43 protein-coding genes and 3 pseudogenes are annotated in these 44,975 nt (G+C 68.8%); 14 read left to right on the forward strand and 32 right to left on the reverse strand.

Annotation, left to right across the window (positions count from 1 at the left end):
- A pseudogene (locus A5695_RS15475) lies at positions 1 to 820 on the forward strand (alpha/beta fold hydrolase); the annotation flags it as partial.
- A gap of 217 nt (positions 821 to 1,037) precedes the next feature.
- Here A5695_RS15475 and alr read toward each other — a convergent pair.
- The 9 genes and pseudogenes from alr to glmS form a co-directional block, all read right to left on the reverse strand.
- Positions 1,038 to 2,213 (reverse strand): alanine racemase, encoded by a 1,176-nt coding sequence (gene alr, locus A5695_RS15480; RefSeq protein WP_068083667.1) that lies wholly within the window; start codon positions 2,211 to 2,213, stop codon positions 1,038 to 1,040.
- Positions 2,214 to 2,310: 97 nt separating this feature from the next.
- Entirely contained in the window at positions 2,311 to 3,705 is a 1,395-nt protein-coding gene (locus A5695_RS15485; protein ID WP_068083551.1) for a glutamate decarboxylase, read from the reverse strand.
- Between the two features lie 14 nt (positions 3,706 to 3,719).
- A complete protein-coding gene (locus A5695_RS15490) occupies positions 3,720 to 5,141 on the reverse strand; it encodes an NAD(P)H-hydrate dehydratase (RefSeq protein WP_068083555.1) in 1,422 nt (473 codons plus the stop codon).
- 33 nt (positions 5,142 to 5,174) lie between these two features.
- Positions 5,175 to 5,852: a rhomboid-like protein gene (locus A5695_RS15495; protein WP_068083669.1), complete on the reverse strand. Its 678-nt coding sequence runs from the start codon at positions 5,850 to 5,852 to the stop codon at positions 5,175 to 5,177.
- 74 nt (positions 5,853 to 5,926) lie between these two features.
- Positions 5,927 to 6,775 (reverse strand): DUF4436 domain-containing protein, encoded by an 849-nt coding sequence (locus A5695_RS15500; protein WP_068083558.1) that lies wholly within the window; start codon positions 6,773 to 6,775, stop codon positions 5,927 to 5,929.
- Positions 6,772 to 7,611: a DUF4436 domain-containing protein gene (locus A5695_RS15505; protein WP_082946124.1), complete on the reverse strand. Its 840-nt coding sequence runs from the start codon at positions 7,609 to 7,611 to the stop codon at positions 6,772 to 6,774. The genes A5695_RS15500 and A5695_RS15505 overlap by 4 nt, the downstream gene beginning before the upstream one ends.
- Before the next feature lie 46 nt (positions 7,612 to 7,657).
- Positions 7,658 to 8,554 carry a DUF4436 domain-containing protein gene (locus tag A5695_RS15510; protein WP_068083562.1) on the reverse strand — a complete coding sequence of 299 codons (897 nt, stop codon included), beginning with the start codon at positions 8,552 to 8,554 and terminating at the stop codon, positions 7,658 to 7,660.
- Positions 8,555 to 8,682: 128 nt separating this feature from the next.
- A pseudogene (locus A5695_RS15515) lies at positions 8,683 to 8,874 on the reverse strand (DUF4436 family protein); the annotation flags it as partial.
- A gap of 154 nt (positions 8,875 to 9,028) precedes the next feature.
- The gene (gene glmS, locus A5695_RS15520; RefSeq protein ID WP_068083568.1) at positions 9,029 to 10,903 is read right to left on the reverse strand and encodes a glutamine--fructose-6-phosphate transaminase (isomerizing); all 1,875 of its coding nucleotides are present in this window, start codon (positions 10,901 to 10,903) and stop codon (positions 9,029 to 9,031) included.
- 579 nt (positions 10,904 to 11,482) lie between these two features.
- Here glmS and A5695_RS15525 point away from each other — a divergent pair.
- Both A5695_RS15525 and A5695_RS15530 read left to right on the forward strand, forming a co-directional pair.
- Entirely contained in the window at positions 11,483 to 11,704 is a 222-nt protein-coding gene (locus A5695_RS15525; protein ID WP_068083575.1) for an Rv1535 family protein, read from the forward strand.
- 23 nt (positions 11,705 to 11,727) lie between these two features.
- Positions 11,728 to 12,567, forward strand: a complete 840-nt coding sequence (locus A5695_RS15530) for a dienelactone hydrolase family protein (protein ID WP_068083578.1) — start codon at positions 11,728 to 11,730, stop codon at positions 12,565 to 12,567.
- A gap of 100 nt (positions 12,568 to 12,667) precedes the next feature.
- Here the strand turns inward: A5695_RS15530 and A5695_RS15535 are convergent, their stop codons facing one another.
- From A5695_RS15535 to eccCa, 11 genes and pseudogenes are all read right to left on the reverse strand, one after another.
- On the reverse strand, positions 12,668 to 13,999 hold the full coding sequence (locus tag A5695_RS15535) for a hypothetical protein (protein WP_068083580.1): 1,332 nt from the start codon (positions 13,997 to 13,999) through the stop codon (positions 12,668 to 12,670).
- Between the two features lie 2 nt (positions 14,000 to 14,001).
- Positions 14,002 to 14,331, reverse strand: a complete 330-nt coding sequence (locus A5695_RS15540; RefSeq protein WP_068083582.1) for a type VII secretion target — start codon at positions 14,329 to 14,331, stop codon at positions 14,002 to 14,004.
- Between the two features lie 117 nt (positions 14,332 to 14,448).
- Complete coding sequence (locus tag A5695_RS15545) at positions 14,449 to 15,234, reverse strand: hypothetical protein (protein WP_231974854.1); 786 nt, start codon at positions 15,232 to 15,234, stop codon at positions 14,449 to 14,451.
- A 646-nt stretch (positions 15,235 to 15,880) separates the two neighbouring features.
- A pseudogene (locus A5695_RS29690) lies at positions 15,881 to 16,283 on the reverse strand (hypothetical protein); the annotation flags it as partial.
- 197 nt (positions 16,284 to 16,480) lie between these two features.
- On the reverse strand, positions 16,481 to 17,818 hold the full coding sequence (gene glmM / locus A5695_RS15555; RefSeq protein ID WP_068083587.1) for a phosphoglucosamine mutase: 1,338 nt from the start codon (positions 17,816 to 17,818) through the stop codon (positions 16,481 to 16,483).
- A gap of 150 nt (positions 17,819 to 17,968) precedes the next feature.
- On the reverse strand, positions 17,969 to 18,439 hold the full coding sequence (rpsI, locus tag A5695_RS15560; RefSeq protein ID WP_082946126.1) for a 30S ribosomal protein S9: 471 nt from the start codon (positions 18,437 to 18,439) through the stop codon (positions 17,969 to 17,971).
- Positions 18,440 to 18,456: 17 nt separating this feature from the next.
- Entirely contained in the window at positions 18,457 to 18,900 is a 444-nt protein-coding gene (rplM, locus tag A5695_RS15565) for a 50S ribosomal protein L13 (RefSeq protein WP_007172542.1), read from the reverse strand.
- Positions 18,901 to 19,122: 222 nt separating this feature from the next.
- Positions 19,123 to 19,419: a WXG100 family type VII secretion target gene (locus A5695_RS15570; RefSeq protein WP_068083592.1), complete on the reverse strand. Its 297-nt coding sequence runs from the start codon at positions 19,417 to 19,419 to the stop codon at positions 19,123 to 19,125.
- A gap of 15 nt (positions 19,420 to 19,434) precedes the next feature.
- Entirely contained in the window at positions 19,435 to 19,752 is a 318-nt protein-coding gene (locus A5695_RS15575; RefSeq protein WP_068083595.1) for a WXG100 family type VII secretion target, read from the reverse strand.
- A gap of 51 nt (positions 19,753 to 19,803) precedes the next feature.
- The gene (locus A5695_RS15580) at positions 19,804 to 21,030 is read right to left on the reverse strand and encodes a type VII secretion-associated protein (protein ID WP_068083598.1); all 1,227 of its coding nucleotides are present in this window, start codon (positions 21,028 to 21,030) and stop codon (positions 19,804 to 19,806) included.
- A complete protein-coding gene (gene eccCa, locus A5695_RS15585) occupies positions 21,027 to 24,728 on the reverse strand; it encodes a type VII secretion protein EccCa (RefSeq protein ID WP_068083606.1) in 3,702 nt (1,233 codons plus the stop codon). Before eccCa ends, A5695_RS15580 begins: the two co-directional genes overlap by 4 nt.
- A gap of 129 nt (positions 24,729 to 24,857) precedes the next feature.
- Here eccCa and eccD point away from each other — a divergent pair, with 129 nt between their 5' ends.
- A complete protein-coding gene (eccD, locus tag A5695_RS15590; RefSeq protein WP_068083609.1) occupies positions 24,858 to 26,243 on the forward strand; it encodes a type VII secretion integral membrane protein EccD in 1,386 nt (461 codons plus the stop codon).
- The gene (gene mycP / locus A5695_RS15595) at positions 26,240 to 27,532 is read left to right on the forward strand and encodes a type VII secretion-associated serine protease mycosin (protein ID WP_068083612.1); all 1,293 of its coding nucleotides are present in this window, start codon (positions 26,240 to 26,242) and stop codon (positions 27,530 to 27,532) included. Before eccD ends, mycP begins: the two co-directional genes overlap by 4 nt.
- Here mycP and eccB read toward each other — a convergent pair.
- Positions 27,500 to 28,867: a type VII secretion protein EccB gene (gene eccB / locus A5695_RS15600; RefSeq protein ID WP_068083623.1), complete on the reverse strand. Its 1,368-nt coding sequence runs from the start codon at positions 28,865 to 28,867 to the stop codon at positions 27,500 to 27,502. The two genes, mycP and eccB, sit on opposite strands and share 33 nt — an antisense overlap.
- A 119-nt stretch (positions 28,868 to 28,986) precedes the next feature.
- Between eccB and A5695_RS15605 the strand changes: the two genes are divergently transcribed.
- On the forward strand, positions 28,987 to 29,832 hold the full coding sequence (locus tag A5695_RS15605) for a cutinase family protein (protein ID WP_068083625.1): 846 nt from the start codon (positions 28,987 to 28,989) through the stop codon (positions 29,830 to 29,832).
- A 57-nt stretch (positions 29,833 to 29,889) separates the two neighbouring features.
- Positions 29,890 to 30,510 carry a cutinase family protein gene (locus tag A5695_RS15610; protein WP_068083627.1) on the forward strand — a complete coding sequence of 207 codons (621 nt, stop codon included), beginning with the start codon at positions 29,890 to 29,892 and terminating at the stop codon, positions 30,508 to 30,510.
- Here A5695_RS15610 and truA read toward each other — a convergent pair.
- The 8 genes from truA to infA form a co-directional block, all read right to left on the reverse strand.
- A complete protein-coding gene (gene truA / locus A5695_RS15615; RefSeq protein ID WP_082946122.1) occupies positions 30,507 to 31,376 on the reverse strand; it encodes a tRNA pseudouridine(38-40) synthase TruA in 870 nt (289 codons plus the stop codon). The two genes, A5695_RS15610 and truA, sit on opposite strands and share 4 nt — an antisense overlap.
- Positions 31,354 to 31,983 (reverse strand): 50S ribosomal protein L17, encoded by a 630-nt coding sequence (rplQ, locus tag A5695_RS15620; RefSeq protein WP_068083629.1) that lies wholly within the window; start codon positions 31,981 to 31,983, stop codon positions 31,354 to 31,356. The genes truA and rplQ overlap by 23 nt, the downstream gene beginning before the upstream one ends.
- 106 nt (positions 31,984 to 32,089) lie before the next feature.
- The gene (locus A5695_RS15625) at positions 32,090 to 33,133 is read right to left on the reverse strand and encodes a DNA-directed RNA polymerase subunit alpha (protein ID WP_068083631.1); all 1,044 of its coding nucleotides are present in this window, start codon (positions 33,131 to 33,133) and stop codon (positions 32,090 to 32,092) included.
- Between the two features lie 78 nt (positions 33,134 to 33,211).
- Positions 33,212 to 33,817 carry a 30S ribosomal protein S4 gene (gene rpsD / locus A5695_RS15630; protein ID WP_067273257.1) on the reverse strand — a complete coding sequence of 202 codons (606 nt, stop codon included), beginning with the start codon at positions 33,815 to 33,817 and terminating at the stop codon, positions 33,212 to 33,214.
- Positions 33,818 to 33,826: 9 nt separating this feature from the next.
- Entirely contained in the window at positions 33,827 to 34,243 is a 417-nt protein-coding gene (gene rpsK, locus A5695_RS15635) for a 30S ribosomal protein S11 (protein WP_068083635.1), read from the reverse strand.
- A 6-nt stretch (positions 34,244 to 34,249) separates the two neighbouring features.
- Positions 34,250 to 34,624 (reverse strand): 30S ribosomal protein S13, encoded by a 375-nt coding sequence (gene rpsM, locus A5695_RS15640; protein ID WP_007167900.1) that lies wholly within the window; start codon positions 34,622 to 34,624, stop codon positions 34,250 to 34,252.
- Between the two features lie 223 nt (positions 34,625 to 34,847).
- On the reverse strand, positions 34,848 to 34,961 hold the full coding sequence (rpmJ, locus tag A5695_RS27670) for a 50S ribosomal protein L36 (RefSeq protein ID WP_003879483.1): 114 nt from the start codon (positions 34,959 to 34,961) through the stop codon (positions 34,848 to 34,850).
- Between the two features lie 40 nt (positions 34,962 to 35,001).
- Positions 35,002 to 35,223: a translation initiation factor IF-1 gene (infA, locus tag A5695_RS15645; protein WP_003418601.1), complete on the reverse strand. Its 222-nt coding sequence runs from the start codon at positions 35,221 to 35,223 to the stop codon at positions 35,002 to 35,004.
- 252 nt (positions 35,224 to 35,475) lie between these two features.
- On the opposite strand from infA, the gene A5695_RS15650 reads away from it, so the two are divergent.
- From A5695_RS15650 to A5695_RS15680, 7 genes are all read left to right on the forward strand, one after another.
- Positions 35,476 to 37,161, forward strand: coding sequence for an FAD-dependent oxidoreductase (locus tag A5695_RS15650; RefSeq protein WP_068083637.1), 1,686 nt, complete (start codon positions 35,476 to 35,478; stop codon positions 37,159 to 37,161).
- On the forward strand, positions 37,158 to 38,633 hold the full coding sequence (locus A5695_RS30115) for an ATP-binding protein (protein WP_068083639.1): 1,476 nt from the start codon (positions 37,158 to 37,160) through the stop codon (positions 38,631 to 38,633). Before A5695_RS15650 ends, A5695_RS30115 begins: the two co-directional genes overlap by 4 nt.
- Before the next feature lie 29 nt (positions 38,634 to 38,662).
- Positions 38,663 to 39,493, forward strand: a complete 831-nt coding sequence (locus A5695_RS15660; protein WP_068083642.1) for an LLM class F420-dependent oxidoreductase — start codon at positions 38,663 to 38,665, stop codon at positions 39,491 to 39,493.
- A gap of 21 nt (positions 39,494 to 39,514) precedes the next feature.
- On the forward strand, positions 39,515 to 40,381 hold the full coding sequence (locus A5695_RS15665) for an LLM class F420-dependent oxidoreductase (protein WP_068083644.1): 867 nt from the start codon (positions 39,515 to 39,517) through the stop codon (positions 40,379 to 40,381).
- A gap of 26 nt (positions 40,382 to 40,407) precedes the next feature.
- Positions 40,408 to 41,403, forward strand: coding sequence for a dTDP-glucose 4,6-dehydratase (gene rfbB / locus A5695_RS15670; protein ID WP_068083651.1), 996 nt, complete (start codon positions 40,408 to 40,410; stop codon positions 41,401 to 41,403).
- Position 41,404: 1 nt separating this feature from the next.
- Positions 41,405 to 42,013, forward strand: a complete 609-nt coding sequence (rfbC, locus tag A5695_RS15675) for a dTDP-4-dehydrorhamnose 3,5-epimerase (RefSeq protein WP_068083655.1) — start codon at positions 41,405 to 41,407, stop codon at positions 42,011 to 42,013.
- 238 nt (positions 42,014 to 42,251) lie between these two features.
- Positions 42,252 to 43,388: an acyltransferase gene (locus A5695_RS15680; protein ID WP_068083656.1), complete on the forward strand. Its 1,137-nt coding sequence runs from the start codon at positions 42,252 to 42,254 to the stop codon at positions 43,386 to 43,388.
- Here A5695_RS15680 and A5695_RS15685 read toward each other — a convergent pair.
- From A5695_RS15685 to A5695_RS15695, 3 genes are all read right to left on the reverse strand, one after another.
- The gene (locus tag A5695_RS15685; protein ID WP_068083662.1) at positions 43,312 to 43,737 is read right to left on the reverse strand and encodes a hypothetical protein; all 426 of its coding nucleotides are present in this window, start codon (positions 43,735 to 43,737) and stop codon (positions 43,312 to 43,314) included. The genes A5695_RS15680 and A5695_RS15685 overlap by 77 nt on opposite strands.
- Complete coding sequence (locus A5695_RS15690; protein WP_068083664.1) at positions 43,734 to 44,651, reverse strand: metallophosphoesterase; 918 nt, start codon at positions 44,649 to 44,651, stop codon at positions 43,734 to 43,736. The genes A5695_RS15685 and A5695_RS15690 overlap by 4 nt, the downstream gene beginning before the upstream one ends.
- On the reverse strand, positions 44,648 to 44,975 hold a 328-nt coding region (locus A5695_RS15695), incomplete at its 5' end, for a cupredoxin family copper-binding protein (RefSeq protein WP_156749675.1). The genes A5695_RS15690 and A5695_RS15695, both read right to left, overlap by 4 nt.

Raw genomic sequence — 44,975 nt, forward strand, 5'->3', positions numbered from 1 at the left:
CGAAGACGACCGCCGCTCCGTGGTGACCACCCCGGACGGGATATCGTTGGCGATTCGCGAGGCTGGCCCCGCGGACGCCGCGCTGACGATGGTCTTCGTCCACGGATTCTGCCTGCAGATGGGCGCCTTTCATTTCCAGCGGACGCGGCTGCCGCAGCACCTGGGCCCCGGGGTCCGGATGGTCTTCTACGACCAGCGCGGGCACGGGCAGTCCGAGGAGGCCCCGCCCGAGAGCTACACGCTGACCCAACTCGGTAAAGACCTGCAAAGCGTGCTCGAGGTGGTGGCCCCGCGCGGGATGGTCGTGTTGGTCGGCCACTCCATGGGCGGCATGACGGTGTTGTCCCACGCCCGCCAATTCCCCGACCAGTACGGGCGCCGGATCGTCGGCGCCGCGTTGATCTCCTCGGCGGCCGAAGGTGTCGCCAGGTCCCCGCTCGGGGAGATCCTGAAAAACCCTGCGCTGGAAGCATTTCGGTTCACCGCACGCAGCGCGCCCAAGTTGATGCACCGCGGCCGCAACGTGTCGCGCTCGCTGCTCGGGCCGGTGCTGCGGGCCGCCTCCTACAGCGACCTGCATGTCAGTCGCAGCCTGGACGCCTTCTCGCAGCGGATGATGAACGGCACGCCGATCCCGACCATGGTGGAGTTCCTGGATGCCCTCGAAGCCCACGACGAGACCGCCGGCCTGTGGACCCTGCTGCGCATCCCCACGTTGATTGCCTGCGGTGACCACGACCTGCTGACGCCGGACGAGTACTCGCGCAAGATGGCGGCCTCGCTGCCGCAATCCGAGCTGGTCATCGTCCGCGGGGCCAGCCTCGCGAATCGCCAACGATATCCCGTCCGGGGTGGTCACCACGGAGCGGCGGTCGTCTTCGATCCGATCGAAATCCTCGTCGGCGTAAGGGTCTTCGACGCCACGGGTGCGCTGGGCCATCGAGCGGCGGGCCGAGGCTCCCACGATGGTGGCCAGGGCCGTCACCCCTGCCCCTCCCGCGAACCAAGCCCTCCCCCGCTGGCGCCTGCGAGTTCTCTCACGGCTCAATGGTTTGCGCCTCGCGGTAGGTCCGGGTGATGCGCCCGCGCGGGCTGGTCACCACTTCGTAGTGAATGGTGCCGAGCAGGTCGGCCCAGTCCTGCGCGGTGGGTTCCCCGCCGGTGCCGGGCCCGAACAGGATCGCCTCGTCGCCCTCAGTCACGTCGGTGCGACCGGGGCCGAGGTCGACGACGAACTGGTCCATGCAGATCCGGCCGACGCCGGGGCGCCGCTTGCCGTTGATCAACACCTCCAATCGTCCCCCCAGCGACCGGAACACGCCGTCGGCGTAACCGACGGGCAACAGCGCCAGAGTGGTGTCACGATCCGCGGTCCAGGTGTGCCCGTACGACACGCTCTCCCCCGCTCGGATTGGCTTCACCAGCGCCACAGGGCATTTCACCGTCATCGCCGGGATCAACCCCATGTCGCCGAGCTCGGGCACCGGGCTCAGGCCGTACACCGCCACGCCGGGCCGCACCAGGTCGAAGGCCAGGTCTGGACGCGACATGGTGGCCGACGAGTTCGCCAGGTGCGCGACCTCGAACCGCACCCCGTGCTCACCCGCCAGCGCCAGCATGTCGTTGAACCGTTGGGCCTGAAGGTCGTTGACCGGATTGGCCGGTTGATCGGCGAACACCATGTGTGACATCAGCCCGCGCAACCGGATGGCCTGTTCGGCGGTGGCGCAGCGCAGCGCGGTCAGCATCGACGGGTACTGCGACGAGTGGACGCCGTTGCGGTTGAGCCCGGTGTCCACCTTGACCGTGACCGTCGCGGTCCGGCCGGTGCGGCGCGCCGCGTCCACCAACTCGTCGAGCTGGCGCTCCGAGGACACGGCGATCTCGACGTCGGCCAGCAGCGCGGGCCCGAAGTCCATGCCCGGCGGGTGCAGCCACGCCAGCACCGGTGCGGCGACGCCGTCGGCGCGCAGCGCCACCGCCTCGGCGACGGTGGCGACACCCAGCTCGGACGCCCCGCCGGCCAGCGCCGCGCGGGCGGCCTGGGTGGCGCCGTGGCCGTAACCGTCGGCCTTGACGACGGCCATCACCTGCGCGCGGCCGGCGTGCTCGCACAGCAACCGCACGTTGTGCTCGATGGCGCGCAGGTCCACCAGGGCCTCGGCAACGAGGCCCCGCGTCGGGGATATCGGCGTAGCGGCCCACCCTTTCATGGCCGCCATTGTCCCAGAAGCACCGAACGGCGCGGCGAGCGTCGACTTGTCGACCTGCATCCGGGCTGGTCAGCGCAACAAGTCGACGTTCGGAAGATCAGTGCGCGAAGTGCTGCGCGTCGTAGTGCCCGCCGGGCTTGATCTTGTCCAGCGACGTCAGGGCGGAGACGGCGTCGTCGTGCAGCGCCCGGGCCAGATCCGCCGACAGCCCCTCACGCACCACGATGCGCAGCACCGACACGTCGGTGGCGTTATCGGGCATCGTGTAGGCGGGCACCTGCCAGCCGTAGGTGCGCAGCTCGTGCGAGACGTCGAATTCGGTGTAGCCGCGCTCCCCGGCGAGCCGGAAGGCGACCACCGGGATCGCCGACCCGTCGGAGATCAGCTCGCAGTGCTCGCTGACCCGCAGCTGCTCGCCCAGCCACCGCGCCGTCCCGGACAGCGCCTGCATCACCTTGGTGTAGCCGTCACGGCCCAGCCGCAGGAAGTTGTAGTACTGGCCGACCACCTGGTTGCCGGGCCGGGAGAAGTTCAGTGTGAAGGTGGGCATGTCGCCGCCGAGGTAGTTGACCCGGAAAACCAGCTCCTCGGGTAGGTATTCCTTGCTGCGCCACACCACGAATCCCACACCGGGATAAGTCAACCCGTACTTGTGCCCGCTGACGTTGATCGACACCACCCGGGGCAGCCGGAAGTCCCACTTCAGCTCGGGATGCAGGAACGGCACGACGAACCCGCCGCTGGCGGCGTCGACGTGCACGGGGACGTCCACCCCGCCTTCTGAAAGGGGTTTGTCGGCCAGCTTGTCCAGCGCGCCGCAGATCTCGGCGACGGGCTCGAGCTCGCCGGTGTAGGTGGTGCCCAGGATCGCCACCACCCCGATGGTGTCCTCGTCGACGGCATCGACCACCTGCTCGGGGGTGATGACGTAGCGCCCCTCCTCCATCGGCAGGTATCGGGGTTCGACGTCGAAGTAGCGGCAGAACTTCTCCCACACCACCTGGACGTTGGAACCCATCACCAGGTTGGGCCGGCGGCTTTCCCAGCCCTTACCGACCTTGGCCCGCCACCGCCACTTCATGGCCAGGCCGCCCAGCATGACGGCCTCGCTGGATCCGATCGTGGACACCCCGCACGCGCTGTAGGGGTCGGCGTCGTTCAGGCCGTCCGCGTGGAACAGGTCCGCGACCATGCACACGCAGCGCTGCTCGATGGCCGCGGTCGCCGGGTATTCGTCCTTGTCGATCATGTTCTTGTCGAACGTCTCGGCCATCAGCCTGCCGGCCTCGGGGTCCATCCAGGTGGTCACGAAGGTCGCCAGGTTCAGCCGGGAACTCCCGTCGAGCATCAGCTCGTCGTGGATGAAGCGGTAGGCGGCCTCGGGGTCCATCGATTCTTCGGGCATGCGCAGCGCCGGCACCGGGGCGGTAAACAGGCGGCCGGTGTAGGCGGGGGCGATCGAGTGCGCGGGCAGGGACGGGTGCTGAGGCACGGGGAGAATCCTTCCTAGAGGGCGGCCAGCGCCGCCCTGATGTGCGGAACCATGCGGGACGATGACGTCGGCGCGTCACCGGGGCCCGGGTCGGCGGCGGACAACGCCGCGGCCCGCGCGTGGACGAACGCGGCCGCCGCGGCCGCCTCGGCCGCCGGCAGGCCCGCCGCGAGCAGCGCGCCGATCATGCCGGACAGCACGTCCCCGGAACCGGCGGTAGCAGCCCAGGACTGCCCGGCCGGGTTGAGGTACACCGGGCCGCCCGGATCGGCGACGACGGTGACGTTCCCCTTGAGCAACACGGTGGCGCCGAAGGTGTCGGCCAGCTTCCGGCACGCGCCCACGCGGTCGTCCCCCGGGGGACTGCCCGCCAGACGGGCGAATTCGCCGGCGTGCGGCGTCAGCACCGTCGGCGCGGTGCGATTGGCGGCCAACTCGGGGTGCGCCGCCAGGATGGTGAGCCCGTCGGCGTCGACGATCACCGGCAGGTCGGTCTCCAGCGCGAACCACAGCGCGGCGGCTCCGGTGTCATCTGTCCCCAATCCCGGCCCGACGACCCAGGATTGGACCCGCCCGGCCGACGCGGGGGTGGGCGACGCGATCACCTCCGGCCAGTGCGCGAGCACCTCACGATGCGCGCTGCCGGCGTAGCGGACCATGCCGGAGGTCGCCGCGACGGCCGCCCCGGTGCACAGCACCGCCGCCCCGGGATACGTCGAGGAGCCGGCCATCACACCGGTCACGCCCTGGGTGTACTTGTCATCGTGGGGTCCGGGCACCGGCCAGCGCGCGGCCACGTCGGCCGCTTCGAAGCCCAGCACGTCCGTCTCCGGCAGGTCCAGTCCGATGTCGATCAGCGTGACCCGCCCGCAGTCGCCGAGCGCGTGCACGGGCTTGAGGCCACCGAACGTCACGGTCGCCGCCGCGTGCACGGCGGGCCCCGTGACCGCCCCGGTCGCCACATCGACACCGCTGGGAATATCGACCGCGACCACCGGGATCCCGGCAGCGTCGACCGCGGCGAACACCTCGGCCGCGGCTGGGCGCAGCGGCCCGGAGCCGGAGATGCCCACCACCCCGTCGATGACGAGATCGGTTGTCGGCAAGACCCTTTCGACGATCCGCCCGCCCGCCTTCCGAAACGCCGCCAGCCCCTTGCGGTGGGTGTGTTCCGGGTTGAGCAGCACGGCGTCGGCGGCCGCGCCGCGGCGGCGCACGAAGGTGGCGGCCCACAGCGCGTCGCCGCCGTTGTCGCCCGAGCCGACGACCGCGCACACGCGGCGCCCGGCGACCCCGCCGGTGCGGGCCTTCAATTCGGCGACGATCTCGGTGGCCAGCCCGAACGCCGCGCGCCGCATCAGCGCGCCATCGGGCAGGCTGGCCAGCAGCGGCGCTTCGGCCTGGCGGATCGCGTCTACGGAATAGTAGTGCCGCACCCTAGCCACATTACGGGTCAGCGGCCGCGCGGCTCAGGCCGATGCCTGGCGAGATCGGGACCGTCGGCCCATGGCCCGCAGGCGCGCCGGGCTCAGCTGCCGATGGTCCTGGTGCCGCGTCATCGGGTAGAAGCACAGGCCGACGAGGATCGAGGTGAAATGCCCGATTGCGGTGAAATTCAGCTCAATACGGTCCATCGTGATCAACGGGAACCCGAAGATGATGAAAAGCACGCCCAGATAGCCCCAGCGCCATGGTCGCGCGATGTGATAGGCCAGCACGGCCATCACCCCGACCAGGAAGTAGCTCACGCCGATGTCGCGGGCATGCACCAGCCGTTCCGAGGCGTCGTGTTGCTCGATGGCGAAATACAGCAGGCCCTCGCTGAAATAAGTGGACAGGATGTGCGCGCTCAATCCCACTGTCAGCCAGCGCAACTGGCCCAACCAGTGTTCGGCCGGGGCCAGGAACAACGAGAACAGGATCAGGTACGGGGTGAGGTTGTCGCCGTCGATCCACAGCAGGCTGGAGAACAGCACATCGAGCGGATCGCGCGCCAGTCCGTGGATGTTGGTGGAATGGTGCATCAGCATCGAATGCAGTTGCCGCTGGGGCAGCCAGTGCTGGATGAGCGTCGTGACGAACAGGACGAGCAACCAGCCGTACGTCAGCGGCGCGCTGCTGACGTACTGCCAGACCGCCAGTCCCATGCTGCGCAGGCGGGACTGCACGGGTGCTTTCGTCACGTTATTACCTTCGCACGCGGACCGCTGGCTTGCCGCGCCTAAACGGCGGGCTCGCCGGGCCGCGGGGGGTCGGGCCGCAAATGCCGCCACCAGCAGGCGACGTAGAGCAGCATCGAGATCACCAGCACGACGAGCACCCACAACACCAGCGTGATGTCGATCCAGCCGCCGAACGGCGGCGAGCCGGGAAGCGCATTGCGCAACGGCACCACGGCGAACAGCATCGCCGCATACCACGTCGTCATCGGCGGCTGAAACTTCCGCCGGTCACGCAGCGTCTGAACGGCAACGAATAGGCCGACCGCGGCGATGGCGATGAGCACACCGCAGATGACGATGCCGAACGCCGCCGCGCTCAGAGAACGCTGCAGACTCACCCGGTATGGACCGAGCCCCCCGTCGTTGCTGGCGGTGACCTGCCAGCCCGGAAGGTGGTTGACGAACGTGGCGGGTAAGCGCTCGGGGACGCCGCCCTCACCGCCATGCAGGAGTTCGACCTCGATCGGTCCGGATTCGTAGTGATCGAAAGGCCACCGTTCAATCTCCCCGGCGATGGTCACCGGGACGGGAAACACACCCGGCAGCATGCCCTTGGTCCAGGTCCGGCGGGTGGGCGTCGCCGCGGATCTGACCCACAGGCTGAGGTCCTCGTTGAGGTGCTGCGTCTGCGGATCCAGCAGCGCCGATCCAGGCGAAATGGCGAGATTGATGACGACGACGCTGTAGTTGGATTGGATGTCTTCGACCGAAAACGTCGCGACGCTGCTGTCGCCCGCGGCCGGGACTTCCGCCCGGTGGTGGGCAGTGCGGCTGTGGGCGTACAGCGCAACCGATGCGACGTATGCCGCAACGATGGACACGACGAGACCGACGGCGGCGAACCTCATACTGGATTCGCCGGCGCCGCAGTGACCTCGGGCCTCAGATGCCGCCACCAACAGGCGATGTAGAGCAGCATGGACACCACCAAGACGACGAGCACCCACAACACGAGGGTGATGTCGATCCAGCCGCCGAAGGGTGGCGAGCCGGGAAGCGCGTTGCGCAACGGCACGACGGCGAACAGCATCGCCGCATACCACGTCGTCATCGGCGGCTGAAACTTCCGCCGGTTGCGCACCGTCTGAACGGCGACGAAGAGGCCGAGTCCGGCGATGGCGACCAGCACGGCGCAGATGACGATGCCGAACGCCGCGGCGCTCAGGGAGCGGTGCACGCTCACCCGGTACGGGCCGGATCCGTCGGTGGACACCTGCCAACCGGAGAGGTGGTTGACGAACGTCACCGGTACTCGCTCGGCGACGGTCTCACTGCCGCCGCGCATCAGCTCGATCTCAATCGGTCCCGAACCGTAGCGGTCGAAGGGCCAATTCTCGATCTCCCCCGCGATGGTCAGCGGGACGGGGAAGACGCCGGGGAGCATGCCCTTGGTCCAGGTGCGGCGGGTCGGCGTCGCCACCGATCGCACGCGGAGGCCGAGGTCTTGGTTGAGGTGTCCGGTTTGCGGATCCAGCAGGCCCGACCCCGGCGAGATGGACAGGTTGGCCATCAGCACGCTGTAGTTCGACTGGATGTCCTCGACCACCAAGGTGGCGGCGCTGCGGTCACCCCCGGCCGCGGTCCGCAGGTGGTGCTGGTGCCCCCCACTGTTGGCATACAGCGCGACGGAGGCAACGTACGCCCCGACGACGCCCACGATCAGCGCGATGACGCCAAACTTCACGAGCGCCCCCTGTTCGATGACGAAATGTGTTGGAACGAACGGGGTGTCAGCCCGATGTTGCCGGGACGGGATCAGGCGGTGGCGCGACAACCGGGGGCTCCGGCCTCAGGTGTCGCCACCAGCAGACGATGTAGATCAGCATCGCCGTCACCAACGCGACGATCACCCAGAGCACGATGGTCACATCGATCCACGCCCCGAACGGGGGCAGGCCGGGCAGCGCGTTGCGCAGGGGCACCACCGCGAAGAGCATCGCCGCGTACCACGTCGTCATCGGGGGCTGGAACTTGCGCCGGTCACGCAACGTCTGAATCGCGACGACGAGGCCGAGGGCGGCAATGGCGACCAGCACGCCGCAGATGACCATGCCGAACACCGCGGTGCTCAGCGCGCGCCGCACCTGCATGCGGTACGCCTCGTGGCCCGGGATTTTGGTCATGGTGACCTTGAAGCCCGACAGGTGGTCGATGAGTCTCACCGGAACGAGGACGGGCGGCTTCGTCGTGTCGCCGCCGGGGAAGAGTTGCACCTCGATCGGCCCCGACGCGTAGTTGTCGAACGGCCAGCGTTCCAAATGACCGGCGATGGTCAGCGGAAGCGGGAAGACGCCGGGAAGCGTGCCCGGCGAATAGTCCTTACGACTGGGCTGGGCCGACGATCTGACGCGCAGCACCAGATCTTCCTTGAGGCGGTGCGTTACCGGATCCAGCAGCGCGGACCCGGGTGCGACCGCGACGTTGGCCACGACGGCGCTGTAGTTGGACTGCATCTCTTCGACTGTCAACGTCGCCATGCTCTGAGCGGCCGTCTCCGCGTTGTCGCTGAGGGTGCCGGGGGCCGACCCTTCGACGGTGTCCTTGTACAGGCCCACGAGCGCGATGTATGTCCCGAGAATGAGCACGATGACGCCCACCGTGGCGAGTCTTCTGACCGCCGGTCCCATGCTGCTCCTGCCCCCCGTGGAGTGGCCTACTACCCGAAAGGCAAATCTAACGGAACCGCCGCGGATCTGCTGCGATACGGGCGAAGCTGCTGAACTACTCGCGTTGATACCGAGGGATTTTCGATCGATTAGGCCGCTTCGGGTCGCAGATGCCGCCACCAGCAGGAGATATAGAGCCCCATCGAGATCCCCAACACGACAATCACCCAGACCACGACCGTGATGTCAATCCAGCTTCCGAACGGCGGCGCTTCGGGCAGCGCGTTGCGCAGCGGCATCACCGCGAACAACATCGCCGCATACCAGGTCGTCATCGGCGGCGACGATGTGCAGGTGATCGTTCCGTCGCCCGCCTGGCTGCCTTGCACGACGACATGGGGATGGCCCATGCCGCTGTCGACGTACAGCACGATCGAACCGATATAGGCGCCGATCAGGAGCACAACGCCGAAGGCGGCCACCCTCAGTCGGCGGCTATTCCACGGTGACGGACTTGGCGAGGTTTCGGGGTTTGTCAACGTCGTAACCGCGGGCCTGGGCAACCGACGCGGCGAACACCTGAAGCGGGATGGTCGACAGCAGCGGCTGCAAAAGGGTTGATACCGAAGGGATTTCGATCAGGTGGTCGGCGTAGGGCCGCACCGTGTCGTCACCCTCCTCGGCGATCACGATGGTGATCGCGCCGCGCGCCTGGATCTCCCGGATGTTCGACAGCAGCTTGGCGTGCAGCGTGGCCTGGCCCTTGGGCGAGGGCATGACGACGATGACCGGCAGGTCGTCCTCGATCAGCGCGATCGGGCCGTGCTTGAGCTCGCCGGCGGCGAACCCCTCGGCGTGCATGTAGGCCAGTTCCTTGAGTTTGAGGGCGCCTTCCAGCGCCACCGGGTAGCCGACGTGGCGGCCCAGGAACAGTACGGTCGAGGACTGGGCGAAGCGATGCGCCAGGGCGGCCACCGGCTCGATCATCGCCAGCACCCGGGCGACCAGGTCCGGCATGGCCTCGAGCTCGTGGTACTCCCGCTCGACCTCGTCGGGGTACTTGGTGCCGCGGGCCTGCGCCAGCGCCAGGCCCACCAGGTAGTTGGCGGTGATCTGCGCCAGGAACGTCTTCGTCGAGGCGACGCCGATCTCGGGGCCGGCGCGCGTGTAGAGCACGGCGTCGCATTCGCGGGGAATCTGCGAGCCGTTGGTGTTGCAGATGGCCAGCACCTTGGCCTTCTGCTCCTTGGCGTGCCGGACGGCCTCGAGCGTGTCGGCGGTCTCCCCGGATTGGGAGATGGCGACCACCAGGGTGCTGCGGTCCAGCACCGGGTCCCGGTAGCGGAATTCGCTGGCCAGCTCCACTTCCACCGGCAGCCGGGTCCAGTGCTCGATGGCGTACTTCGCGAGCAGTCCGGAGTGATACGCGGTGCCGCACGCCACGACGAACACCTTGTCGATCTCGCGGAGCTCTTGATCGGAGAGCCGCTGCTCGTCGAGCACGATCCGCCCGTCGACGAAATGCCCGAGCAGGGTGTCGGCGACCGCGCCGGGCTGCTCGGCGATCTCCTTGAGCATGAAGTACTCGTAGCCGCCCTTTTCCGCGGCGGCCAGGTCCCAGTCGATGTGAAACTCGCGGTACGCCCCGGGTCCCAGGTCGGCGTTCCCGTCGAAGTCGGTGATGCGGTAGCCGTCGGCGGTGAGCACCACGGCCTGGTCCTGGCCGAGCTCGATCGCGTTGCGGGTGTGCGGGATGAACGCCGCGACGTCGGAGCCAACGAACATCTCGCCGTCACCGATCCCGATGACCAACGGGGTGGAGCGGCGGGCGGCCACAATGGTGCCGGGCTCGTCGGCGTTGGTGAACACCAGCGTGAAGTGGCCCTCCAGCCGGCGCAGCACGGCCAGCACCGAACCGGCGAAGTCGCCGGCGGTCTCGCCGTGCCGGTAGGCCCGCGCCACCAGGTGCACCGCCACCTCGGTGTCGGTGTCGCTGGTGAACTCCACGCCGTAGGCCTCCAGCTCGTGGCGCAGGCTCGGGTAGTTCTCGATGATGCCGTTGTGGACGACGGCGATCTTGCCGGCGGCGTCGCGATGCGGGTGCGCGTTGCGGTCGGTGGGGCGCCCGTGGGTGGCCCAGCGGGTGTGGCCCAGGCCGGTGGTGCCGCCCAGCAACTCCGGTGGCATCTGAGCGACCGCTTCCTCCAGATTGGCCAGCCGACCGGCGCGACGGCACACGGTGAGCGTTCCGGCGCCGTTGACCAGTGCGATGCCCGACGAGTCGTAGCCGCGGTACTCCATCCGGCGCAGCGCATCCATGACGACCTTGCAGGCAGGCCGCTGCCCGACATAGCCGACGATTCCGCACATTCGAACCAGGGTAGTGCAGGCGGGCCCCCGACCCCGCACTCCGCGGTATCGGTTGGGCCGCCCACCTGCGGGAAGGCCGGAATTGAGCGACCCGAGGCAGTGCAAGCGGGTGTAGCGCTTCGCGCAGACGCGAAACCTGCCGGCCGCCCAGCGCTGACCATCCTCTTTGCACCGGCTTCATAAACGGTAGAAACGCTTTTCACCTGATGTATTTGTGGCGTTTTCGTTTGCGTCATCGCTGTACCAATTTACCTACATAGAATTCTGAAATCGGCTACCAACGGCAACCGCCGAAGCCATCAGAAAGGACAGCTCGTTGACGCCCGCCTGATCACTACCGCCTGGGCACCAACCCGGTTAAACAGCGCATATGCGCAGAGCGCCACCCATATATCCGTGGCAATAGCCCCTTTATATAGACATCAATGATGATGGTCCAGCTATCCGGCTATCGCGTTGAAATCGCGTCAATAATTTGCATTACGGGATAACGACTCAAGCGATATGTAAGCCGCCGGATAGCTAAACGTTAGTGAATGTTAATCCGAAATTCCGCGCCCCTTCTTTCAGGAGAGAATCATGACCGCTGTTCTGTTCGACGATGTGATGACCGAACTGCCCGTGCCGAGCCTGACGCTCGCGCCGGCACCCGCCCCCAAGCCCGCGCCCCGGCGGCGTCACCGCGAGCCGATCGCCAGCGGCGACCCGATGGTCGACACGGCCGCGCGATTGCTGAGCTTCCCGCTGCGCCACATGTATGCGGCGCTGTGGCGGGTGGGCGTCATCGAGGTCATGGCCTGACCAGGATGCGCTAACGTCGACGCGTGGCCCGCACCCGCAAGCTGTTCGCAGCCCTCAACCGCCGTGGTCCGCATCGGGTTCTGCGTGGTGACCTGGCCTTCGCCGGTTTGCCCGGGGTGGTGTACACCCCGGAGGCTGGGCTGGGTCTGCCCGGCGTCGCGTTCGGTCACGACTGGCTGACCAAGGCCGGCCGCTATGCGGGTCTGCTTGAACACCTGGCCTCCTGGGGCATCGTGGCGGGCGCTCCCGACACCGAGCGCGGCCTGGCCCCGTCGGTCTTGAACTTCGCCTTCGACCTCGGCACCGCGCTGGACATCGTGTCGGGTGTGCGGCTCGGGCCGGGCAAGATCAGCGTCAATCCCGCCAAGCTCGGCGTGGTCGGACACGGCTTCGGCGGCTCGGCCGCGGTGTTCGCCGCGGCCGGCATGCCGAACAAGCTGGCCGCGGCGGCGGCGTTGTTTCCCGTCGTCACCAGCCCGCCGGCCGAGACCCCGGCGACGACGCTGAAGCTGCCGGGGCTGATCCTGACCGCGCCGGGCGATCCGAGGTCGCTGACGTCGAACGCGCTGTCGCTGTCCCGCGCGTGGGACGCCGCCACGCTGCGGGTGGTCAGCAAGGCTCAGCCCGGCGGCCTGGTGGAGGGCCGGCGGCTGACGAAGGTGTTCGGTCTGGCCAGCCCGCACCGGCGCACGCAGCGCACGGTCCGCGCGCTGCTCACCGGCTACCTGCTCTACACGCTGGGCGGCGACAAGGCCTATCGCATGTTCGCCGACCCCGACGCGCAGCTGCCCAAGACCGAACCGCTGGACCCCGAGGCGGCCGCCGTGCCGCTCGAGGAGAAGATCGTCGCGCTGTTGAAGTGACGCGGTTGCGGGGTAATTGCTCAGCCCGCTGGCCACCACCGCGCCGAATCCGTGCGCTTCGTCGAGGACGTGCTGCGGCTCCGCCCAGCCTGAGCCCTCACTACCCCGCCTGCGGCAGCTGGTCGGCGGCGATTTCGCAGGGCGTCTTGCCGTCGGTGGCCGGCGGCATCGGGCCGCGCGCGGTCGGAGCGGCAACCGGTGGCGGCGCGTCGACCGGCGCGTCGATCGGCTCGGGCGCTGGCGCGTTCGCCGGCTGCGGCGCGGCAACCGGCTCGGGGGCGTCCGCCGGCTGCGGCGCGGCAACCGGCTGAGCCGCTGCCTCGGGCTTGATCCCTTCGGTGTCCGCGACGTCTTCGGTGTCCTGGCGCCCGTCGTCGTCCTTGCCGTCGGGCTCGAAGGGGTCCTCGTCGAAAGCGTCGCCCTCATCGAGGCCGTCGCTGCCCGACCCGTCACCCGCCGAGCCGATCAGCCCGCCGACCGCATCGACGATCCTGCTGGCCAACCCGAGTAGGCCCGCACCGCCGCCGCCGAGCCCACCGCACAGGTCGCCCATCGGCATGCCGGCGGCGTCGCCGAGCGCAGTGCCCCAATCCGGTTGCGGCACAGTGGGAACCGGAGCGGGCGCGAGCGTGGCCGCCGTCGGGGCCGGATCCGCCGGCGGGCTCGGGACCGCTGCCGCGGGCCTCACCGCGACCGGGGGTGAACTGGGCGGCGCCGTCCGCACCGGCTGGTAACCCGGGCCCAAGTCGCCGGGGGCTTCGAAACGCACCGTCGGCGCGGCGGCCATCCGGTCGGTGACCATGTCGTAGGCGGTGTCGACACCGTCGCGCGTCGAGCGCATCGTCGTCAGCCAGTCGTCGCCGATCTCATTGTCCACGTAGGGCATTACCTGCTCGCGCACGCTCTCCTCGGCAGCGTTCCGGTCCCCCGCCCCGGTGGTGACCGTGGCTGCGGCGGCCAGCCACGCCGGCCGCTGCGCCTGGGTGCCGTCGTCGACGGCGAGGGCGGTGGCGACCTTCGAATCGACCAGGTACCACAGGTTGTCGCGCAGCGACTCACACCGCTGGGCGGCCGCGCGCAACTCGGTGGCGACCGCGCCGGCGGCGTCGCAGTGGCGTTCCACAAACCGCACCGCGGCGTCGCCGGCGGGCCCGGTCCACGCCGCGGCCAGCTCGGCCAGCTGGGCGCGCTGCACGCGCAGCGCTTCGGCGACCGTCTCCCCCGCCGCCCGCAGCTCCGCGCAGTCACGGTCCAGCACGCGCAGATCGAGGCCGTCTTCGGTGTCATACCAATCGCGGATCTGCGTGGGATGCGCCGTCAGGTCGGGATGTTGGTAGCCCAGGGCGTGGCAGGCCCGCACGTAGATCTGGGTGTGCTCGACGGCCGGCAGGCCCTCGGCGAGCCGCCCGGCGACGTCCAACCGCTCGGCCACTATCAGGCGATCCGTTCCGCGGCATAGGCCTCGGCGTCGGCGTAGCGGTCGGCGCTGACCCGCAGGGCGGCGGCGATCTCGCCGGACGCGCGCGACCACTGCGCCACTTCGGCGGTCAGCCGCTCCAACTCGACGCGCAGCCCGTCACCGCGGGCGCTGTGCGCCCGCCCGGCGGCGCCGCCGCCGAAGGCCAGCCGGCCCAGCTGATCGTTGAGGGCGCGGTCGAGAAGGTCGGCGGCGGCGCGGAATTGGTCGGCGACGCGGTACGTCGCCGCGACGTCGATCTCGGTGCGGGCCACGGCGACTGGTCGTATTCCCCTGTCGAATCTCATGTCTAATCCGACGCCCGGGCGTGCGCCCGGGTTCCGGGGAGATTCAGCGCGGCCCGCGCAGCCCGGTGCGGCGCATCCGGAGCAGCGAAAAACCATACGGCCGAGCCATATTGGCCGTCAGGATGCTGGGCTGGGGGCCGGCCACCCCGGAGCCGGCGGCAGGGTGGGAAAGTCGGAGCGGGGATACTCGCCGCCGCGTATCAGATCGGGGTGCGGGGGTGCTTTGGCACGGCAGGCATCGGTGTCCTGGGCAACATCAGGCCATTCGGGTGCGAGCCCGTATCCGGCGATGTATCCACCCTGATGACTGGTGATCCGCCAACCGCCGAACACATCGATCGAGGGCGCGCGCGCCGGCCCCGACTGCGGGGCAAGCGGTGGGCCGACAGTCGCCGGAGCCGTGATCGTGATCCGCATCGGATAGATGCCCGAATCCGGCGGTGGCTGGGCGATGATCGGACTGTAGCCCCGGTGGCGGCCCTCGTCGGCGGCACCGAACAGATACTCGCAAGTCACCACTGTGACGTCGCGGCCGGAACTGGCAATCGACAGGATATGGGCCTGCTCAGTGCCCACCCACGGGCGTTGGGGATCCTTGAGCTTGGGCCACAGGAATTGGGTGCCGGTCGGATGATCAGCGGGCTGGTTGCGATCGACCGCCTGCTGGAATCCCGGATACAGGTATCTGTCGTCACCAGTGAGCCGGGCGAGCAAATAGGACTCGGCGTACGCCCGCACCGCCACCGCGGGCCGAGTGGTCACGTCGATTCCGGGTTCGGCCGTCCAGACGACGGTGAAGTCGCTGAGGGTCGCGGGCCATCCCGCCGGGGTCGACGGTGTGGGGGTTGGCTGCTGAGGTTGGTGGTTCGAGCTGCAACCGGCCAGTAGCAGCACCGCGGTCATTGAGAGTCCCGTGAAACGGCGCAACACGCGCCCGATGCCTGTCATCTGTGCCCCGGGGGCTCGGGCACGCCGATGACTTCGTTGTAGCGGTCGACCATGTACTGGTCCGGCGACATCTTCTCATTGGGCGGCAAGGCAAGTGCCTGAGACAGCGCCGGGCCAATCACGCTGTTGTACTGGCCGGCGGTCAGGCCGGGGTATTTCGATTGCAGTTCGTCGAGGGTTGCTATTCGCCCATACGGGTGGTCGTGGTCGTGGACAACATATTCGGGCGGCAACGCCGAGACGGGCTGATTTGCCCCGAGCAACGCATCGAGCATCTCCTGATCGGCGCTTCCGATGTCCATGGGCTGGATGGCCGTTTGCCCAGGAGCGGTGGGCGCCGGTCCGAGTATGTCGTTTTCGAGGCTGTGGCCGAGTATCCCGATGGTGGGCCCGGCGACCTTGCCCACTCCTGGCACCCACCCTCCGGCTGTGGAGGCGGCTTGCACGCCGTCCTCGTAGGCCAACTTCTTCGAGTCGTATTCCGAAAGTTGTTGGTGGTAGCCATTTTGTTCGTTGGCTTGATAAGCGTTGTGTGTCCCGACATCGACCAATCCCCTGAGCGTGGCGGCGTCGTAGAGCTGGTCGCTGTAGCCCGCGCCAATGATTCTGTCGAGACCCCGCAGCCGACCATCCAAGGTGGCGATGTCTGCGGCGCCGGTTTTCTGCGCCTCGGCCAACGCGGCGGCGATGTTTTCCAAATCCGCGCCGATCTTGGGCAACTGCTCGGACTGGGCTCCCAGCGCCTGGGCCGTGCGCTGCACTTCGGCGGAGCCGTTGATCGGGTGATCCCCATTCTGGTGATTCCAGGCCGCGTCGAAGCGCTTGCGGGCTTGCTCAAAGGCATGATCGGCCTCGGAAGTGGAGCGCCCCGCCGCGTGAAATGCCTTGGCCAGGTTGGCGATCTGTGCCGGCTCCCCCGCTTGCAGAGTCTGGTTGACCGCCCACGGGTCACCGCCTGCCCCGGCCACCAGCTCACCGACACTCAGGTTAGTCAGCTGAACCAACCCAAAGCCCCTCCCCGCCAGTGATGAGCGCTGCCTCGTCCGCGTTCATCTCCGCTGCCGTCGCCGCCCACCCCACAGCGACGCGCGCGCGTCCGACACTCGGCGCCACCGAACGTCATCAAACTAGTGCCGCACACGATCCCGTCAATTCGGCGTGGCCCATCGGCCGCGGGGAGGGCATGGGCTTGCGGCTGTATTCAGCGCGCGGAGCTGACCGCCTCGGCGACCCGGTTCGCCACCCGCTGGGCGACGTCGGCCTCCGGCGCTTCCACCATCACCCGGATCAGGGGCTCGGTCCCCGACGGCCGCAACAGGATTCGGCCGGTGTCGCCGAGTTCGGCCTCGGCGTCGCCGACCGCGGTGCGCACGGCGGGCGCGGCGGCCGCGGTGTCCTTGTCGGCCACCCGGACGTTGATCAGCACCTGGGGCAGCGTCTGCATGGGCGCGGCGAGCTCGGTCAGCGACGAGCCGGTCTGCACCATGCGTGTCATCAGCCGCAGCCCGGTGACGATGCCGTCCCCGGTGGAGCCCAGCGCGGGCATCACGATGTGGCCGGACTGCTCGCCGCCCAGGCTGTAGTCGCCGGCCCGCAGCTCCTCGAGCACGTAGCGGTCGCCGACGCCGGTGGTGCGCACGGTGATCCCGGCGGAGCGCATGGCCAGGTGCAGCCCGAGGTTGCTCATCACGGTGGCCACCAGCGTGTCGGAGGCCAGCTCCCCGGCCTCGCGCATGGCCAGCGCGAGCACGACCATGATGGCGTCGCCGTCGACCAGCTCACCGTTGGCGTCGATGGCCAGGCAGCGGTCGGCGTCCCCGTCGTGGGCCAGGCCCAGGTCGGCGCGGTGGTCGATGACCGCGGCGCGCAGCGAATCCAGGTGGGTGGAGCCGCAGTTGTCGTTGATGTTCAGGCCGTTGGGGTCGGCGTTGATCGCGATGACCCGCGCGCCGGCCGCGCGGTAGGCGCGCGGCGCCACCGACGAGGCCGCGCCGTGCGCGCAGTCGACCACCACGGTCAGGCCGTCGAGCCGCAGCGTGCTGGCCTTGGTCAAGTGGCGCAGGTAGCGGTCGTCGGCGTCCTCGGCGTCGATGACGCGGCCGATCCCGGCGCCGACGGGCCGCGGCCCCGTTTCCGCGGTGACCAGGGCCTCGATCCGGTCCTCGGTGTCGTCGTCGAGCTTGCGGCCCCCGGGACCGAAGATCTTGATGCCGTTGTCGGGCATCGGGTTGTGCGACGCCGAGATCATCACGCCGAAATCGGCGTCGTACGCGCCGGTCAGGTACGCGACCGCGGGCGTGGGAAGGACCCCGACCCGCAGCGCGTCGACGCCCTGGCTGGTCAACCCGGCGATCACCGCGGCCTCCAGCATCTCGCCGCTGGCCCGGGGGTCACGCCCGATCACGGCGACGCGCCGGCCGGGTCCGCCCGCGCTGGCCAGGTGCCGCGCGGCGGCGGCGCCCAGCTCCAGCGCCAGCTCCGCGGTCAACTCGCGATTGGCGACCCCGCGGACACCGTCGGTGCCGAATAGTCGACCCATGCGGAAAAACCTCTCACAGTTGGCGGCCGTTCACCTAACGTGCCCCGTTCTTTTCTGACCGAAACGGGGCGCGTTTGGGCGCAGACACGCCGAAGGAGGCACGGAACGTCCCGGTTTGACGCCCCGTTGCGGCCAGAAAGTGATGGTTGATCAGCGCTTGCTGTACTGAGGCGCCTTGCGGGCCTTCTTCAGGCCGTACTTCTTGCGCTCGGTGGCACGCGGGTCACGGGTGAGGAAGCCGGCCTTCTTCAGCGCGGGCCGGTCCTCGGGCTGGGCCACGATCAGCGCCCGGGCGATGCCCAAGCGCAGCGCCCCGGCCTGGCCCGACGGGCCGCCGCCGTGCAGCAGCGCGAAGATGTCGAAGCTCTCCACCCGGTCGACCGTGACCAGCGGGGCCTTGATGAGCTGCTGGTGCACCTTGTTGGGGAAGTAGTCCTCCAGGCCGCGGCCGTTGAGATCGAACTTGCCGGTGCCGGGCACCAGGCGCACCCGCACCACGGCCTCCTTGCGGCGGCCGACGGTCTGGATGGGCCGGTCGAAGACGAAGGATTCGGCGGCCGCGGGGGCGGGCGCCTCGGCCGGGACGTCCGGGGTTTCCGGGGTGGCCGTGGTGTCGTCCAGGGCCTCGGTCGTTTCGGTCACTGGGCCACCTGCTTGATCTCGTACGGAACCGGCTTCTGAGCGGCGTGCGGGTGCTCCGGGCCGGCGTAGACGTGGAGTTTGCGCTGGATCTGACGGCTGAGCTTGTTCTTGGGCAGCATGCCGACGATCGCCTTCTCGACGACCCGGTCGGGGTGCTTCTCCATCAGCTCGCCGGTGGTGCGCGAGTGCAGGCCGCCGGGATACCCCGAGTGGCGGTAAGCCAGCTTGCTCTGCAGTTTGTCGCCGGACAGGGCGACCTTGTCGGCGTTGATGACGATGACGAAGTCACCGCCGTCGACGTTGGGGGCGAACGTCGGCTTGTGCTTGCCGCGCAACAGGGTGGCTGCCGCGACGGCAAGGCGGCCAAGCACCACGTCCGTGGCGTCGATGACGTACCACGACCTCGTGGTGTCACCCGCCTTTGGCGCGTAGGTGGGCACAGCGCTTACCTTTTCTTTCTCGAGGTGGATCCCGGGTCGAGCCGGGTGCCGGTCAGGCGTTCGCGGTGGGGCTGGTCTCGGCGACCGACGTTGACCCGAGGCCCCGGCGTACCGCACGCCAACCGAGCAGCTTACCGATGCGCGTCCCCGCAGGTCAAAATGACTGTGTGGTCCCAACGGCTCTCCTCCGCCGGGACCACACAGACGACTATGGGCGCGCGGCTAGCGTTCCCAGGCGCTCGCCGCCCGTCGATCGGCATTCGCCACCTCGTCCGCGCCGTCGCGCACCGCGTTGCCGAGATCGACCAGAATCTCGTTGAGGCCGGCCGCGGCCTGGTGCCACTTTTGTTGTTCCACCTGGTAGGCGGCGGCAGCCTCGCGGGTCCAGAGCTGCTGCAACGGGGCGATCTGCGCTCGCAGCTCGTCCAGCGCCGCGTTGAGGCGGGCCGCTGTGCTGTGGATTTCTTGGCGCACCGAATACTCGATCTCGCCGAAATTATAAGACAACGCCGATTCCACGGATGATCCCCCCGATCACAGGTTTCCGCCGGTTGCGGCGATGTGGGCCGCGTGGTCATGGCCGGCTTCCTGCAGGGTGGCCGCGTTGTGCCGAATGGTCTCGCCGATCGCGTGCAGGACGTGATAGAGCCGCAACGACTCGGCATTCCAGCGATCCACCACATCTCGAAACCGCGCCGCCGCGACCCCGCCCCACACCGACGCGGGCACCGCGCTCATGCGGCCGATGAATGCCTGCAGCATGGCCCGGATCTCCTCATTGCGGGCGTCCGTGGTGCCCGCAACCGACCGCATCAGGTCGAAATCGGTACTCAGTGTGTTGGGTGCACTCATACCAAGTTCGACCCGGACAGCGCTCGTTTGGTTCCACCAAAATTTCGTGAGTCAGCCGACCGCGTGGGCCGACCGCACGGCCTGCTCGCAAACGCCGCGCACGGCCTCTTCCCCGCCGGGCCGGCTCTGACATCCGAGGCTGATCCGCACCGGGCCGTCCAGCAGCACCGTCCACCGCACGTGATGGCCGGCGCGGACCTCGAGGTAGGTCACCGCCGGCCTGCCGGCGCTGGTGCCGGAGGGATTGAAGTCGACGAACACACCCGCGGGCTCGGCGTCGATCGCCTGCTTCAACCGCTCGGCGGTGCCACTCAGCGTCTCGCCCGCCACCGGCGACTGCGTGACGTGCAACGCCACTTCGGGATCGGACGGGGAGGTGACCTGGACCCGCGCCGACCCCGGCCCGGCGATTACCCGTTGGGTAGGCCAACCCGCGGGCACCGCCACTGCCACCCGACCTTCCACCAGAAACGCAGCGGGCACGGCCGGGACCGTCGGCGCGCTCACCGCGCGCTGCCGGTCCGCGTTGATCACGGCCGGCGCCGCCGCGGCCAGCACGATGGTGGCCGCGCCGACGAGAGCCAGCATCCGCGCGCGAGATCGGCCACGACCATCACCCGGCTTGGCCGGCTGATCGAGATCGGACACCGCCAGCCGGGCCAGCCGAACCAGCCGGGCGTCGTCGATGCGGACCACCGACTGCCCGATGCCGCGCGCCGCGTCCGCGATCGCCGCGGCAAGGGTCGACGAAGCGGCGACGGTGCTCGGCGCGTCGATCAGCAGGACGCCCGCGGGGCGGCCCGCGACCGCGGCCACCACCTCGTCGGCGACGGCGCACGTCGGCGTCCTGCGCGGTATGGCGACGACGTCGGCACCGCCGACGACCACCATCGCCTCGACGATCTCCACCACGACCGCCGCGTCCGCATCGGTGCCGGCTGCCCGCGCCAGCAACCATGAGCGGGGCCGCACCAGCACGTCGTCGGACAGGGTGGCGGCCGCGCTGCTCACCACGCGGACGCGCGAGGCCGACCACCAGGACGGGTGCACCACGACCATGCCCTTACCGCCCGCACAGGCCACGGACCGCAAAGCGCTCGCCCACACCGCCGCAACGGCAACCGGGCGTTCGCCCACCAACGCGACTCGATCGTCGATCGCGGTCAGGGCCGTCGCGATGATGTCGGAGGTCTGCTCGTCGGCGAGGACGCTTGTCCGACAACATAATCGGCGGATCGTGCCGGGACCCACTTCGATGACGGCACGGTGTGCGCTCACGGAGCGCTCCAAGCCACCTGGACGAGCTGTTCGTTGTCTGCGCCGGTGCTCAGGACGCCGCGACCAGGCGGCAACCGCGCCGGGCGACGCGAGCCGAACGGTACGTCCTCGGCTGGGGATCCGCTCATCATCAGGGTGACGCAGCCGAGGTCACGCACGCCCGCCAGCAGGGGTTCGAAGAACGCGCGCTCGGCACCGCCGCTTCGACGCGCGATGACCAGATGCAAGCCCAACTCCGTTGCGTACGGCAGGTATTCGGTGATCGGCGCCAGTGGATTGCCGGCCTGGCCGGCGATCAGGTCATAGTCGTCGACCACGACATAGATGTCGGCCCCCGACCACCAGGACCCGGCTCGCAGCTGCGCCTGGCTCGCGTCGGCCGGGGGCATCCGCCGCTCCAGCAGGTCAAGCAGATCCGGCAGCATGCCGGCCAATGCACCCGGCGACATCGCGTACCCGCCGAGGTGCTCCGACTCGACGACGCCGAGCAGGGAGCGCCGAAAGTCGACGATGACGAGTTGCGCTTGCGCCGGGGTCTTGGTTCGGATGATCTCGCGGCACAGCGTTCGGAGTGTCGACGTCTTGCCGCACTCCCGGTCGCCGAGCACGAGAAGGTGTGCGAGCCGGTCGAGCTCACAGACGACCGGCTCCAGTCGGCGCTCGTCGAGGCCGAGAAGCATACGGTTGCCGCGCCCGGCACCTGCCGCCGCTTCGACGAGGCTGTGATGCTCGATGATTTCCGGCAGCAACGGTATCGGCGGCGCCGCCGATTGCGCGGTGTCGATCTCGGCGACGGGCAGGGCGATCATCATCTGAGACCCGTCACCGGAAAGACCCCGGCCTGGTCTGCCTTGCGGAACATGTTGCGCCGCTTTTCGGTCCAACTCGGAGTCGGCGGGATCACCCAGTCTCAGCTCGATGCGCGTGCCGATCTGATCACGCAGCACCGGCCTGATCTCCGCCCACCGCGACGCGGACACCACCACGTGGACACCGAACGAAAGCCCCTGGGAGGCAACCACGGTGACGGTCGACTCCAGGACGTCGAAGTCTTGGCGTAGCCCCGCCCAGCCGTCGACGACGAGGAAGACATCCCCGAACGGATCGGTGTCCGGCGCCGGGCCCTGCGCCCGCAGCTCGCGGTATTCGGCGATCGACCCGACGCCAAGGTCGCTGAAAAGGGTCTCCCGCAAGCGGATGATCGACTCGCATTCGGCAACGATTCGCGCGACGAGTCGTGGTTCGGCCCTGCCGGCGACGGCGCCGACATGCGGGATTGCTCGTGTCGATGTCAGCGCTCCCCCGCCGAAGTCCAGGCAGTAGACCTGCACCTGCCGCGGCGAGTGCGTGGCCGCCAAGGCGGTGATGATTGTCCGGATGGCCGTCGACTTGCCCGACTGCGGAGCCCCGACGACCGCGACATTGCCCGCGGCCCCGCGCAAGTCGACCATCAACGGCGTTCGCCGCTGCTCGAACGGCCGGTCCACGAGGCCGAGCGGAACAGTCAGGGCGCCCCGCGGGAGCGCACCGTCGGCGAGCAGGGTGTCCAGCGCGGTCGCCGACCCTAGCGGTGGCAGCCAGACCTGGTGCGCGGGCGGGCCATGCCCACCCAGCCGATCCAGGACCGCGTCCAGGGTCGTCCGGGAAGACGATGCACCGCTCTCGGCGGGGCGGGTGATCTCCCCAACGCGTCGAGTCCCGAACGCGCGCACGGAAGGATTCGCCACGGGCGCCTGGGCCGGCACGCCGGACGGTAACGGCCCCGAAACGTAAGCGGCACAGAAGCGGACAAGCTCTCCGCCGCTCGTACGCAGGTAACCCACCCCCGGGTGGTTGGGCAACTCGTAAGCCTCTGGCGTGCCCAGTACGGCGCGCGATTCGGCGGCGGACAGGGTCTTCAAACAGATCCGATAGGACAGGTGGGCGTCGAGTCCGCGCAGACGACCCTCGTCGAGTCGCTGGCTGGCCAGCAGCAGATGCATGCCCAACGACCGGCCGAGCCGCCCGATAGCCACGAACATGTCCGCGAAATCCGGATGCTGGCTGAGCAATTCGGAGAACTCGTCGACGATGATGAACAGGGTGGGCAGGGCGGTCGACGTGGCTCCCGCCCGGCGTGCTTGCTCATACGCCGCGGCGCTGACACGGCCGGATGCCCGCAGCAGCCGTTGCCGGCGATTCATTTCACCGGCCAGGGCGTCGCGCATCCTGGCGACCAACGGCGCCTCGTCGGCAAGGTTCGTGATGACCGCAGCCACATGTGGCGCCCGAGCGTATTCGAGAAACGTTGCGCCGCCTTTGAAGTCGATGAGCAGCAGATTGAGCGCCTCGGGGGAATTGCGGGCCATCATCCCCAGCGCGATCGTGCGCAACAGCTCCGACTTGCCCGACCCGGTGGCCCCGACGCACAGGCCGTGTGGACCCATGCCGCTTTCCGCGGCCTCCTTGATGTCCAACTCCAGGGGCACCCCGTCGGCCCGGCTGCCGACCGGGACGCGGAGCCGGTCGCGGTGATCTTGGCCTTGCCACAACGTGAGCGGGTCAAACCCCTCGACCTCGTCTATGCCCGCCAGGACCGGCCAGTCCGTCCCGTCGTCGCGACGAAATGCCGTGCCGACCCGATGCATCGCCAGCCGGCGCGCACACACCAGCGCCGCTAGGGGATCCAACCAGTCCGGGCGCGCCGGGACGAGGATGTCGCCGGCCCCGGTGATCGTCACCGGGGTATCGGCGCGGCCCCCGCCGATTTGGACGACGGTCGCGCCGGTGAGCCCTTCGGCGTCGTGGTCTGAGTCCGCGACCACCACCGTGTGCGCCGGCCGCACGCCGGTCAGCTCGTCTCGCGCCTCGTCCATGCTGCGGTACACCATTCGCACCGGACCCACCCCGTCGACTACCGCCGGGTGTTGGTTGTGCGGCAGCCATTTCAGCCACTCCCACTGCCAACGGTTTTGTTCTCCGACGACGGCGACGATCAGCAGTTGATCGGGGGAGTGCGAGACGGCGAGTTGGCAGACCATCGCGCGCAACAACCCGCGGGCGGCGGCCGCGTCACCGTCGATGGTGACGCGCGGGCTTTGGCGCAGTGTGACCGTGATCGGTCCGACGATCGTCGCATGCGTGCGCAGGAAGCTATCCAACGCGCCGGCGGTGACCGGGTCGGCGGGCCCCAGGGGCTGCGGGGCCACCAGCCTCGTGGCGAGCGGCTGCGGCCCCGTGCCCACTCGGACAACGCAGAAATCGGGCTCGGCGACTCGCCGCTCCCACATTCTCCGACCTCCGACCAATGTCCACAGCGTGTCGGGGTCGGGGTGATTCCACATCAGTGAGTGATGCTGTGCGGCAGCGGTTTCGAGGACGGTGTCACGCAGCCGGTCGAGGTATGCGAGGTAGCCCAGGCGATCGGCATAGAACCCGCCGCCCCGGCGGCGCGCGCGTCCGGACAGGGCTGTCGCCAACGTCGAAGCCAGCAGCACGATGGGGATGGTGACGAACATGGAGGTGTGGGCGGCCGACCCCGGCGCGAATGCCGCCGCCATGACCCCCATTCCGGCGACCGCCACCACGGCGGGCAGCAACCGCGAAAGCAGGCCCGGCGCCGCCGCCGACGGCGGCTCGGGCGGTGCATCGACGACGAGGTCCGCGGTCGGCACCGTCGGCGCCCGCCGCCGTGCCTCGGGCACGAAGTCCTGGGCCATCTCGTCCCTTCCCGTTCGACGACCGTAGGCAGCCCCGGATTCGCCGACAACTCACACCTGTGGACAGGCGCACGCCGCGTGACCGGATAGTCGCTATGTTCTGAAGAATTCCGACTGAAGGGGTCACCTTTGCCTGCAACCGATTTGGGGCTGCGCCGGGTGTCAATCCATGCCGGCTCCGCCGTCGCCGACCTGGCGCTGCCGTCCGAAGTTCCCGTCGCCGTACTGACGCCGTCAATCGTCGACCTCCTTCAAGGCCGCGACGGCGACGACGATCTGAGCGCTAAGCGCTACCACCTGTCACTTCCCGGCTCCTCCGCCTTGGATCCGTCGAAGACGCTGGCGCAGAGCGGGATCGGAGACGGTGCCGTTCTGGTACTGAGCCAGCCGTCGAGCCCGCCACCCGCTCCCCGTCACCACGACGTCGCGCGGGCGGTCTCCGAGGCGCTGGCGGGTTCCCTGGCGTCGACAGATTCCGGGCGCCGACTGGCGGTGCGGCTCACCAGCGCGGTGGCGGCGAACGCACTGGCCGCCACCGGTGTGCTGGCCCTGGCCCGAAATGCGCTCAACGCCGGCATCGGCCGCGATCGTCCCGCGACAGTGGGCGTGTTGGCGATCGTGGGCGCGATCGCCCTGCTGTCGGCTGCCGTAACGCACCGACTCCACCGGGATGCGGTCGCCGGGCTGGCGTTCAACGCGATGGCGACCACTTTCGCGGCGGCCGCCGGCTTCTTGGCGGTGCCCGGCGGGCCGGGGGTGTACAACGTATTGCTGGCCGCGACGGCGGCGGCGGTCACCTGCGTGTTGGCGATCCGCGCCTCGCCTTGCACCGTGGTCGTGCTCACCGCCGTCTCGTGCGCCGCGACGGTTGTCGCGATGGCCGCTTTGGTGGGTGCGATGACCGGCGCACCGCCGTACGCGATCGGCGCGGCATCGGCGCTGATATCGCTTGGTCTGCTTGGAGTTGCGGCGCGGGTGTCCATCGTGTTGGCGGGGCTATCACCCCGGGTAGAGCCGGGCACGGACGAGACCGGAGCAGACGGGTCCAGCCTGGCGGCGCGGGCGTTCCGCGCCGACGCCTGGTTGTCCAGCCTGCTCGCCGGGTTTGCGTCGTCGGCGGCCGTCGGTGCCGTCGTCACCGTCCTGGCCGGCGCACCGCGCATGTCTTGTGTGGCGTTCGGCGGCGTCACCGGCGCGTTGCTACTGCTGCGTGCGCGTTCTGGGGACAACACCAGAATGCTGACGTTCGCCGTCGCCGGAATCGCAGTCGTGGGAACGACATTCGGTGTAGCTGTCTCGAGTACACCGGGGCGGGGCCCGTGGATGACCGCGGCAACGGCCACGTTGGCCGCTGGGGCCGTGTATTTGGGCTGCGTCGCGCCAACCATGTCGACTCCACCCGTGCTGCGCCGAACCGTCGATGCTCTGGAGTGGCTCGCTCTGGTAGCGACCGTCCCGCTGACCTGCTGGCTGTGTGGACTCTACGGCGCCGCCCGGGGACTGCATTTCCGGTGAGGACGTCTGCCGTCGCGCGTGTTGCGTTGGCCTGGGCGCTGGTGTCACTGCTTGGAACACCGACCGCGCAAGCGGTTTCGCCGCCGCAGATCGACGACAAGTGGTTACCGAAGCCGGCGCGGCCCACGCCCGCGGGGCCGACCGTCCAACGCGAGGTGTGCGCAACGATGGCGACGGTGCAGGCGCCCAACCGGCCGTCCGAGATCCTCGACCTGTCGCGAGTCCGGCCACTGACCCGCGGCGCCGGGCAACGGGTCGCCGTCATCGACACCGGCGTTTCGCGTCAGCGCCTGTTACCTGATGTGGTGCCGGGCGGCGACTACGTCTCTACCGGCGACGGCACCCAGGATTGCGACGCTCACGGCACACTCGTCGCGGGCATCATCGCCGCGGCGCCGGATTCGAACGGTCCCGGCTTCGGCGGGATGGCGCCCGAAGCCACACTGATCAGCATTCGCCAGTCCAGCTCAAAGTTCTCCGCGGCCAGCAACCCGTCCCGCACCGGCGTCGGTGACGTCGACACCATGGCGAAGGCGGTCCGCACCGCCGCGGATCTGGGAGCCTCGGTGATCAACATCTCCTCGGTCGCCTGCGTCCCGGTCGCCTCCGCGCTCGATGACCGCGCGCTCGGCGCCGCGCTGGCCTACGCGGTGGACGTCAAGAACGTCGTCGTCGTCGCCGCGGCCGGCAACACCGGCAGGACGGCGCAGTGCCCTCCGCAGCGCCCGGACGCCACTTGGGAAACCGTCACTGTCGCGGTCAGTCCGGCGTGGTACGACGACTACGTGCTCACCGTCGGATCGGTGGATAGCCAGGGGGCGCCGTCGGCTTTCACCCTTGCCGGGCCCTGGGTCGACGTCGCCGCCCCCGGCGAGGCGGTCACGCCACTCGGCTCGCAACCGGTGTCCGGCACCAGTTATGCCGCGCCGGTGGTCAGTGGGCTGGCCGCCCTGATCCGCGCCCGGTTTCCCGTGCTGACCGCCCGGCAGGTGATGCAGCGCATCGAGTCGACGGCGCATCATCCACCGGCCGGGTGGGATCCGCTCGTCGGCCACGGCACCATCGACGCGCTTGCGGCGGTCAGCACCCAGACCGCTGCGCCGACGACCACGCCGACGCCGGCCCCGGCGCCGGTCGCCGCGCCGCCGGCGGCCGCGCCGTCGAACGCGCACGCCCGGCATACCGCACTGCGCGGGGTCGCCATCTGTCTCGCCGGATTGGGGATAGCGCTGGCCGTCGGTGTGGTGACGGGCCGACTACGGGGCCGCAGCGAAGTCACGGGCGGTTGAGGCGTTCTCCCTGCTGAGCTCCGGGCCGGCGGGAAGAGTCTGCAGGATCTGCCACGGCGCCGGGACCGCGGTCGCCAGGCCAAGGGCCCGCGCGGCGTCATCGTCGTGGATCGGGAACCGCGCACCGGTGTCGGTGACCAGGTATCGCGTGCCAACCTGCGCGTAGGCGCTTCGGCCGGGCGGCACATACACCGCGTCCAGCGCGGGGCCGGATCCGTCGGCCCGTGACAAGGTCACCGGCGCCTGGCCCGGTGGCAGGGGCAACCGGTCGCCGCTGAGAAGCGCGGGTCCGCCGTGGCCGGGTGGCGCCGCCTGCCACGAAACGCACAACGTCCCGCCGTCGTCTGACAGAGTGGGCGTCCGGTCGGGGAACCCGGCCACCGGCAGGACGTCGACGATCGGAGCGGCGCCGATCGCATCGGGCGCGACCGTCAGCGCGTTGGTGGTGCCCTGGGAGTTGCTGAAACGCATGAGGTCGGCGGCCAGCTGTCCGATGCGCTGGATCCCGGCGGCGAGCACCGCGTAATACTCGTCACCGCCGGCCCGCGTGACGCGCACCACACTGCCAACCGCGAAGCCCGGCAACCCCGCCGCCTTTTCACCTGCGCCCGGGATCCGGGGGGCGCTGATCGGTGGCGCCTCGGGGATGGCATTCAGCAACGCAGGCGAAACGGGCCGCGGGGCGCGGCCCTCCAACCGAAACGCGCGCGTCACCGCGGCGTCAGCGAGGTCCACCACCGCCCGCTGTCCGTCGTAGAGCAGGTACGCGGGCGAAGCCGGACCGGTGGCGACCAGGGCGGCCTGGCCGGCACCCAACCGATGCGCCGCCGAGTCGTCCGTGCGGCCCACGAGGACCGTCGTCGTGCTGGCGCGGTCCGCATCGCAGATCGTCCATGCCGACTCATCCGCCGGCAACGGCTCACCGATCATCTGCGGTGCGCCTGGGATGCCCAGCGGTGGCCCGCGTTTAGCGCGGGCCAGGTCCGCCTCGGGCACCGGCCGGGGCGTGGCGGCCATCGACACGATCAACCGCGCCGACGCCAAGTTCAGCACCGGGTGCCAGGTGTCGCCCACCCGCACGTACAGCGCCCCGGATTCCCGGCCCATCACGAACTGGGCGCCCTCCAGCGTCACCCGGGGCCGTAGCAAAGCGGCGAGCGCAGCCACGGCGACGGCGATCGCGGCGAGCACGCACCCGATCGTGAGCGCCGCGGTTCGCGCCCGCGAGCGATCGCTGAGGGTGTGCACATCACCGCCCAGCAACGCGCACTCGACGCGACGCAGCTGGAATAGGTAGTCGCCGACCCGCAGGCCGGTGGTCGGTTGACGCTGCACTGGCCCCCTCCCGTGTGCACGTGATGCGGCCACGGTAAAGCGTCCCGTCGTCGAACCGCTTAACTGATCCACAGGTCAGCGAACTTTCGCAGCGCGCTTAGGGTAGGTAAAGTTACTGCGTGCTTTCCCACCGCTTAGGTCGCTGGGTCGGCCCGGGGGTTTCTGCAGTGGTTACCGCCGCCGGCCTGCTCGTATCCCCGGGTGCGATGCCAACGGCCTCCGCCTTTGACTGCCCGGACGTCGAGGTCATCTTCGCCCGCGGCACCAACGAACCGGCCGGCCTGGGCCGCGTCGGGGACGCCTTGGTGGACTCGCTGCGCCAGCAGACCGGCCTGAACATCCTGCCCTACGGCGTGAACTACGCGGCCAGCAAGCTGCAGCTGCACGGCGGCGACGGCGCCAACGACACCATCGACCGCGTCAAGAAGAGCGTGGAAACCTGCCCCAACACCAAGATCGTGCTGGGCGGCTATTCGCAGGGCGCGTCGGTGATGGACATCGTGGCCGGCGTCCCGATCGGCGGCATCAGCTGGGGCAACAAGCTGCCCGAGCAGTACGCCAAGAACATCGCCGCCGTCGTCACGTTCGGTGACGTGGCCGACCGCGCCGGCGGCACGCTGCCCAGCCAGAGCGCGCTGTTGGGCTCGAAGGCCGCCGACTACTGCAACCCCAACGACCCGATCTGCCACGCCGGCCCCGGTAACGAGTGGAGCGGGCACACCGAGGGCTATGTCCCCGTCTACACCACCCAGGCCGCGGCGTTCGTCGCCCAGAAGCTGGCTGGCTCGAGCCCCGAGTTCGGGCCGCCGCTGGGCCCCGTGCCGAACCAGCCCGGCGCCACGCCGTCACCGGTCTACGGGCAGCAGACCCCGCCCGGCTCGCCGCCGTCGATCCACGACGGCACCGGCCCCGCGCCCGCGTCGGCGGCGCCGACCACGGTGACTCCGCAAGCACCTCTCGTCTGAATCGTTACCGGCCCGCGATCAACGCGCCCCTAACATCGTGGGGTGCGGCTTATTCCATTGACGCTGGGCGCCGGGCTGCTCGCCGGCGCTGCGATAGTGGTTGCTCCGCAACTGCTTCCGCAGGCCTTCGCCTCCTGTCCCGGCGTTGAGGTGGTGTTCGCCCGCGGCACCGACGAGCCGCCCGGCGTCGGCAAGGTCGGCGGGGCCTTCGTCAACGCGCTGCGCCAGCAGACTTCCAGAAGCGTTGGCTCCTATGGGGTGAATTACCCGGCCAACAAGGACTTCCTAGCCGCGGCCGACGGCGCCAACGACGCCAGCAACCACATCCAGCAGATGGCCGGCAACTGCCCCAACACCAAGCTGGTGCTCGGGGGATACTCGCAAGGGGCGGCCGTCATCGACATCGTCACGGCCGCACCGCTGCCCGGGCTGGGCTTCCGCCAGCCGCTGCCGGCCGCGGCCGCCGATCACGTGGCGGCCGTCGCGCTGTTCGGCAACCCGTCCGCCCGGGCGGGTCAGCTGATGAGCGCGCTGACCCCGGAGTTCGGCGGCAAGACCATCGACCTGTGCAACCCGGGCGACCCGATCTGCTCGAGCGGCACCCGCTGGGCGTCCCACCTGAGCTACGTGCCCGGATTGACCAACCAGGCCGCGAATTTCGTCGCGAAGAAGGTTTAGCGGGTGCGCAGGTCGCGGGTGATCAGGTTGCGTGCCGCCAGCTGGTCGTCGGGCGGATAGTCGACGCTCACCAGCGTCAGCCCGTGCGGCGGCGCGGCCGCGAAGTCGCTGGATCGGCTTGTGGCGCTGAGCAATTCACGGCACCACGACGCCGGCCGCCGGTGCTCGCCCACCGCGAGTAACGCCCCGACCAGCGAGCGGACCATCGACCAGCAGAACGCGTCGGCGGTGACGTGCGCGGTGATCAGCTCGCCGTCTTGGGACCACTGAAGGCGCTGCAGGTCGCGGATGGTGGTGGCGTTCGGGCGATGCCGGCAGAACCCGGCGAAGTCGTGCAATCCCACCAGCTCGCGCGACGCGGCGGCCATCGCGTCGACGTCCAGCGATCGCGGCCAGGCGGTGACGTAGCGGGCCAGCTGCGGCTGCACCCCGTAGGGAGCGGTCGACAGCCGATACACATAATGGCGCCGCAGCGCCGAGAACCGGGCATCGAAACCCGCCGGGGCGCGCGTGACGTCGAGCACCCGCACATCGGTGGGCAAAAACCGGCCCAGCCGGCGCACCAACGGCCGAAACTCCGGCTCGCCGAGGTGGGGCGAGCGCGGATAGGCATTCGGCAGCGCGTCCAACGGCACATCCACGTGGGCCACCTGCCCGGTGGCGTGCACGCCGGTGTCGGTGCGCCCGGCGGCCCGCAGCCGCATCGGCATGCGGAACAGGGTACTCAGCGCCTCGTCGAGCACACCGGCGACGGTGCGCTGACCGGTCTGAGCCGCCCAGCCCGCGAATTCCGTTCCGTCATAGGCGATGTCGAGCCGCAGACGGACCTGAGAATCCGGGTCGTTAACTCTCGTCAGCCTCGTCAGCCTCGGCGGCCTTCTCGGCCTCGGCCCGTGCCTCGATGGCCTCGTCGTGCTTTTCCTCGGCCTCGGCCTGCACTTCGGTCGCCTCGCCGGCGTCGGCTTCCGAGGTCTCGGCCGGCTCGGTCACCTCTTCGGCCGTCGGCCCGACGGCTTCCTGCGGCTCGACCGCCGCCTGAGGCGCCGCCGCTGCCGCGACGGGCGCCTTCTTGGGCGTCTTCGCCCGGCGGGCCCGCTCGGCCTCCGACGTCACGGTCTTCTCCAGCACCAGCTGGATCACCGCCATCGGGGCGTTGTCGCCCTTGCGCGGCTCGACCTTGATGATGCGGGTGTAGCCGCCGTTGCGGTCGGCGAAGAACGGCCCGATCTCGTCGAACAGCTTGTGCACGACGTCCTTGTCGCGGATCTTCTTGAGAACCTCACGACGGTTGTGCAGCGTGCCCTTTTTCGCGTGCGTGATCAGCTTTTCGGCATACGGGCGCAACGCGCGCGCCTTCGGCTCGGTCGTCTTGATCTGGTTGTGCTCGAACAGCGACGTGGCCAGGTTGGCCAGCAGCGCCTTCTGGTGCGAAGACGACCCGCCGAGGCGAGGACCCTTGGTGGGCTTGGGCATTGCGCTATCTCCTAAGTGGGGCCGGCCCCCGTATCAGGTAGGGCCGGGACGGACTTGTAGTTGTTGTGTCCGGTTCCTCAGCGGCCGCATCGTCACCGGACGGCCGTTAGAGCTGTTCGGTTTCCGCGTAGTCCTGGTCGTCGTAGGCGGCCTCGGTGGACCAGGTGCCGGTGGCCACGTCGTAGCCGGCGACCTGCGACGGGTCGAAGCTCGGCGGGCTGTCCTTGAGCGACAGACCCAGCTGGTGCAGCTTGACCTTCACCTCGTCGATGGACTTCTGACCGAAGTTGCGGATGTCGAGCAGGTCGGACTCGGTGCGGCTCACCAGCTCGCCGACGGTATGCACACCCTCGCGCTTGAGGCAGTTGTAGGACCGCACGGTGAGGTCCAGGTCGTCGATCGGCAGCGCGAACGACGCGATGTGGTCGGCCTCGGCCGGCGACGGCCCGATCTCGATGCCCTCGGCCTCGACGTTGAGTTCGCGTGCCAGGCCGAACAATTCGACCAGGGTCTTCCCGGCGGACGCCAGCGCGTCGCGCGGGGTGATCGAGCTCTTGGTCTCGACGTCCAGGATCAGCTTGTCGAAGTCGGTGCGCTGCTCGACACGGGTCGCGTCGACCTTGTAGGTCACCTTGAGCACCGGCGAGTAGATGGAATCGACCGGGATGCGGCCGATTTCGGCGCCGGAGGCCCGGTTCTGCACCGCCGGGACGTAGCCGCGGCCACGCTCGACGACGAGCTCGACCTCGAGCTTGCCCTTGTCGTTCAGCGTCGCGATGTGCATGTCGGGGTTGTGCACCGTGACACCCGCGGGCGGCACGATGTCACCCGCGGTGACCGCGCCCGGGCCCTGCTTGCGCAGGTACATGGTGACCGGCTCGTCCTCCTCCGAGGACACCACGAGGCCCTTGAGGTTCAGGATGATCGCGGTGACGTCTTCCTTCACCCCGGCGACGGTGGTGAACTCGTGCAGCACGCCGTCGATGCGGATGCTGGTGACGGCCGCGCCGGGAATCGACGACAGCAGCGTGCGCCGCAGCGAATTGCCCAGGGTGTAACCGAATCCCGGCTCCAGGGGCTCGATGACGAACTGCGAGCGGTTGTCGGCGAGGACTTCCTCCGACAGGGTGGGTCGCTGAGAGATCAGCATGGTGTTTCTTCTTCTCCTTCTCGGCACCCGCTATTTGATGCCGTTAGGTGTTCCGCACCAGGTGTGCGGAAGCCTTGCTTACTTCGAGTAGAACTCGACGATCAGCTGCTCGGCGAGCGGCACGTCGATCTGCGCCCGCTCCGGCAGCTGGTGGATCAGGATGCGCTGGCGCTCACCGACCACCTGCAGCCAGCTCGGGATCGGGCGGTCGCCCGCCGTCTCCCGGGCGATCTGGAACGGCACCGTGTTCAGCGACCCGTCCCGCACGTCGATGATGTCGTACTGCGACACCCGGTAGCTGGGCACGTTGACGTGCACGCCGTTGACGCTGAAGTGGCCGTGGCTGACCAGCTGGCGGGCCATCCGGCGCGTGCGGGCGAGCCCGGCGCGGTAGACGACGTTGTCCAGCCGGCTTTCCAGGATCTTGAGCAGCTCCTCACCCGTCTTACCGGGCTGCCGGGTGGCCTCTTCGTAGTAGCGGCGGAACTGCTTCTCCATGACGCCGTAGGTGAAGCGGGCCTTCTGCTTCTCCTGCAGCTGCTGCAAGTATTCGCTTTCCTTGATCCGCGCGCGGCCGTGCTGGCCGGGCGGGTAGGGACGCTTCTCGAACGCCTGGTCGCCACCGACGAGGTCGGTGCGCAGCCGGCGCGACTTGCGGGTGATGGGTCCGGTGTAACGAGCCATGAGTGTTTCCTAGACCCTTCTGCGCTTCGGCGGACGGCAGCCGTTGTGGGGCTGGGGGGTGACGTCGGAGATCGCGCCGACCTCGAGGCCCGCGGCCTGCAGCGAGCGGATCGCCGTCTCCCGGCCCGAGCCCGGGCCCTTCACGAACACGTCAACCTTGCGCACACCGTGCTCCTGCGCCTTGCGGGCCGCGTTCTCGGCGGCCAGCTGGGCGGCGAACGGGGTCGACTTACGCGAGCCCTTGAAGCCGACGTGGCCCGACGACGCCCAGGCGATGACGTTGCCCTGGGGGTCGGTGATGCTCACGATCGTGTTGTTGAAGGTGCTCTTGATGTGGGCGGCGCCGTGCGGGATGTTCTTCTTTTCCCGCTTGCGGGTCTTCTGCCCCTTCTTGGGCACAGAGGCTGCCTTCTTTGCTGGTGGCATGGTCGATTACCTGGCCTTCTTCTTGCCGGCGATGGTGCGCTTGGGGCCCTTGCGGGTGCGCGCATTGGTCTTCGTTCGCTGGCCGCGCACCGGCAGGCCACGGCGGTGCCGCAGGCCCTGGTAGCAGCCGATCTCGATCTTGCGGCGAATGTCGGCCTGCACCTCGCGGCGCAGATCACCCTCAACCTTGAGGTTCGCTTCGATGTAGTCACGCAAGTGGGTCAGCTGGTCGTCGGTCAGGTCCCGGGTGCGCAGGTCCTTGTCGATCCCCGTAGCTGCCAGGATCTCGTTCGACCGGGTGCGGCCGACGCCGAAAATGTAGGTCAGCGCGATCTCCATCCGCTTATCGCGCGGCAGATCGACGCCTACTAATCGAGCCATAGGTGGCGTTTCCTCTTTTTTCTAGGCGGAGGTCTGATCCCAGTCCGTTCCCGCCTTCGAGGCGGGGCCCGGCCTCCGTCCGGGCGTGGCTGAGCTGGCCCATCTCTAAAGATGCCAGCCGCTCAGTGGTACTGGGAGGTCTGCATTCAGTTGTGTGAGTGACCTGGCCTGATGGCTGCGACCCGCTTCGCCCGGCTACGCCGCGCTTGCGATCGCCGCTGTGTCAGCCCTGGCGCTGCTTGTGGCGCGGATCGGAGCAGATCACCATGACCCGCCCATGCCGACGGATCACCCTGCACTTGTCACAGATTGGCTTGACGCTCGGGTTCACCTTCACGGCTGTTCGATCCTGTTCTTTCTCGTGGTCTGATGCGGGCTTATTTGTACCGGTACACGATGCGGCCCCGGGACAGGTCGTAGGGAGAAAGTTCCACCACCACCCGGTCCTCGGGCAGGATGCGGATGTAGTGCTGCCGCATCTTGCCGCTGATGTGGGCGAGCACCTTGTGACCGTTCTCCAGCTCAATGCGGAACATCGCATTGGGCAGGGGCTCGACCACGCGGCCCTCGACCTCTATGGCACCGTCCTTCTTGGCCATAACTTTTCAGCAATCCTCGTCTTTGGTTTCGTATCCTGTGTGCGCCCTTACCGGCGCAGCATTCGCCCGACTAGAAACGTGAGCCGGTTACAGGAAATTCCTCAGACAGGGCACGCAAAGAGTCGGCACGGATGACGCACCGTCGTCCCACGATACCTGGTCAGGCCCGTTCACCCAAAATCGCCGGCAGCGAAATCCGGCCGGCCTCCTCAGCCTGCCGCGGCGGCCCTGACGAGGGCATACTTGACCCTGATGACGAGCCCCGCGAGTCCCGCAGAAGCCTCCGCCCAGCCTCGCAAGCCGGTGTTGCTGACCGTCGACGACGATCCGTCGGTCTCGCGGGCGGTCGCCCGCGACCTTCGCCGCCAATACGGCGACCGGCACCGGATCGTGCGCGCCGAGTCGGGCCCGGACGCCCTGGACACGCTCAAGGAACTCAAGCTTCGCGGAGAGACCGTCGCGGTGCTGATCGCCGACTACCGGATGCCGCAGATGAGCGGCATCGAATTCCTCGAGCGGGCGATGGACCTGTACCCCGCCGCGCGGCGGGTGCTGCTGACCGCCTACGCCGACACCCACGCCGCCATCGACGCGATCAACGTCGTCGACCTGGACCATTACCTGCTCAAGCCGTGGGACCCGCCGCAGGAGAAGTTCTACCCCGTCATCGACGGCCTGCTGGACGCCTGGCGGTCGGCGCCCGAACACCCGATCCCGCACACCAAGGTGATCGGGCACCGCTGGTCGGAGCGGTCCTGGCAGGTGCGCGACTTCCTGGCCCGTAACGGCCTGCACTACTCGTGGTTCATGGCCGACGAGCCCGACGGCGAGCGGCTGCTGAAGGCCGCAGGCGAGGACGGCCTGCGGCTGCCCGTGGTCGTCACCGAACGCGGCGACACCCTGGTCGAACCCACCGACGCGCAGCTGGCCGACACCCTGGGCCTGACCACCACGCCGTCGCAGGAGTTCTACGACCTGATCGTGATCGGCGGCGGCCCCGCGGGCCTGGCCGCCGCCGTCTACGGCGCCTCCGAGGGGCTGCGCACGGTGCTGATCGAACGCACCGCGACCGGAGGCCAGGCGGGCCAGAGCTCACGCATCGAGAACTACCTCGGCTTCCCCGACGGCGTGTCGGGCGGCCAGTTGGCCGACCGCGCGCGCCGGCAAGCGGAAAAGTTCGGGGCCGAGTTGATCACCGCCCGCACCGCCACGGCGCTGGAGGTCAACGGCCCCAAGCGCACGGTGCGGTTCGCCGACGGCGGCTCGATCGACGCGCACGCCGTCATCCTGGCCACCGGCGTGGCCTACCGCCAGCTCCCGGCGGAGGGCTGCGGCGAGCTGACCGGCAAGGGCGTTTACTACGGGGCGGCCGTCTCCATCGCCTCGGAATGCGCGGGCGAGGAGGTCTACGTGGTGGGCGGGGCCAACTCCGCCGGCCAGGCGGCGATGTACCTGTCCCGCGAGGCCAAGTCGGTGACCATCGTGGTGCGCGGCCCGTCGCTGGACGCCTCGATGTCCTACTACCTGATCCAGCAGATCGAGGCGCGGCCCAACATCACCGTGCGCACCTGCACCGAGGTGCGCCGCGCCGTCGGGGACGACCACCTGCAGCGGCTGACCCTGGTCGACAACCAGACCGGGGAAACCGAGGACGTCACCTGCGCCCGGATGTTCATCTTCATCGGCGCCGCGCCGCGCACCGAATGGCTGGACGGGGTGCTCGCCCGCGACGACCACGGCTTCGTCCTCACCGGCCCGGACCTGCGCAACGTGTGCGGCTGGACGCTGGACCGCCCGCCGCACCACCTGGAGACCAGCGTCCCCGGCGTCTTCGCCACCGGCGACGTGCGGGCCGAGTCCGCCAAGCGCGTCGCCGCCGCGGTCGGCGAGGGATCGATGGCCGTCATGCTGGTGCATCGCTACCTCGCCGAATCATGACCGAGATGCCGTGTCGGCCCGGCGAGCTGCGCAGCCTGTTCCTGTTCGAGGCGCTCTCCGACGAGCAGCTCGAAATGCTGTGCGCCAGCGGGCACATCGAGCATTACCAGCCCGGCCCGATCTGCGTCGAGGGCGAACCGGCCACCTGCCTGTACGTCCTGATCGAGGGCGAGCTGGCGATGTCGAAGCTCTCGGGCGGCCAGGAGATCGAGACCAACCGGACCTCACAACGCGGGGTGTATGCGGGCGCCTGGCGCGCCTTCACCGGCAACCTGGCGCATCAGAGCTACGACGCGAGCGTGTACGTCACCAAGCCGTCCAGGTTCTTCGTGCTCGACGCGCCGGCGTTCGCGAACTTCATGCAGGACCAGTTCCCGATGGCGGTCCACCTGCTCGACGGGATGGCGGTCGGCCTCGAGCGCACCCGCCGCATCATCGACAACCGGGAGAAGCTGCTCGCGCTCGGCCAGTTGTCCGCCGGGCTGACCCACCAGCTCAACAACCCCGCGGCCGCCACCGTCCGCGCGGCCGCCGAGCTGCGCCAGCGGGTCGCCGGCATGCGCCAGAAGCTCGCCATGCTCGCCGACGGGACCGTCACCCCCGAGGCGCTGCGGGCACTGGTGCGGCTGCAGGAAGAGGTCGCGGCGCAGGTGGCCAAGTCGGCGTCGGTGAACATGACCGCGATCGAGACGGCCGACCTGGAGGACGCCGTCGGCGAATGGCTGGAAGACCATGACGTCGAGGGCGGTTGGGACATCGCGCCGACGTTCGTCGAGGGCGGCATCGACACCGATTGGCTGGAGCGCATCGCGGCGGCCACCGAGGAGCTCGGCGCGTCGACCTCGCTGGAGAAGGCCATCCGCTGGCTGACCTACACCGTCGAGGGCGAGCTGCTGCTGAATCAGATCCTGGAGGCGAGCAAGCGGATCTCGGCGCTGGTCGCCGACGCCAAGCAGTATTCGCAGATGGACCGCGCCCCCTTCCAGGTGGCCGACGTCCACGAACTGCTGCACAGCACGCTCACGATGTTCGCCGACCGGCTGGGCCCCCATTCGAGCGCCGACGCCAAAGTCCAGGTGGTCAAGGAATTCGACAAATCGCTTCCCCAAATCCCTTGTTACCCAGGCGATCTCAATCAGGTATGGACCAACATCATCGACAACGCGCTCGCCGCGATGCGCGACGAGGGCGGCACCCTGACCATCCGCACCGGCCGGCAGGGCAACATGGCCCGAATCGAGATCGCCGACACCGGGCCGGGAATCCCCGACGGCGTGCGGGATCGCATCTTCGAACCGTTCTTCACCACCAAGCCGTTCGGGGAAGGCACCGGCCTGGGGCTGGACCTGGCGTTCAACATCGTCGTCAAGAACCACCGGGGCGACCTGCGAGTGGAGTCCGTGCCCGGCGACACCCGGTTCATCGTGCTGCTGCCGCTGGAAGTCCCGCCGGCCACGGAGCCCGCGGAATAGCCGCATCACCCGCCCGGTTGGGAACAACCATGACCAAGCCCAACCTCGGCCGGTTCGGATCGTTCGGACGCGGCGTGACACCCCAGCAAGCCAAAGAAATCGAGTCCCTCGGCTACGGGGCCGTTTGGGTGGGCGGTTCCCCGCCCGCCGAGCTGGCCTGGGTGGAGCCCCTGCTCGAGGCCACGACGACGTTGCAGGTGGCCACCGGCATCGTGAACATCTGGACGGCGCCCGCCGGGCCGGTGTCCGAGTCGTTCCACCGCATCGAGGCGGCCTACCCCGGCCGCTTCCTGCTGGGCATCGGCGTCGGGCACCGCGAGGCCATCAGCGAGTACCAAAAGCCCTACGACGCCCTGGTGAGTTACCTGGAGCGGCTCGACGAGTACGGCGTTCCGGCCGACCGGCGCGTGGTGGCGGCCCTGGGCCCCCGGGTGCTGAAGCTGTCGGCCGAACGCGCCGCAGGCGCGCACCCCTACCTGACCACCCCCGAGCACACCGCGCGGGCGCGGGAGCTGATCGGGCCGTCGGCGTTCCTGGCGCCCGAACACAAGGTGGTGCTGACCACCGACGCCGAGCAGGCGCGCGCCGTCGGCCGCAAGGCGCTCGACATCTACTTCAACCTGGCCAATTACCGCAACAGCTGGAAGCGGCTTGGCTTCGCCGAGGACGAGGTCGTCCGCCCGGGCAGCGACCGGCTGGTCGACTCCATGGTGGCCTACGGTACGCCGGAGGCGATCGCGGCCCGGTTGAAAGAACACCTCGACGCGGGCGCCGACCACGTGCCGGTGCAGGTCCTGACCAAGGATGAAAACCTGGTGTCGGCGTTGGCCGAATTGGCGGGGCCGCTCGGACTGAGCTAGCAGACTAGGGAGGGGACGTACATGACCGAGGCAGTAGCACTCAAACCCGACCTGGGCCGGTTCGGCGTATGGCTGCCCAGCCGATCCATCACCGGAGAACTGGCGGCTCGAATCGAGTCGCTGGGCTACGGCGCCGCCTGGATCGGCGGCTCGCCGGACGCGGAGCTGTCGTGGGTGGAGCCGGCCCTGGCGCAGACCACCTCGCTGCAGCTGGCCACCGGGATCGTCAACATCTGGACGGCGCCGGCCCCGGCCGTCGCCCAGTCCTTCGAGCGCATCGAAAAGGCTTATCCCGGAAGGTTTTTGCTTGGGGTGGGCGTCGGGCACGCCGAGCACACGCAGGAGTACGTCAAGCCGTACGACGCGCTGGCCTCCTACCTCGACGAGCTCGACGCCGCGATGGTGCCCACCAGCCGCCGCGTGCTCGCCGCGCTCGGGCCGCGCATGTTGCGGCTGGCGGCCCAGCGCAGCGCCGGCGCACACCCGTATCTGACCACGCCGGAACACACGGCCAAGGCCCGCGAACTGGTCGGCAGTTCCGTCTTCCTGGCGCCCGAACACAAGGTGGTGCTCACCACTGACGCGGAGCACGCCCGCGCCGTCGGGCGCAGGTACGCCAACTCCTACCTGGGCCTGAGTAATTACGTGAACAACTGGCTGCGGCTCGGGTTCACCGAAGCCGACGTCCACAAGCCGGGCAGCGACCGGCTGATCGACGCGGTGGTGGCCTACGGCACCCCGGAGGCCATCGCGCACCGACTCCGCGAACACCGCGACGCCGGGGCTGACCACGTAGCCGTCCAGGTGCTGGACAGCCACGACGACGACGCGCTGATTTCGGCGCTGAGCGAACTGGCCGGGCCGCTGGGGCTGAGTCGCGGCAGCTGACCGATCCACTCGGTTAGGGTTTGACCATGCGGTTACTGGTCACCGGCGGCGCCGGGTTCATCGGCGCGAACTTCGTGCGCAGTACCGTGCGCGAACACCCCGAGGACTCCGTGACGGTGCTCGACGCCCTCACCTACGCCGGGCGGCGGGAGTCGTTGGCCGGCGTCGAGGACGCGATCCGGCTGGTGGTCGGCGACATCTGCGACACCGAGCTGGTCTCCCGGCTGGTCGCCGAGTCCGACGCCGTCGTGCACTTTGCCGCCGAGAGCCACGTGGACAACGCGCTGGACGACCCGGGTCCGTTCCTGCACACCAACGTGGTCGGCACGTTCACCATCCTGGAAGCCGTCCGGCGCCACGGGGTGCGGCTGCATCACATTTCGACCGACGAGGTCTACGGCGACCTCGAGCTCGATGACCCCAACCGGTTCACCGAGTCGACTCCCTACAACCCGTCGAGCCCGTACTCGGCCACCAAGGCCGGCGCCGACATGCTGGTCCGGGCGTGGGTGCGCTCCTACGGCGTGCGCGCGACGATCTCGAACTGCTCCAACAACTACGGCCCGTATCAGCACGTGGAGAAGTTCATCCCACGCCAGATCACCAACGTGCTCACCGGCCGGCGGCCCAAGCTGTACGGCAGCGGGGCCAACGTCCGCGACTGGATCCACGTCGATGACCACAACAGCGCCGTGCGGCGAATCCTGGAGAAGGGCGAAATCGGCCGCACGTACCTGATCAGCTCCGAGGGCGAGCGCGACAACCTCAGCGTGCTACGCACGCTGCTGAAGATGATGGGCCGCGCACCCGACGACTTCGACCACGTGACCGACCGGGTCGGCCACGACCTGCGCTACGCCATCGATCCGTCGATGCTCTACGACGAATTGTGCTGGGCGCCAAAGCATACCGATTTCGAGGAGGGCTTGAGCGCCACCATCGACTGGTATCGTGCCAACGAATCGTGGTGGCGCCCTTTGAAGGATGCCGCGGAAGCCCGTTATGAAGGACGTGGTCAATAAGATGAAGGTTCGCGAACTCGACATCCCCGGCACATGGGAGATCACCCCTGCCCTTCATGGCGACTCCCGGGGCCTGCTCTTCGAGTGGCTCACCGATCACGACTTCACCGGCTTCGCCGGTCACCGCTTGGACGTCCGGCAGGCCAACTGTTCGGTGTCGTCCGCCGGCGTGTTACGCGGCCTGCACTTCGCCCAGGTTCCCCCCAGCCAGGCCAAATACGTGACCTGCGTGTCCGGCTCGGTATTCGATGTGGTGGTCGACATCCGTGTGGGCTCACCCACCTTCGGCCAGTGGGATTCGGTACTGCTCGACGACCTGAACCACAAGACGATCTACATCTCGGAGGGCTTGGCGCACGGCTTCCTTGCGCTCCAGGACAATTCGACGGTGATGTACCTGTGCTCGGCCGAATACAACCCGCAGCGCGAACACACCATCTGCCCCACGGATCCGGCGCTCGCGATCGACTGGCCGCTGGTCAACGGCGCTGCACCCAACTTGTCCGACCGCGATGCGGCTGCCCCAAGCTTCGACGAGGTCCGTGCCTCGGGCCTGCTGCCGACCTGGGACGAGACACGGCGGTTCATCGACGCCAAGCGCGAGGGATAGCCGCGAACACGGGGCCGTCGCGGGACGATCCGGTCGCGGAGTCCGCGGAGAAATTCGTGGCGGCGTCTGCCGATCGCTTTTGCACAACCGACACGAGCGACGTTATGCCTCACCACATATGGGGCAGCGGCGTTTTGCCACCGAGAAATCCCTCGGGTAGCGTGAATTCGCCCGCTCTGGCGATCTGTGACGATACGACGACACCCGCAGCGCCCTACGCGGACCACTGGGGAGGCGGATGAAACTCGGGCAGGTATTCGATCCGCGCAACAACGCACTGAATGCGTGGCGCTTGGCCCTGGCCGCGGAAGTGATCTTCTGGCACACGTTCTCCGCCAGGAGTCACCTCCCGTCGTCCAGGGCGGTGCTGCAGCTCCTCCTTTGCATAGGGGTGGACGGGTTCTTTGCGATCTCCGGATTCCTGATCACCGCGAGTTGGCTGAGCAACCCGCGGATCCGCGAGTATCTCGCCGCTCGAGCTCTTCGCATCCTGCCCGGTTTCTACGTTTGCCTGCTGGTGACCGCGTTCGTGATAGCTCCGATCAGCGTCGCGATTCAAGGCGGGTCGCCCACCAAACTCATTTCATCGGGCGCGCCACTCGAATACGTGCTGAAGAACAGCGCCGTGGCGTTGGTCAAATTCGATATCGGTGGCACTCCGCGCGGCATTCCCAACGCCGGGATGTGGAACGGTTCGCTGTGGTCCCTCATTTGGGAAATCATGTGCTACCTGGTCGTCGCGGCCATCGGGATCGTCGGACTCGCCAAGTATCGGTGGGTTTCCCTCGCGATCCTGTTACCGGCGACGGTCGGGGCCGCGATGCTGCCGCCGTTGAGATTTCCCGATGTCCTGAATCAACACGAGGGCAGCGGCGGCGACGTCCGCACCGCCCTGCTCTTCTTGATCTGCCGCTCGGCGATCATGTTCGCGGCCGGGGCGTTCCTGTATCAGTGGCGAGACGTGATCCCCGCCCGATGGTGGCTCGTCGCGGTGAGCGTCGCCATCGTCCTGGCGGCCGGTTCACTCCCCGACTACCGGGTCGTCGCCGCCCTGCCGCTGGCCTATGCCGTCGTCGTCTCGGGGGCGTTGATCCACAACAGACGGCTGAGGCTGCGCACCGATCTGTCCTACGGCGCCTACATCTACGCGTATCCCACTCAGCAACTGCTTGCCGTCAGCGGACTTCTCAGCCTGCCTTCGATGGTGTTCACGCTCGTCGTGGCGGCGGCCACCTTGCCCCTTGCCGCGGCGAGCTGGTTTTTTGTCGAGAAGCCGGCGAGATCTCTCAAACATCGCTTCAAGAGCAGGTCGGCCGCCGCCCCCGACGGTACGGGCGGCGATCGGCGCACCCAAGAGGCACCGGATACCGCCTAGCTGCCAGCTCCCCCGCCCACAACAGCACCGCCAGCACCTCCGCGGTCACGGTGATCGCCGCGTGCGGTGCCGGTTCCCAGCCTCGCTCGACAAACCCCTGCAGCCCAATGGTCCTGGATAGGGTGAACGCGACCAGCGATCCGCCCGCCACGGCGGCCGCGGCCCACCGGAGCCATTCGGGACCACCGAGCAGCATCAGCAGGGCGATGGCGAACGAGGCGCTGGCCTGAACCAGAAAGGCCGCACCGATGTCCGGAATGTGGCGGTAGCCATGGACATACAGGTAGGCGTGGCTGAAGGCGCTGACGGCCAGTGACACGGCGAGGCCGATGCGAAACAGCAGGGTCATTGCAGGGCCTGCTCTTTCAACGCCAGGACGGTCTGGCCCCTGGTGTAACTCACCTCGCGGATGCCGAGCGCGTCGCGGAGCTTGCCGGCGGGCAGCGTGACCGGCTTGGGCGCGGGCCCGTCTCCGGGCTTCGGCAGCGGGTACGCGGTCGTCGTCCCGCTGTAGAACGTCAGCGCGCCCTCGGTCTTGGAAAACAATTGGTGCACATGCCCGTTCAGGCAGGTGACCGACGAGAACCGGCGCAGGTAGGACAGCGCCTGGGTTGCGTCGTCGGTGCCCCAGCCCCAGTTCGGGTACATCGCGAACAACGGGATGTGGCTGAACACGATAATGGGGGTGTCGCTCGACAGCCGCGCGACGTCCTTCTCGACGAACTCCAGCTGCTCGGAGCCCAGATGCCCGAGTTTGTGCAGGTTCAGCGTGTTGACCAGCGCTATCGCGTGGACTCCCGCAATGTCGAAGCTGTACCAGCCGTCGCCGACGGACCCGGCGCCGAAGGCGCTGCGGTACTTCTGGCCCGCGTCGTCCACCGAGTCGTGCTCCCCGGGCACGGTGAACACATGCGGTGTCTTCAAGGCGGTCATCATCTGCTTCACCTGGTCGAACTGCTCGGGACTCGACAGGTGCGTGAGGTCGCCGGTGTGGACCACGAAATCCGGTGTGTAGCCAAGGTTGTTGACCCGGTCGATCGCGTGGGCGAACGTGCCGGTGACGTCCGGGTTGGACGCGCCGGTGAAGCCGATATGGCTGTCGCTGATCTGCGCGAACCGCAGGGCGGGCCGGGCGTGGGTGTGCTCGGCCGCCGCGCCGGCGACCTGCGAAATCACCTCGCCGCCAACCACGGAGAAACCGACCGCCGCGCCGAACCACGCCGTGTGCCGCATCAGCTGGCGGCGACTCATGTTCGGGTTCATCGCGTCACCACCACGGTCCCGTGCATCATCGGGTGAATCGAGCACACGTAGTCGAAAGTGCCCGGGTCGGTGAAGGTGTGGCTGAAGGTGGCCCCCGTCCCCATCCCGGGCGAATGGAACGAACCGTCGCTCGCGGCCACGGTGTGCGGCTCTTCGTCGCGGTTGGTCCACGTGACCGTGGTGCCCGCCGCGATGGTCAAGGTGGCCGGCGCGAACGCGAAGCCGTCGATGTTGACCTGGTTGCCGTTCGCCGGCGCGGTGGCAGACACCGAACCCATGGACATGCTGGGGCTGGAGCCGGCGGCGGGCCGCGACGCCGAGCAG

The sequence above is a fragment of the Mycobacterium sp. E1747 genome (genome assembly GCF_001667775.1).
GTDB lineage: Bacteria > Actinomycetota > Actinomycetes > Mycobacteriales > Mycobacteriaceae > Mycobacterium.

What these genes read in the sequence shown, in the direction of transcription:
- A5695_RS30115 (WP_068083639.1), top strand. Translation starts at nt 37,158, where the DNA reads ATGACCGAGATGCCGTGTCGGCCCGGCGAGCTGCGCAGCCTGTTCCTG.
- A5695_RS15680 (WP_068083656.1), top strand. Translation starts at nt 42,252, where the DNA reads ATGAAACTCGGGCAGGTATTCGATCCGCGCAACAACGCACTGAATGCG.
- A5695_RS15685 (WP_068083662.1), bottom strand. Translation starts at nt 43,737, where the DNA reads ATGACCCTGCTGTTTCGCATCGGCCTCGCCGTGTCACTGGCCGTCAGC.
- eccCa (WP_068083606.1), bottom strand. Translation starts at nt 24,728, where the DNA reads ATGGCCCAGGACTTCGTGCCCGAGGCACGGCGGCGGGCGCCGACGGTG.
- A5695_RS15525 (WP_068083575.1), top strand. Translation starts at nt 11,483, where the DNA reads ATGACCGCTGTTCTGTTCGACGATGTGATGACCGAACTGCCCGTGCCG.
- glmM (WP_068083587.1), bottom strand. Translation starts at nt 17,818, where the DNA reads ATGGGTCGACTATTCGGCACCGACGGTGTCCGCGGGGTCGCCAATCGC.
- rpsD (WP_067273257.1), bottom strand. Translation starts at nt 33,817, where the DNA reads ATGGCTCGTTACACCGGACCCATCACCCGCAAGTCGCGCCGGCTGCGC.
- infA (WP_003418601.1), bottom strand. Translation starts at nt 35,223, where the DNA reads ATGGCCAAGAAGGACGGTGCCATAGAGGTCGAGGGCCGCGTGGTCGAG.
- A5695_RS15665 (WP_068083644.1), top strand. Translation starts at nt 39,515, where the DNA reads ATGACCGAGGCAGTAGCACTCAAACCCGACCTGGGCCGGTTCGGCGTA.
- A5695_RS15495 (WP_068083669.1), bottom strand. Translation starts at nt 5,852, where the DNA reads ATGGGACTGGCGGTCTGGCAGTACGTCAGCAGCGCGCCGCTGACGTAC.
- rfbC (WP_068083655.1), top strand. Translation starts at nt 41,405, where the DNA reads ATGAAGGTTCGCGAACTCGACATCCCCGGCACATGGGAGATCACCCCT.
- alr (WP_068083667.1), bottom strand. Translation starts at nt 2,213, where the DNA reads ATGAAAGGGTGGGCCGCTACGCCGATATCCCCGACGCGGGGCCTCGTT.
- A5695_RS15500 (WP_068083558.1), bottom strand. Translation starts at nt 6,775, where the DNA reads ATGAGGTTCGCCGCCGTCGGTCTCGTCGTGTCCATCGTTGCGGCATAC.
- A5695_RS15660 (WP_068083642.1), top strand. Translation starts at nt 38,663, where the DNA reads ATGACCAAGCCCAACCTCGGCCGGTTCGGATCGTTCGGACGCGGCGTG.
- rpsM (WP_007167900.1), bottom strand. Translation starts at nt 34,624, where the DNA reads ATGGCTCGATTAGTAGGCGTCGATCTGCCGCGCGATAAGCGGATGGAG.
- A5695_RS15545 (WP_231974854.1), bottom strand. Translation starts at nt 15,234, where the DNA reads ATGACCGCGGTGCTGCTACTGGCCGGTTGCAGCTCGAACCACCAACCT.
- A5695_RS15650 (WP_068083637.1), top strand. Translation starts at nt 35,476, where the DNA reads ATGACGAGCCCCGCGAGTCCCGCAGAAGCCTCCGCCCAGCCTCGCAAG.
- rfbB (WP_068083651.1), top strand. Translation starts at nt 40,408, where the DNA reads ATGCGGTTACTGGTCACCGGCGGCGCCGGGTTCATCGGCGCGAACTTC.
- rpsK (WP_068083635.1), bottom strand. Translation starts at nt 34,243, where the DNA reads ATGCCACCAGCAAAGAAGGCAGCCTCTGTGCCCAAGAAGGGGCAGAAG.
- A5695_RS15625 (WP_068083631.1), bottom strand. Translation starts at nt 33,133, where the DNA reads ATGCTGATCTCTCAGCGACCCACCCTGTCGGAGGAAGTCCTCGCCGAC.
- A5695_RS15575 (WP_068083595.1), bottom strand. Translation starts at nt 19,752, where the DNA reads ATGAGTGCACCCAACACACTGAGTACCGATTTCGACCTGATGCGGTCG.
- glmS (WP_068083568.1), bottom strand. Translation starts at nt 10,903, where the DNA reads ATGTGCGGAATCGTCGGCTATGTCGGGCAGCGGCCTGCCTGCAAGGTC.
- A5695_RS15510 (WP_068083562.1), bottom strand. Translation starts at nt 8,554, where the DNA reads ATGGGACCGGCGGTCAGAAGACTCGCCACGGTGGGCGTCATCGTGCTC.
- A5695_RS15690 (WP_068083664.1), bottom strand. Translation starts at nt 44,651, where the DNA reads ATGAACCCGAACATGAGTCGCCGCCAGCTGATGCGGCACACGGCGTGG.
- rplQ (WP_068083629.1), bottom strand. Translation starts at nt 31,983, where the DNA reads ATGCCCAAGCCCACCAAGGGTCCTCGCCTCGGCGGGTCGTCTTCGCAC.
- A5695_RS15540 (WP_068083582.1), bottom strand. Translation starts at nt 14,331, where the DNA reads ATGAGATTCGACAGGGGAATACGACCAGTCGCCGTGGCCCGCACCGAG.